The sequence below is a fragment of the Bradyrhizobium semiaridum genome, from assembly GCF_020329505.1.
Taxonomy (GTDB): Bacteria; Pseudomonadota; Alphaproteobacteria; order Rhizobiales; family Xanthobacteraceae; genus Bradyrhizobium; species Bradyrhizobium semiaridum.
Map to the genome: position 1 here is coordinate 1 of NZ_JAGKJJ010000026.1, position 56827 is coordinate 56827.

Here is a 56827-nt window from a genome sequence, read left to right on the forward strand (position 1 = left end):
GGTTCCCTCCCCCTCGCGGGGCAGGCAGTCGCATATGGGAATTTGAGTGATGTAGGCGTTGGCGGTGGGCTCCCTCCCCCGCAAGCGGGAGAGGGAGCCCACCGTCAAATGCCTACATCACTTCAATCCCCCATATGCGATTGCCTGCTTTCCAAGGGGGGTGGGAATCCGCGCGCTATCGCTTGGCGCTGGCGAGCTCGGCCGAGCTTCGCGCGGCTTCGGCGAGCTGGGCGGAGATCGCGGCCGTTTCGGCCGGATTGCCCCAGCTCGGCGCATCGCTGCCGTTGCCCCAGGCGCGCGGACGATAGAAGGTGTGGACACCGAACTTGTACATCTTCTTCATCTCGCTGACCCAGGACGGCCGCACCCAATAGGCGTGGTAGTGGGTCGAGCGGTCGACTTCGGGCAGCCACAATTTGCCGTCGAGCATCGCCTTCGAGATCTTCTTGGCGCGGTCCCACATGTCGGGCTCGCGGACCACGTCGCGCACGTTGTCGCAGGCGAAGGTGAACTGGCAGGCGTAGTGCCGGTGCTTGTTCTGGTAGACCACACCGCACACGGTGTCGGGATATTTGCCGGAGAAGGCGCGGTTCAGCACCACCTGCGCAACCGCGATCTGGCCACGCACCGCTTCGCCGCGCGCCTCGAAATACACTGCCTCGGCAAGGCACTTCTCCGACTTGGCGCGGGAACGATCGTCGAACAGGCCAAGCCGCTCCGCCGGCGTCTTGCTGTGCTGATCGTCGGCGTTGACCTCGCCCTTCGGCGCGATGCTCTCGCCCATCTCGCCGGCCTTCACCGGGCCGTCGGCATCGACCGGCAGCGAGGCCATCACCTTCATGTCGGGATCGGGCTGCGCGGCCGGCGTCACGATGGTGGGCTCCTCGCCGGGCTGCCAGCGCTCGATGCTCTCGGGCGCGCCGAGCGACGAGCCGAAGAACAGGCTTGAGGTCTGGACCGAGAACGGATCGCGGGCCGTGTCGGCGTGAGCCGCGCGTGCGGGCGCGGCCGGCGCGGGCTTCAAATCGTTGAGCGGGTCGGCCTCCAGCGACAGCGACACATCCTGCTGCTGCGCGGACGGCTGCGAGTATTGCAGGAGCGGCGGCGCACGCAGCGCCTCCTGCAATTCGGGATCGAGCGGCGCGTTATCCGCCGGTGCGGTCGCGGTCTTCATCCCCTTCACCGACGAATTCGACGTCGCCGGATCCTCGTTCGGCTGGCCCGGATTCACGGGCAGCTCCGGCGCGACCGTGTCAGGCGTACGGACGACGAGACGGTCGCCCTTCAGCGTGCGGTCGACCCGCGGGAAATCGGAGGCCTGGTAGCGCGGCGGCGGCGCCGCGATCGGATTGCGCGTCACGGTGCCGGTAATGTCTGTGCTCTGATTGCCGAGGCTGGCGAGAATGACGTTCGGAGCCAGCGGCGCGGAGGTGCCGATCGGACGGCCGAAACTGTAGGTGGCGACCTGGATCGAACCGACCGCGGAGGCGAACACGCGCTTCTGCCAGCGCTCCGCGACGCCCGGCTGGCGGGCGAGCAGCGAGGCGATATCCTGATATCCGGTCTCGGTCGGCATCAGGGCGAAGATGCTGAGACCGAGACCGAAGAGCGCAAATCGTGCGCCCTTCGGCTGGTTACGCAACACAAACATCGTACGCTCACGCAACGCTTACTGTGCAATCGAACGCGGTACATCCGCGCAATTCGACCTTTATCGTTGCTAACGTGTTTAGGTTGCCGCGGAGTTAATCGACGTTGCCCGCGCGCTACACTCAAGTGATCACGCAGCTTCTGAAGATCGCATCGTGCGCCTTGGTAAATGCGCGGCGGATGAAGCTCGTAAACGGCGCGTCAACGAAGATGGTGAACAGAGCGTTACGCGTACGTCTCTCTCCATCCGTCATTGCGAGCGAAGCGAAGCAATCCATCGCTCCGCACATGCGGGCCAATGGATTGCTTCGCTTCGCTCGCAATGACGATGGTGCAAGAAAAGAAAATGCCCGGGACAAGCCCGGGCATGACGCCGCTTGTGACGGTTATTGTGCCACCGCTGCTGCGCTCACGCCTGGCTGGCGACCGCCTTGCCGAGCGCGGCCTGCGCCGCGGCGAGGCGCGCGATCGGCACGCGGTAGGGCGAGCACGAGACGTAGTCGAGGCCGACCTCGTGGCAGAACGCCACCGACGCCGGATCGCCGCCATGCTCGCCGCAGATGCCGACCTTCAGGCTCGGCCGGGTCTTGCGGCCGCGGGTGACGCCGATCTTCACCAGTTCGCCGACGCCGTCGCGATCGACCGAGATGAACGGATCGATCTCCAGAATGCCCTTGGCGACATAGGTACCGAGGAAGCTCGCGGCGTCGTCGCGGCTGATGCCGTAGGTGGTCTGCGTCAGGTCGTTGGTGCCGAACGAGAAGAACTCCGCGGTCTCCGCCACCTCGCCGGCCATCAGGCAGGCGCGCGGCAGCTCGATCATGGTGCCGACCTGGTAATTCAGCTTGACGCCGGTCTCCTTCATCACCGCGTTGGCGGTGGCATCGATGCGTGCCTTGACCAGATCGAACTCGGCCTTGGTCGCGATCAGCGGCACCATCACCTCGAGACCGACCGGCTTGCCGGTGCGCTTGCCGGCCTCGACCGCGGCCTCGAAGATCGCGCGCGCCTGCATCTCGGCGATCTCAGGATAGGCGATCGCAAGACGGCAGCCGCGGAAGCCGAGCATCGGGTTGAACTCGGCGAGCTCGCGGGCACGATCGGCGAGCTTGCGCGGATCGGTGTTCATCGCGCGCGCCACTTCCTCGACCTCGGCGTGGGTGTGCGGCAGGAACTCGTGCAGCGGCGGATCAAGCAGGCGGATCGTGACGGGCAGGCCCTTCATGATCTCGAACAGCTCGACAAAGTCGGCGCGCTGCATCGGCAAGAGCTTCGACAGCGCGGCGCGGCGCGACTGCTCGTCCTCGGAGAGGATCATCTCGCGCACGGTGCGGATGCGGGTCTCCTCGAAGAACATATGCTCGGTGCGGCAGAGGCCGATGCCCTCGGCACCGAACTTCACCGCGGTGCGCGCGTCATCGGGCGTGTCGCCATTGACGCGAACGCCGAGCTTGCGGACCTCGTCGGCCCAGCTCATCAGCGTGCCGAACTCGCCGGACAGCTCCGGCTCGATCATCGGCATGCGGCCAGCCAGCACCTGGCCGACCGAGCCGTCGATGGTGATGACGTCGCCGGTCTTGAAGGTGCGCTGCCCCACGGTCATGGTGCCGCGGCCGTAATCGACGCGGATGGTGCCGCAGCCGGAAACGCAGGGCTTGCCCATGCCGCGCGCGACCACCGCCGCATGCGAGGTCATGCCGCCGCGCGTCGTGAGGATGCCCTCGGCGGCGTGCATGCCGTGGATGTCTTCAGGGCTGGTCTCGATGCGGACCAGGATCACCTTGCGCCCGTCGGCCTGCAGCTTGGCCGCTTCGTCCGACGAGAACACGATTTCGCCGGCGGCGGCGCCGGGCGAAGCCGGCAGGCCGGTCGCGATCACGTCGCGCTTGGCGGCCGGGTCGATGGTCGGGTGCAGCAGCTGATCGAGCGAAGCCGGATCGATCCGCGTCACCGCGTCCTTGCGGGAGATCAGGCCTTCATTGGCGAGCTCGACCGCGATGCGCAGCGCCGCCTTCGCGGTGCGCTTGCCGCTGCGGGTCTGCAGCATCCACAGCTTGCCCTGCTCGACCGTGAACTCCATGTCCTGCATGTCGCGGTAGTGCTTCTCGAGCAGCGTGTAGATCCGCGTCAGCTCCTTGAATGCCGCGGGCATCGCGGCTTCCATTGAGGCCTTGTCGGAGCCCGACTCCTGGCGCGCTTCCTCGGTGATGTCCTGCGGGGTGCGGATGCCGGCAACCACGTCCTCGCCCTGCGCGTTGATCAGGAACTCGCCGTAGAGCTTGCTCTCGCCGGTCGACGGATTGCGCGTGAACGCAACGCCGGTCGCCGACGTCTCGCCCATGTTGCCGAACACCATCGCCTGCACGTTGACGGCGGTGCCCCAGGACTCCGGAATATCGTGCAGCTTGCGATAGGTCACCGCGCGCGCGTTCATCCAGGATGAGAACACGGCACCGATCGCGCCCCACAGCTGATCATGCGGATCCTGCGGGAACTCTTGGCCGGTCTCCTTCGCCACCGCTTCCTTGTACTTGCCGACCAGTTCGACCCAGTCGTCGCCGGTGAGGTCGGTGTCAAGCGAATAGCCCTGGCTGTCCTTGAAGGTGTCGAGGATATCCTCGAAGTGATGATGCTCGAAGCCGAGCACGACGTCCGAATACATCGTGATGAAGCGGCGATAGCTGTCATACGCAAAACGGCGGTCGCCCGAGAGCTCGGCGAGCGCTTCGACCGTCTGGTCGTTGAGGCCGAGATTGAGCACGGTGTCCATCATGCCCGGCATCGAGGCGCGGGCGCCGGAGCGCACCGACACCAGCAGCGGGTTCTTGGCGTCGCCGAAGGTCTTGCCGGTGATCTTGCCGACATAGTCGAGCGCCTTCTCGACCTGCGCCTTCAATTCCTTCGGATAGGTCTTGTCGTGCTCGTAGAAGTAAGTGCAGACCGAGGTCGGGATGGTGAAGCCGGGAGGTACCGGCAGGCCGAGATTGGCCATTTCCGCGAGATTGGCGCCCTTGCCGCCGAGCAGATCGCGCAGGCCCGCCTGGCCCTCCGCCTTGCCGTCACCGAACGTGTAGACCCATTTGCCAGCCTTGATTGCAATCTGTGCAGGCTTCGCCGTGGCCTTGCCGGCGGCCTTCGCGGCCGCCTTCGGCGCCACCTTTGGGGCGGTCTTCTTCAGCGCCTTGCGAGCCTGCGGCGCGGCCTTCCGGGCCGGGACAGAGGGCTTTGATTTCGCTGCAGTTTTCACGACAGTTTTCACGACAGTTTTCTTGGACTTCGCGACGGCTTTGGCCATGTCAGACAACAATCCGGAAAGAGGGGTCGAGGATGCGCGCCTTACACCATTTTGGGGGGTCCCGCGCAAGCCGCGAAACCCCGCTTTCCGCTACATATGGATCCAACGCAGCAGCCCCATTCCCACCAACCCGACGAAGATCAGGTAGATGGCGACGATGTAGTTCAGCAGCCGCGGCATGATGAGGATCAATATGCCCGCGATCAAAGCTACAATGGCAGGCAGATGCGCAGCGGTGATGACCATTGAAATTCTCCGGTGGTTTTCGGAAGATCGAATCGAGAGCGGCAGTCTATCCGCCGGGAACGCAAGTTCCCACATCAAGACGCGCGTGATGCCGACGGGTTCCGGCATCTCACGAAATTTGCTCGAAAATGCCGCGTATATGACAGTGGTTTTTCCGGAACATCACAGTAGCCGATGAATTGGCTTGCCATGCGCGCTGGCGAAGGCCGGCGCCTTGGAGCGTGAATGCGCAGCGTGAAGATGGAGTGAGCCATGCGAAACAGATTACTTGCCGTTGCAGCCGTTGCTGCTGCGATCACGGTGCCGGCTGTTGCCGCACAGGCGCAGACCGTCGGCATCGTTCGCGGCGGTCCTTCAGTCGCCGTCGAGGATGACGGCGGAATCGCAATCGAGCAGCGTCCGGCGTTCCGTGAATATATCGTGCGCGAGCGCGTGCCGGACTACAGAATCCCCGACCGCATCGCAGTCGGCACCGTGTTGCCGGAAGTCGGCGTGACCTATTACGACGTACCGCAGCGGTTCGGCGCGACACCCTATCGCTACACCGTCGTGAATGGCGAGACCGTTCTGGTCGAGCCGCGGTCGCGCCGCATCGTTCAGGTGGTCGATTAATCCAATCGTGAAGCGACCCGCCTGAATGAGCAGTCCGGGCGCCGCGCAAGCGGATGTGCGCGAGGGTCGACCGGACCAGAAAGCCTCGCCTGGCCTCCCCTCCAGGCGGGGCTTTTCTGTTGCGCGCCGGCGCGCCCTGTTACTGCGAGCGCTATGACTTGAGGATCGAGAGCAGTGTCGAGGTCGACTTGTAGTTCTTCACCGCAGCGTCCTGGAAATCCGGCGTCCAGTTGGTCGCCTGCCGCTCCTCCGAGCTCATCGACGAATACTGCTTGAGAATGCCGAGGCTGAACTGGCGCGGATCGCCGGCGGACTGGCTCTGCTTCAGCGCGTCGAGCACGGCAAGGCGTGTCCGTGTGTTGAGCTCCTGCTTGGCGGCGAAGATCTCCTCGACCGAGAACTTCTTGTCCTGGTTCAGCGAGATCGCCGAGAGCGAGCGGTTGTCGAGCGAGGACAGGTTGGCGAGCTGACCATTCTTGCGTCCGGGATCGAAGACCAGTTCCTTGCCGTTCTTCGCCGCTTCGCTCTTCTGCCGGTCGAGGAAGGCGCGCACATCGGTTGCGATGCTGCTGAAGTCGCGCGGCGTATTCGTCTTGGGCGGCGGCGCCGTCCCCGCCAGCGCTGCTGCGATCGGATCGCCGGGAATGTCCGCCGGCACCGTGTTCGGATCCTGCTGGGTCGCCTGATAGCCCTTCAGCACCGCGGCGCGCTGCCTGGCCCAGGTCGCCGTCGCCTTCTCCTCGTCGCTGGCGCCGTCGAACCAGTCGAGCGCCGCCTTGTAGCTGACGCTGTAGTCGCCGGTCAGGCGCGTCGTCGCAAGCGACGGCTGCAGCGCGGCATCAAAACGCTGCTTCAATTCGGCGCCGGCGACCGCCTGCTCATCCGGCGAGAACTTGCCGCCATTGTTGGTCGAGATCGCGAACAGCGAGCGGCGGTCCAGCGTCGACAGATCGATCGTGGTCTCGCCGTCGACGATCGGGCCCTTCACGCCCGCGACCGTGTAGAGCCGGTCGAGCGTGATGCGCGCATCGTTCGTCACCGTCGCGAAGTCGGGCAGCTGCGATTTTGCAAGTTGCGCGCGGGCGGCATCCGACAGCGTGAGATTGGTGGCCGCGTTCGAGGCGGAAAATGCCGAAGCATCGCCGGCGCTGCCGTCGCCCGACAGCGTCGCGGCGAGCGAGGGCGTCGCTGCGGCGCGCGCATAGGCCGAACCATACTGGGCGTAAGGATTGGTACCGATCGAGGTCATCGGGTCCCTGCATTGGCGCGAGGGCGATTTCTTAAGAAATCGTTGATCGGTGAGGACCTTCGCAGGGCATGGTTAACAAATTGCAAATTGTGTCGAAATATTTCCCGACAGCCGGCCCCTCAGCCCTCGATCCTGGAGAAATCCGCCACCGCGCGCGTCGCGGCCCTGATCTCGTTGAGCAGTTTCAGGCGGTTCTCGCGCACCTTCGGATCGTCGTCGTTGACCTTGACCTTGTCGAAGAACGCATCGACTGCCGGGCGGAGCTTTGCCATCGCGCTCATCGCGGCGGCGAAGTCTTCCTTGGCGACCGCGATGGAGGCCTCTCGCTTCACCTGGTCGATTGCCGCAGCCAGCATCTTCTCTTCGTCGAGCTTGTAGAGCGCAGCGTCAGGCGCGCCATCGAAGCTGCGCTTGTCCTTCTTCTCTTCGATCGCGAGGATGTTGCTGGCGCGCTTCGTCCCGGCGAGCAGGTTCTTGCCGTCATCGCTGTCGAGGAATTTGCCGAGTGCTTCGACGCGGCGGACGACCAGCAGCAGATCGTCCTGGCCGCCGAGCGAGAATACGGCATCGACGAGATCGTGCCGCGCGCCCTGCTCGCGAAGCTGCACCTTCAAACGGTCGGCGAAGAAGGCGAGCAGATCGTTCGGCAGCGCTTCGACATCCGCTTTGACTGACAGTCCGGACAATGCAGATTTTGCGGCTTTCAGGATCGGCAGACGCAGCGCATTCTCAACGATCAGCCTGATCATGCCGAGCGACGCGCGACGCAGCGCATACGGATCCTTCGACCCTGTCGGCTTCTCATCGATCGCCCAGAAACCCGCGAGCGTATCCAGCTTATCCGCCAGCGCCACAGCCACACTCACCGGATCGGTCGGCACGCGATCGGTCGGCCCCTGCGGCTTCCAATGCTCCTCGCTCGCGGCGGCGACGGAGGCGTCCTCGCCCTGCGCCAGCGCGTAATACTTGCCCATCAATCCCTGCAACTCGGGGAATTCGCCGACGACTTCGGTCAGCAAATCCGCCTTTGCCAGGCGTGCGGCACGCTTGGTCTTCTCGACATCGGCGCCGACCAGCGGCGCGATCTCGGCAGCGAGCCGCTCGATCCGCTTGATCCGCTCGGCCTGGGTGCCGAGCTTCTCGTGGAACACGATCTGCTCGAACTTCGGCAGCCGGTCTTCCAGCTTGATCTTCAGATCGGTCTCGTAGAAAAATTTCGCGTCGGAGAGACGCGGACGGATCACGCGCTCGTTGCCGGCGACGATGGTCTTGCCGTCGTCGGGCGCCTCGATGTTGGCGGTCAACACGAACTTGTTGGTCAGCTTGCCCGTCTTGGGATCCTTGACCACGAAGCACTTCTGGTTGTTGCGGATGGTGGCGCGGATCACTTCATCGGGGATCGCCAGGAATTCCCGCTCGAACGATCCCATCATCACGACAGGCCATTCGACGAGGCCCGAAACCTCGTCGAGCAGCACCTGGTCCTCGACCAGTTCGAGGCCCTGCGCGAACGCCAGTTCCTTGGCGTCGGCGAGGATGATGTCCTTGCGCGCCTGCGGATCGAGGATGACCTTTGCCGCCTTGAGCTTGGCCTCGTAGTCCTCCAAACGGCGCACGGAGATCGGCCCCGGCGCCATGAAGCGGTGACCGTAGGTGGTCTGCCCGGCTTCGATGCCGTCGATGGAGAATTTGACGACATCCGGCTCCTCGGTCTCGAGCCCGAAGGTTGCGGTGATCGCGTGCAACGGCCGCACCCAGGAGAGCGAGCCCGATTTGGCCGAGCGAGCGCCCCAGCGCATCGATTTCGGCCACGGGAAGGTGCGGATGATCACCGGCAACATTTCCGCGATGACGTCGATCGCATCGCGTCCGGCCTTCTCGATCAACGCGACGTAGAAATCGCCCTTCGGATCCTTCTGGATGATCGCTTCATCCAGCGACTTCAGACCGGTTGCCTTCAGGAAGCCCTGCACCGCCGCATCCGGAGCGCCAATCTTCGGGCCGCGACGTTCGGTCTTCAGGTCGGGCTGGCGCGCAGGGATGCCGTGCACGGTGAGCGCAAGGCGGCGCGGCGTTGCGAATGCCTTGGCGCCTTCATAGACGAGGCCCTCGGCGACCAGCCTGTCGGTCACCATGCGGCGCAGATCGTCGGCCGCCTTGGCCTGCATGCGGGCGGGGATTTCTTCGGAGAACAGTTCGAGGAGAAGATCGGGCATCAGGCCGCCCTGCCCGTTTCAGTGTGGATCCAGGCCTCGCCGCAGGCCTTTGCGAGATCGCGCACCCGCGCGATGTAGCTCTGCCGCTCCGTCACCGAGATGACGCCGCGGGCATCCAGCAGGTTGAAGACGTGGCTCGCCTTGATGCACTGGTCGTAGGCCGGCAAGGCCATCAGATGTTCCTTTTGATTGCCGCCATCGCGCCAGCCGGCGGCGAGATATTTCCGGCAGGCCTCTTCGGCCATCCTGAACTGCTCGAACAGCATCGCGGTGTCGGCATATTCGAAATTGTGCCGCGAATATTCCTGCTCGGCCTGCAGGAACACGTCGCCATAGGTCACCTTCTCCGCGCCCTCGCGGCCGTTGAAGTTGAGGTCGTAGACCCGGTCGACGCCCTGCACATACATCGCGAGCCGCTCGAGCCCGTAGGTGAGCTCGCCCGCGACCGGGGCGCATTCGACGCCGGCAACCTGCTGGAAGTAGGTGAACTGGCTGACCTCCATGCCGTCGCACCAGCATTCCCAGCCGAGCCCCCAGGCCCCCAGCGTCGGGCTTTCCCAATCGTCCTCGACGAAGCGGATGTCATGGATGGCGGAATCGATCCCGATCGCGGCGAGCGACTTCAGGTACAGCTCCTGAAGGTTCGGTGGCGATGGCTTCATGATCACCTGGAACTGGTAGTAGTGCTGCAGGCGGTTGGGGTTCTCGCCGTAGCGACCGTCCTTCGGCCGCCGCGATGGCTGCACATAGGCCGCGTTCCACGGCTTCGGCCCCAGCGCGCGCAGGGTGGTGGCGGGATGGAAAGTGCCGGCGCCCATCTCCATGTCGTAGGGCTGCAGGATGACGCAGCCCTGCTCGGCCCAGAACCGCTGCAAAGCAAGGATGAAGCCCTGGAACGAACGTTCCGGGCGCATGTGGTCAGGCAGAGCGTCCATCGTCAGCACGGGTCTCGCGAGGGGTTGGGAAGCGCGCGGGACCGTATCGGCGGCGGCCAATGGAATCAAGGCGATGCCGGAATTCCGGCACCGCCATTTTGCGGCTTTTGCAGCTGGTTAGCCCGGACGGTACGCGCCGGTCACGGGGTCGCGGCGCAGGGTCTTGATTTCGCTCGCGCGGGTAGCGTCGGCCATGCGGGCGAGCCGCGCCTCTTCCAGCTCCTGGTTGATCCGGACCGCCGTCTTGTACGCCCAGCGGACCACGGCCAGGCTTCCCAAAACGCCTGCGAATGCAATCAGCGCCGGCATTGGTCGATCCTTGTCGTTCACGTCTGTCAGGCCCCCAATGACCGTATTGTCGCCGAACCCCGCCTGCGCCGCAATCGCGCTTTTGGGGACTAAATGGCGCGCTCACAACCGCGTTAGAACCCGAATTTGGCCCAAATCGCCCGGGTTTCCAGCGCGGAAATCAACTCCTCGGGCAATCCGGCGATGCCGTCCAGCTGTGACAGCGACCCCGCCCCCGGCGTCCGGCGGCCGAGCAGGCCGGACAGCAGGCCGCTGGCCGGCGCGATCACCGGCGTCAGCACCTTGTCGCCATAGCGGGCGCGCAGGGTCGCGCGGATGTCACCGACCCCGTCGGCGAGGCCGAGCCCGATCGCGGTCTCGCCCACCCAATATTCGCCGGTGAACAGCACGTCGTCAGGCCCCTTCAGCCGCGCGCCCCGGCTCTGCTTCACCAGCGCAATGAAGACGGCGTGGATCTCGCGCTGGATCGCCTTGAGCCGCGCGACGTCTTCGGGGTTCTCCGGCAGGAACGGATCGAGCATCGCCTTGTGGCTGCCCGACGTATAGAGCCGCCGCTCGACGCCGATCTTCTTGATCAACCCCTCGAGCCCGAAGGTGCCGCCGACCACGCCGATCGAGCCGAGGATCGAGGACGGGTCGCAATAAATCTCATCGCCTGCGCAGGCGATCATGTAGCCGCCGGACGCCGCGACGTCCTCGACGAACACCAGCACCGGCAGCTTCTTCTCGGCGGCGAGTTGGCGGATGCGCAGATAAATCTGACGTGACTGCACAGGTGAGCCGCCGGGCGAATTGATCACCAGCGCCACCGCCTTGGCATTCCGCGTGCCAAAGGCGCGCTCCAGCATCTTGGCGACGCCGGCGAGATTCATGCCCGGGCGCAGCGGCGTCACCGCGCCGATCACGCCCGACAGCCGCACCACCGGCACGATCGCCGCGCCGCGCCTGCAGCGTGCAGGAAGTATCCCCTGCAGACGCTCCAGCAGTCCGCCCGAACGCTGCTGCCGATCACTTATTTGTTCACTCATGCACTTACCTCGAATTAACCACTTTTTATCACGCCACTGTCATTGGAGTTCGCGGAACGCGTTTTGCATTCTTCCCGTTGGATGGCTGCAACGACGCGGCGGAGAGGGATATGAAGATCTATCTGCTGATTTTGCTGATCGGTACACTGCTCACGGCCATCCGCTTCACGTCAACGCCGGAACGCCAGTCGGAAACGGCCCCGCAGTAAGCCCGCCCAATCACGGCGCGGGCAGCGAGACTGCCCGCTATGGCCGCGCCAGCGGCAATCCTTCCTTTCCAGCCAGAATCTCCTGCACCCATTTATTGGGCACACCTGGCTTTTCATTGAGCAGCAGCGCGGCATGAAGCCGCGTCGGCGCCCGTCCACCCTTGGTGGCGCGCACCAGAATCCTGATCGCCGGCGACGCCACGTCACCGTGAACCGGCAGGATCTCGAGACTGCCAAAGCCGCGGCCCAGCGCAGCCAGCACCTCGGCAATCCCGTCCGCGCGCCAGATCATCGCCAGCCGACCGTTCGATTTCAGAAGCCGCCGCGCCACGTGGACCCAGCTATGCAGCGTGGTTGCGGTCGCGACATGCGCGCGCTCCCGCACCTGGTCTGGCGAGGCGCGATGCCTGGCGGGATCGTTGAATGGCGGGTTCATCAGCACGACATCGGCGCTGTCAGGGCCAAGGCCAGCGACGGTGAAAGCAGAGGCGTCGGCCTCGACATCGAGCACGATCACGTCGGCCGGGATCGCATTGACTGCGGCATTGTCCCGGGCAAGCTCGGCCAGCGCGGGGTCGATCTCGATCAGCGCAAGCGCGATGCCGCCGACCCGCCGCGCCACTGCCAGGCCTGCCGCGCCGACCCCGGAACCGAGGTCGACGACCCGGTCGCCCGGCTGCGCCGGGGTCGCAGCGGCGAGCAGGATCGCATCATGCCCCGCGCGATGGCCGCTGCGCGGCTGGCGCAGACGCAATTGGCCGCCGAGGAAGCCATCCTCGGTGACATCAGGAGCGAAAGACAGCTTTTTTGACGCGTTCTCGTCACGCGAACGCCGGCCCACGTCGCTTGAAGACGCTCTACTCATCGGCCCGCAATTCGTGGCCGAGGCCCGCGTCGGTCAGCAGCTGGCGGGCCTGCTGGTTGTCGTCGTCATGCACCAGGATCCGCCGCGGCAGCACCCCGAGCGAGCCCTCGATGATGCTCATGTTCTGGTCGAGCACCAGATGGTGGATGTTAGCGCTGTCGAGCAGCGCGCCGATGGCGGAGACCAGCACGATGTCGTTGGTCCGAACCAATTCCCGCAAAATACGCTCTCCTCTGGGCCCGGCTGGCCGGCCGCTGCGACATCTGTCAACAACTTCGTGGTCTTGCCGCTTCACCGCGCAGTTTCTATTGTTATAGCTGAGGATAGTGCGAATTCGGCAAAATTGGAGACCAGCGTGGCGGTTATTGTACCCTTTGAAAGCCCGTCCAATGCTTCGATCGACGGGCTGGTGGGACTTGTCGCCGCCGACATGGAGCGGGTCAACGCGACCATCATCTCGCGGACCGGCTCGGAGGTCACCATGATCCCCGAGGTCGCCAACCATCTGATCTCCTCCGGGGGCAAGCGGCTGCGCCCGATGCTGACCCTGGCGATGGCCCAATTGTCTGACTATTCGGGCGACGGCCATATCAAGCTCGCCGCCGCGGTCGAGTTCATGCACACCGCGACCCTGTTGCATGACGACGTGGTCGACGAGAGCGAGCTGCGCCGCGGCAAGCTCTCGGCGCGGATGCTGTGGGGCAACGAGGCCAGCGTCTTGGTCGGCGACTTCCTGCTCGGCCAGGCGTTCCGGATGATGGTCGAGGTCGGCTCGCTGCGCGCGCTCGACATCCTCTCGGCCGCGGCCGCCACCATCGCAGAGGGCGAGGTGATGCAGCTTGCCGCCGCCAAGAACACCGCGACCACCGAGGACGAGTATCTCGCCGTCATCCGCGGCAAGACCGCCGAGCTGTTCGCGGCGGCCTGCGAGGTCGGCCCGGTGATCGCCAGCCGCCCGAAGGCTGAGCAGACCGCCTGCCGCTCGGTCGGCATGAATCTCGGCATCGCCTTCCAGTTGGTCGACGACGTGCTCGACTATGGCGGCAAGTCCGCCAAGCTCGGCAAGAATGTCGGCGACGATTTCCGCGAGGGCAAGATCACCCTGCCGGTGGTGCTCGCTTTCCGCCGCGGCAACGATACCGAGCGCAAGTTCTGGATCCGCGCGCTGGAACGCGGCGAGATCGGCGCCAGCGACCTCGATCACGCCATCGGGCTGATGACCAAGCACCGCGCGCTGGAGGACACGATCAGCCGCGCCCAGCACTACGGCGCCATGGCCGTCGACGCGCTGGCGCTGTTCCCGCCCTCGCCGATGAAGACGGCGCTGGAGCAGGTGGTGGCGTTCTGTCTCGCGCGGTCGCATTGATCTAGTTGTCGCACAGCACACGCTACTTAGTCCTGTCACCCCGCCAAACGCTTCGCATTTGTCGCTGCAGGAGCGCCGACGGGGGTGAGCGTTGGGTGGGACATTCAAACAGCTTTGCTCGGTGTCATCGCGCGGCTCGACCAGGCGATCCAGTATTCCAGAGACAGTCTTTATTGAGCCGATGGGCCGCAGCGTACTGGATCGCCCGGTCCCGTCTACGCCAAGGCTTCACGAGGCTTGGGGTATGGGCGCGCCGAAGCTTTAGCGGAGGCGGCAAGCCGGGCGATGGCAGTGGTGGTTGGGATATGGCTTCGCATTCTCGCGACATGTCTTGTCCGAGTTTTGCATTTCGTTTCGCCGCTCTTCGAGCAGAGGGCGCAGGGAAAGCCGGGTGCCGATCGCACCCATGGGCCCCGAGCAATGGGTAGAAAGCTCGGGGGTAGGACCACAGGTGTAACCGGAAACAACCCGGCTTTCCCTGCGCGATGGGTTACGGCTTATACGTGCTTACCCCGGCGAGACTGGGCTTGTTTGTCACCGCTTCCGCAAAGACGCTTGCGCGTCTTGCGGGAGGACACCTGCCACCAGGGCGTCCGGCCTGCACGATTTCGCCGTCCGCCTCGCGTGCTGTCGTCACTGACACGCGCGGCGTCCACCGCATCTCACCGCAACACCGTGACGATGCGCAGCGCCCCTCGATCGGGTGAGACGGAGACATTGAACATCTGAGTTGGGGTGCGGGTCAAGAGAAAATTCGGAAAATAAGAACGTCCTCGTCATCCCGGCGCGCGCCACTTGGCGCGAGCCCGGAATGACGGATGATGCTCTACTTCTCCACCGGCACCCAGATCTCGAGCCCGCCATTGCCGGTCGACGGATCGAAATTCTCGTCGTAGCGCTCGAAGTTCGGCGCGTCGGCGACCTTCATGCCGGACTGCGGCAGCCAGCGATTCCAGATCGTGTTGACGGTGCGGCGGATGGTCGAGATGTGGTCCTTGTGGGTGAACACGAGGTATTTCTGCGCCGGGATGCGCACGCGCGCGAATTCGCGCGGCAGGTCGGAGAAGTCGGCGACCTCGACGCCGGCGATGTAGTCGAAGTTGCCGGCGTCGTCGCCGTTGCAGCAGACGCCGAAGGCGACATTGCCGACCCGGCGCGGAATCTCGGCATGCTTGAGGTGAAACTCGTGCCACTGGCTCGGAATGCCGGCACCGCCGCCGCTGCCAAGATCGTAGCGCTCGCCGATGCCGGCGACGAGGAACGCCTTGGCGGTCGCGGTGCGCGGCGGATCGATGTGATCGAGGGCGGTCGAGATCATGGTGATCGGCTCCTGGAGCTTGAGCGTGGCGAGGCAAGTGGTCGCGCGCACCGTTTCGGGCGTGACGCCGAAATGGTCGCGGAACGCGCGGGTGAATGCTTCGTGGGAGCCGTAATCCGCATCCAGCGCGACGTTGAGGATATCGGGCGCACCGGCGGCGAGCTCGCGGGCGGCCTCGCTGAGGCGCCGCGCCCGCACATAGCGCATCACTGAGAACCCGGTTGCCTCTGCGAACGCGCGCACCAGATGAAAGCGCGAGACCCCGGCGACGCCGGCGATCTCGTCGAGCGTCAGCGGCGTGCGAAGATGGCTTTCGATGTACCAGAGCGCCTTCTGGGCTGGGTTCATGGATCACGCTTCCCTTGCAAAGCGGGCGCAGCATGCAGCGCGGCCGCGCGCGGCGCTTGATCGCTCTTGCGGGTCGGCCGTTGAAACTTCGGTTCCGCCGCGCGGAAATCCGGCGCATCGCCGTCGCTGGCAACATGGTCGCAATCGTGCATACTCGCGCTCGCATCGGTCCGACGGCTCCCAAGCTGCCCGATAAACAACACTGAGCCGCGGCCAGAATGTCAGGGAGGACAATGATGCATCACCGACGCCTGAGCCATGCCCTATCCGCAGCACTTGCGGCCCTTGTGACGATCGCCGTCGCAGGCGCCGCCAACGCACAGAAGAAATACGATCAGGGCGCAACCGACACCGAGATCAAGGTCGGCAATATCATGCCCTATTCGGGCCCGGCATCCGCCTATGCCACCATCGGCAAAACCGAGGCGGCCTATTTCAACAAGCTCAACAGCGAAGGCGGCATCAACGGCCGCAAGATCAACTTCATCTCCTATGACGACGCCTACTCACCGCCGAAGATGGTCGAGCAGGCCCGCAAGCTGGTCGAGAGCGACGAGGTCTTGCTGATCTTCAACCCGCTGGGCACGCCGGGCAACACCGCGATCCAGAAATACATGAACGCCAAGAAGGTGCCGCAGCTGTTCGTCTCGACCGGCGCGGCGAAGTGGAACGACCCGAAGAATTTTCCGTGGACCATGGGCTGGCAGCCGAGCTACCAGGTCGAAGCGCGCATCTATGCCAAATACATTTTGCAGAACTATCCGGGCAAGACCATCGGCGTGCTCTACCAGAACGACGATTTCGGCAAGGACTATCTGATCGGCCTGCATGACGGGCTGGGCGACCAGGCCAAGAAGCTGATCGTCGTCGAGACCTCCTACGAGACCGCCTCGCCGACGGTGGATTCGCAGATCGTGCAGATCAAGGGTGCCAACCCCGACATCTTCATCAACATCGCAACGCCGAAATTCGCGGCGCAGGCGATCAAGAAGGTCGCCGAACTCGGCTGGCATCCGGTGCAGTTCCTGACCAACGTCTCGGGCTCGATCGGCGGCGTGATGAAGCCGGCGGGCTATGAGGCGAGCCAGGGCGTGCTCTCCACCGCCTACCTCAAGGATCCCAAGGACGCGGAGTGGAAGAACGATCCAGCCATGAACGAATGGCGCGCCTTCATGGCCAAGTGGTATCCCGAGGGCGACCTCGACGACGCCGCCACCGTGTTCGGCTACGGCGTCGCCAAGGGGCTGGAGCAGGTGCTGCGGCAATGCGGCGACAACCTTACCCGAGAGAACCTGATGAAGCAGGCCGCCAGCCTGAACTTCGAGATCGGCATCTATCTGCCGGGCACGAAGATCAAGACCGGCCCTGACGATTACGCGCCGATCGAGCAGTTGCAGATGATGCGGTTCAAGGGCGAGAGCTGGGAACGGTTCGGCCCGATCATGAGCGGCGAGAAAAGCTCGTAAAGGGCGCGCTGCACAAATTTTTGGAGTTGGTGATGCCCGGCGCAAGGCCGGGCATCCACGTCTTCGACACGATTCACGCGCTACAATTTTCCCGCGCTACACTTGCGCAGCCGGGCATACGAGCGGAACGCGACGCCGTCCTTCAGCGAGCCATGTCCGGTCACCATGATAGCCAGGGACATCCTGCGATCGTAAGGACAACAACAATGAAAATCACCGACGTCCGCGCCCACCACATCCGGATCCCCTATGACGCGGGGCCGGCGAGCTTCCGCCAGGGCGCGTCGGCGATCTCGGCGCTCGACATGGTGCTGGTCGAGGTGTCGACCGATGCCGGCCTGACCGGCTGGGGCGATGCCTTCGCCTATGTCAGCCCGAAGACCAACAGCATGGCGGTCACCGAGATGATCGCGCCGCAGGCGCGCGGGCTCGAAGTGCCGGATGCCGCCGGCATTCCCGCCGTGATGGAGCAGATCCAGCGCAACCTGCATCTGTTCGGCCGCTACGGCATCACGATGTTTGCGATCTCCGCGCTCGACATCGCGCTGTGGGATCTCGCCGGCAAGGTCAAGGGCATGCCGCTGCATCAGCTGATCGGCGGCGCCAAGCGCAGCAAGATCCCGGCCTATGCCAGCCTGCTGCGGATCGGCACGCCGCAGCACATCGCCAGCGAATGCAAGAAGGCGATCAAGCTTGGCTATTCGGCGATCAAGCTGCACGAGACCACGGTCCCCGCCGTCACCGCCGCGCGCGAGGCGATCGGCCCCGGCGTGCCGCTGATGGTCGACATGAACTGTCCGCTGGACGGCCCGGCCGCGATTCAGCCATGCGCAGCCGTCGGTGATCAAGGTCGGCGGCGTCACCGAATTCCTCAAGGTCGCGGTGCTCGCCGACGAGTTCGGCGTCCAGGTGATCCCGCACTCGCCGTATTTCGGACCCGGCTTCCTCGCCACGTTGCATCTGATGGCGGTGCGCGATGCCGGCATGATCGAGGTGTTCTTCATGACGCGCCCCGCCTGCCTGTGGGGCAACCGCATCGACGTCGACGCCAGCGGCCACGTCGCCGTGCCGCAGGGCGAAGGGCTCGGCTATGAGCCGGATCGCGATGTGATGGAGAAGTATCGCGTGGCGTGAGCGACCGACGCCACAACACAAGGGCGCCTCCTCTCCCGCTTGCGGGAGAGGACCTAAGGACGCGGATAGACGCTCCCTACTTCGTTCCCTCCTTCGCGGCCGGCGCGGCGTCCTTCGCTGCCGGCGCGTCGGCTTTCTTCTTCAGATCATCAGCCAGCTTGCCTTGCGCCGCCTGCAAATCCGCGGCGAGCTTTTGCAAAGCCGCGACCGCGTTCTGCAAGTTTGCGATTTGGCGATTGGCCGCGTCGAGCTTCTGCTGATGATCCGTCGTCAGCTTGCCGATCGTCTTCTGCAGGAAATCGACATTGCTCTGCAGGCAGCTGGTGCGCCGCTCCATCGTCTTCTCGACCGTGCAGATCTCGATGCCCGGAACGTCCTGCGCGCGCGCGTGTTCGGCAACTGCGAATGCAGGCAGCACGAGCGCGGCAGCAGCAATACGAGCAATCATCGTCATCCCCCCGTCAGGTGTACCGTTCACAGCTTTGTGCGCGCGATGCTCAAAGCGAGGCAGAGATACCACACTGATACCGCATTCGAGCGGTCTGCTTCGCCTATTACGAGGAACTTCTCGTGGGGACGGGGGCCTTCGGAACTGGTTTGGTTCGATCCCTTTTGGCTCGACCTTGGGCAGTGGAGACAGATCACATGGCGACGCGCGACAAACGGCTGGCGCAATTCGATGGCAATGGCGAACCTTCACCGGAACAGCGAGTCGAAGTGCTTTGTGAGGATCACAGCGGAACGTATCAGTTGCCGTTCGCCTGCCGCTTCGTCAACGGCCAGTGGCGCAATGACACGACCGGCGGCGCGCTCGAGGCCAATGTCATCGCCTGGCGCATGCCGCGCGACAAGCAGGTGATGACCTGAGCACCAGCATGCGCGCCGCTGTTCCAAAACGCGACGCGACCTCTCACGATCTTAAGATTCGGAACGCGGACGGAACGAACCGCGTCCGAATCACTGATCGGGCGCCGTACGCCGTTGTTCACGGCTAGATGTGGCGACCGATCCGATCCGGTGCACCACATACAGAAGCATGACGATCGGCCGCACCCAGCGGCCGACGATAAAGGTTAATTCCTCCGCCGACGACATGACATTCTCCCTGGTGATCATTTCCACGGCGTGGGCGGAGGCACCTTGTCTGTCCACGGCTCGACGTCGACGGTCTGGAAGTCGGCAGGGCTGACGATTTCGAGGTATTCCATGTCCTCGGAATAATCGAACAGGTAATGGGTGATGCCGGGCCGCTGATGCACGACGTCGCCGGCCTGCACCAAGGTCTCCTTGTCCTCGTACATGAAGCGGGCCCAGCCCTTGGTCATGATGACGATCTGGAATTCGCACAGATGCTTGTGCCAGCCGGTCCCCTCCTCGGGCGGCAGTTCGGGGTTGGCCTTGACCAGATGACAGATCACCTGGCCGTTGGTGGCATCGGCAATGCCGAGATCGCGGTACAGGAAGAAGTCGCGCAGACCTCCGCCCTTGAAGTCGGTGTCACCGGGTTTGACGTGGGAGAATTTGCTGACGACGGCGTGTTGATTCATCTGAAGCCTCCACGGTTCTCGTGTTCGCGAGATCGCGGCGCGGCTCGGCGTCCAAATTTTCGGCAGCGTCGCATCGTCGCGGTCACAGCTTGGGAACCGCCATGCGAAATCCTTGCCAGCGGCGCGCCGCTACCGTGGCAGTGCCGCGCCATCAATCGCGACGTCGCGGAAGCATCTGGCGCAGGCCGCGAATTTGCGTTGGGTGATGATGGCCGCGTGCTCCGTCGGAGGCGGTGACGCCGATCGCCGGCGGCATCTCCATTGAGCAAACGCTGCCCGGAGCTTGAGCCGGCGACGCAGGCAGGCCGGCGGCAGGCTGCCTAATATTCGACCTCGAGCTCCTCGACATCGGCCGGCTCGGCCTTCGCCGCCGCGATCCATTCGACCATCTCGGGCATCATCATGATGGTCGTGGCATAGGCTGCGAGCAGCGGCTCGAGCTTCACGTCGTAGGTCAGGAAGCGGGTGACGACGGGGGCGTACATCGCATCCGCCATGGTGCGGCGCGCGCCGAACAGGAACGGCCCGCCCGAGCTGGCCAGGCAGTCGCGCCAGATTGCGCAGACGCGGTCGATATCAGCCTGCGCCCGCGACCAGATCTTAAAGCCGGGAAAATGTCCCCTGAGATTGACAGGCAGCGAGGCGCGCAGCGTCGTGAAGCCGGAATGGATCTCCCCACAAATCGAGCGGCAATGCGCGCGCTGGATCCGGTCCGCCGGCAGCAGCCCGGCCTGCGGCATGATCTCGTTGAGATACTCGGCAATCGCCAGCGTATCCCACACGGTCGCCCCCTCGTGGCGCAGGCACGGCACCAGGATCGAGGACGACAGCAGCAACAGCTCGGCCCGCGCCGACGGATCGTCGGGTGCGGTGACGACCTCCTCGAACTCCAGCCCGGCGAATTTCGCCAGCAACCAGCCGCGCAGCGACCAGGATGAATAGTTCTTGCTGCTGATGGTGAGTGTCGTCGTCGCCATGCCCATGCCTCACGCGTGAACGCCTGCCCGCCTCCTGCGGCCCGCTGACGTGCCCAGGAGCCGGGAGATCGGCCAATTTCGCAGCAAGCCACATGCCAATTTGCCGGGCAGCCCGCCCTCACTCTGGCGTCGATATTGCATAGCAAGGGCCTGCCGGGGGTGGATGCGTATGATGTCGATGCTGTACCAAGCCTACCAGAACCACGCGGATATCACGGCGCCATGGCGGACCGGGGCCGCGGCGGCGCTGAAATACCTCAATCTGCTGCCGCAAAGCACCTCGGGGCGGGCGTTCGGCCGGCTCGCGGCGGCACTCGAGCTGATTTCGCGCTCCACCCTGACTTACGCCCGGCCGGATTACGGCATCGATAGCGTGACCGTCGGCAACCGGGACCTGGAGGTGACCGAGGAGATCGCCTACGCGACGCCGTTCGGCTCGCTGCTGCACTTCAAGAAGATCGACGCGCCGGAGCAGCCGCGGCTGTTGCTGGTGGCGCCGATGTCCGGCCATTTCGCGACGCTGCTGCGCGGCACGGTGAAGACGCTGCTGCAGGACCACGACGTCTACATCACCGACTGGCACAATCCGCGCGACATCCCGCGCGAGGAAGGCCGCTTCGGCCTCGAGGACTACACCGACCACCTGATCGAATTCCTCGGCCAGCTCGGCCCGCGCGCCCACATGGTCGCGATCTGCCAGCCCTCGGTGTCGGCGCTGGCGGCGGCAGCGATCATGTCGGAGGACAACCACCCGGCGCGGCCGGCCTCGCTGACGCTGATGGCCGGGCCGATCGACACCCGGATCCAGCCGACCAAGGTCAACCAGTTCGCCACCAGCAAGCCGATCAAATGGTTCGAGGACAATCTGATCAACTACGTGCCGGTGCAATGCAAGGGCGCGCTGCGCAAGGTCTATCCCGGCTTCGTGCAGCTCACCGCCTTCGTGTCGATGAACCTCGAGCGTCACATCAAGCAGCACATCGAGCTCGCGCGCCATCTGGCCAGCGGCGAGACCGAGAAGGCCGAAGTGATCAAGACCTTCTACGACGAGTATTTCGCCGTGATGGACCTGCCCGCGGAGTTCTACATCGAGACCGTCCGCGACGTGTTCCAGGAACACCTGTTGCCGCAAGGCAGACTGATGCACCGCGGCCGCCCGGTGAACCCGGCCGCGATCCGGCGCATGGGCCTGATGACGGTGGAAGGCGAGAAGGACGACATCTGCTCGATCGGCCAGACGCTGGCGGCGCAGGACCTCTGCACCGGCGTGCGCACCTATCGCAAGGTGCACCACATGCAGGCCGGCGTCGGCCATTACGGCGTGTTCTCCGGCAAGCGCTGGAACAATGAGATCTACCCGCTGCTGCGCGATTTCGTGCATGTGAATTCGTAAAGGGACGGCGGCACTCTTTCTTCGTCATTGCGAAGCCCTGGTAGCCCGGATGAAGCGAAGCGCAGTCCGGGGCCGATGCTCGCCGCGAGAGAGGGGGACCCCGGATTGCGCTGCGCTCCATCCGGGCTACGAAAGACGGCTGGCCACGCCTGTTCCCGCGCAGTAGTGTCTCCGCCACGACGACCCCCGCCCGAAGAATCGTCCAGGGAGAAACCTCCATGCGCGCCGCCTGCCGCACTCTTGCGCTCGCCTTCCTCGCCGCCCTCGCCTTCGCGTCGGCCGCCTCCGCTGCCGAGGTCCATGTCATGATCTCGGGCGGGCTGACCGCGGCCTACAAGGCGCTGGTGCCGGAGTTCGAGCGCAAGACCGGGCACAAGGTGGTTACCGCCTATGGGCCGTCGATGGGCACCACGACCAATGCGATCCCGGTGCGGCTGGAGCGCGGCGAGCCGGCCGACGTGCTGATCATGGTCGGCTATGCGCTGGGCGACCTGATCAAGCAGGGCAAGGTGGTGGCCGACAGCCGCGTCGACCTCGTCAAGTCGCCGATCGGGATCGCGGTCCAATCAGGCACGCCGAAGCCGGACATCTCTTCGGCCGACACCGTCAAGCAGGCGCTGCTGGCGGCGAAGACCATCGCCTATTCCGACAGCGCCAGCGGCGTCTACGTCTCGACCGAGATGTTCGCCAAGCTCGGCATCGCCGACCAGATGAAAGGCAAGGCGCGGATGATCCCGGCGACACCGGTCGGCGAGATCGTGGCGCACGGCGAGGCCGAAATCGGCTTCCAGCAGATCTCCGAGCTGAAGCCGGTCGCCGGCATCGACATCGTCGGCCCGCTGCCGGAGCCGCTGCAGAAGATCACGGTGTTCTCCGCCGGCATCGCCAAGGTCTCGAAGGAGCCGGACGCCGGCAAGGCGCTGATCAGCTTCCTCGCCTCGCCCGACGCCCGCCACGCGCTGGTCAAGAGCGGGCTCGATCCGATTCCATCGGGCGCGACGCATTGATTGCGTCAACTACGCGAGCTCTTGCCCCGTCATCTTGAGGTGCGAGCCTCTTCGGCAAGGCTCGCACCTCAGGATGACGGAGAGAGAGCTGGGACGGGTTCACCAGCTACCGCCAATGATGCGCGCCGTAGGCGAGCAGCAGCACGATCACCATCCCCAGCAGCAGCGTCGTCGACTTCCAGAACAGCACCGGGTTGCGCTCGATCAGCGGGGTCGATGACGTCGCGAGATATTTTGCGTTGGGATTGCGCAGGTCGAACAGGAACTCGGAAAAGCTGTCGTAGCGCTTCAGCGGATTGGGGTGTACGGCGCGCTCCAGCGTGCGGTCGACCCAGATCGGGATGTCGCGGCCGCCATGCGCGGCCGGGCTGTAGACCAGCCGGCTGAAATCCGCCGGGGTGCGGGCGCGCGCGATCTGCGCGCCGTAGGGCAGCCGCCCGGTCAGCATCTGGTAGGTGACGACGCCGAGCGAGAACAGGTCGGAGCGCGGCGTGCCCGGTCCGTCCAGGAAATATTCCGGCGCGGTGTATTGCTGGGTGCCGAGAATCTCCTCGCCGCCCGACGGCGCGGCGTCGGCGACGCCCGCGATCCGGGTCGAGCCGAAATCGATGATCTTCACCGTGCCGGTGCGATCGATCATGATGTTGTCGGGCCTGACATCCTGATGCAGCATCTCCTTGCGGTGGAAGGCCCGCAGTCCCCTCGCGATCTGCTCGGTGATGTCGCGCACCGTCTCCAGCGCCGGAACGGGATGGTCGATCATCCACTGCGTCAGGGTCTGGCCGTCGACATATTCGGTCGCGACATAGAGGAAATTGCGCCGGCGCTGCGGCAGCCAGGGTTTCAGCACATGCGGGCTGTCGATCCGTTTCGCAACCCACTCCTCCATCATGAAGCGCTTCAGATAGGCCGGATCGTCGCGCAGATCGATCGATGGGATCTTGATGGTGACGGTGGTGCCGGAGTCCTCGTCGACCGCGAGATAGATGTGGCTGCGGTGCGAGGCGTGCAGCTCGCGGACGATGCGATAGCCGTCGAAGCGCATGCGCGCCTCGAGCAGCGGCGGCACCGGCAACTCGGTGGGCTGGCCGAACACCTCGCCGGCATCGCCGTCGGGCAGTTCGTCGATGCGGATGATCTGCGCGGTGAGATTGTCCGGGCTGCCGCGCTCGAACGCCTGTCCGACGATCGACCGCGCCGCTTGGTCGAGATCGTCGCCGCCGTCCTGGATGAGCTTGGCGAGCTGGCGCGGCGGGACATGCTCGTAGATCCCGTCGGTGACGAGAAGAAACGTGTCGCCCCGCTCCAGCCGGACATTCTGGTAGTCGATCTCGAGCTGCGGGTTCACGCCGAGCGCGCGGCCGAGGTAGCTCTGCTGCGAGGAGATCACGACGCGATGATCGTTGGTCAATTGCTCGAGGCTGCTGCCGGCGAGGCGGTAGATCCTCGAGTCGCCGACATGAAACAGATGTGCCGTGGTCGACCTGATGACCATGGCGCTCAGCGTGCAGACATAGCCCCTGTCCTTGTCATACGGGTTCTGGCTGCGCCGCGTCTGCGCGTGCAGCCAGGAATTGGTCGCCTCCAGCACGCGCTGCGCCGAGGTCTTCACCGACCAGGATTCCGAGGTGCAGTAATAGTCGGTGAGAAAGCCCTTGACCGCGGATTCGGCCGCGACGCGGCCGACGCTGCTGGATGAGATGCCGTCGGCCAGCACCACCGCGATGCCCTTCAGGCCGAGCAGCGGCTCCTCGGGGATCAGCACGCCGTGGAAATCCTGATTGGCGTCCTTGCGGCCCCTATCAGAGAATTGCCCGACCGATATTTTCAGCGCGCGCGGCATCGCTCGTGTTCATGGCCGATGGATCTCTCCTGAAGGAGAGACCCATCCGCCCGCGCAGATCAAGCCGCGAGCCGCTGGCGCTTCGGTGCCGTCTTCACGTGGGTGGTGTAGAGCGTCAGCCCGGTGAAGGCGAGACCGCCGACGAGGTTGCCGACCACGGTCGGGATCTCGTTCCAGATCAAATAATCCATAATGGTGAAGTGACCGCCGAGCAGGAGGCCGGACGGGAACAGGAACATGTTCACGATCGAATGCTCGAAGGTCATGTAGAAGAACAGCATGATCGGCATCCACATCGCGATCACCTTGCCGCTCACGGTGGTCGAGATCATTGCGCCGACCACGCCGGCCGAGACCATCCAGTTGCACAGCATGCCGCGGATGAACAGCGTCAGCATGCCGGCCGCGCCATGCGCCGCATAGCCGACGGTGCGGCTCTCGCCGATGGTGCCAATCACCTGCCCGACCTTGTCCGGCGGCGAGGAGAAGCCGAAGGTGAACACGATCGACATCATCACCGCGACCGTGAAGGCGCCGGCGAAATTGCCGATGAAGACGAGGCCCCAGTTGCGCAGCACACCGCCCAGCGTGACGCCGGGGCGCTTGTCGATCAAGGCGAGCGGCGCCAGCACGAACACGCCGGTCAAAAGATCGAAGCCGAACAGATAAAGCATGCAGAAGCCGACCGGAAACAGCGCCGCGCCGACGATCGAGACGCCGGTGTTGACGTTGATGGTCACCGCGAAGGCAGCCGCCAGCGCCAGGATCGCGCCCGCCATATAGGCGCGGATCACGGTGTCGCGGGTCGACATGAAGATCTTGGATTCGCCGGCGTCGACCATCTTGGTGACGAATTCTGACGGTGCGAGATAGGCCATTTCGTAAAGTCCCCTTTGCGCAATCGGGCCGCCCCGGCTGCATGCCGGAGTCGACGCAGGTTGGTTGAAATGCTCGTCGGTTCCGGGAACGCATGCCGCGATCACGCCGCCGAGCGGCGGCTACAACACCGGAGCAACAGCCGGTGCGCGATCAGGGCGGGAATCCACAGGCTTCGCGGAGAAATGGTCTCGACGATGGCTCGCTGCGCCCTGGCAGGGCGCGTGATCCCCTCACCTCCGCCAGCACTGGCTTCGGCAATCCGGAGGACGGCAAGTCGTCATTGACTGATGCTGGTAAAAGCAATCGACATGCCAACGCGGCGGACCCGAAAGCCCTTGAAACAATTAGGCTTTGCTATCCGGTCCGGGCGGCGCCGCGAACCGATGGCGTGGATTTATGCAGATTGCACAGATGTCACCCAGCGCGGCCCGCCAAATAACAGGTGTCGTCCTGGCAAAGGCCAGGACCCATTACCCCAGTCGCTTGATGCTGCGCGACGGTGGCGCCGCATCACGCTTTCAATCAAATTCGGTGGTTATGGTCCTGGCTTTCGCCAGGACGACGGGCGGGGAGGAGCTGCGCCCCTACTTCGTCCCGGTGCGGATCGGGGCGTCCTTCAGGCCGTTGTTGTCATAGGCCTTGCGCAGCGTGCCGTTCGTGGTGGCGTCCGTCATGAATTTGCTGGCGAAGGCTGCCGCGAGCGGATGGTTGAGCGGGACCGCGACCGCGGTGACGGTCTGCTTGAAGGTCTCGTCGAGCACACGCGTGCCCGGAATCTTCTTCGCCATTGCGTTGAGCTGGTCGCGCGACAAGGCGAAGGCGTCGATCTCGCCACTCTTCAGCAGATTGAAGATCTCGTCATAGGTCTGATAGCCCGTCACCTTGGCACGTTTGAGGTGCGCGATCGCGCCGCGCATGGTCGTGGTGTTGTTGACGGCGGCGACCTTGACGCCGTCCTGATCGAGCGTCGCAAAGTTCGTGATCGTCGAGCCCGGCTTGACGATGAAGGTCGCGTCCGCAACCTCGTAGATCGGCCCGAATGTCATCCTGATCTCGCGTTCGGGGTCCTTGGGCAGGAAGGTGATGTCCCAGGTGTTCTTGGCCGCGGCGTCGGTGATCTGGCCGGAATTCTGGTGCACGACGTATTCGACGGGCACGCCGAGCTGCGCCGCCATCTCGCGGCCGAGATCGACGGGAACGCCGGCATACCCGTTCTCGGTCCTGGTCGACCAGAACGCGCCGCCCGCCGGGCTGATCGCGATCGCAACCCGGAGCTTTCCGGTCGGCGCGATCTCATCCCTGAGGGCATCGGCATGGGCAGGCATGGCCATCATCATCACTCCGAGAACGAGGCCAGCCAGACGCGACAGTCGAACGGACATCGGACTTCCTCCACGCCGGGTCTTCGGCCCGGCCGTTGCTTGATCCGGTGTCTTGTAGACCAGCCCGGCAGGAGGAACCAGCGGCCAAGCCCCGCATTTGCGAACGGCTGTCCGGCGCAGCGGCGCTTCACATTGCGGTCAGCCCGCCGCGCCGGACAGCACCTCGCGCGCCAGCGCGTAGCTGTTGACGACGACGCCCTCGCCCATCTCGGCAAGCCGAGCGTCCATCCGCGTCATGCCCGAGGCGAATGCCGGCAGCACGTGCTCCATCCACCGTCCGGCGAGCGCGTGCAGGCTCGTCTCGCTGACATTGCCGAGCGCGTAGTCGCGCGGGAAGCCATATTCGAGCGGCACGCACGTGCCGTCCGGCTCGATCACCAGCGGCGAGACCGCATCGCTGATGCGCAGCGGCACTTGCCGGTCCGTGCACGCCATGATCTGGCGCAATCCGCCGCAGGTTGCGACGTCGACCTGGATCGTGAGCTGGCAACCGACGGCACGCTGCAGCCGCAAGCACTCGACCAGCGCGGCAGAGGCCTCGATCTCGTCGGGAACGTCATCGGCGAGGCCGGCTGCACGGCCGGACGCTTCGAGCGGATGAATCTGCAGCAGCTGCGCGCCGCTGGCGAGCGCAAACTCCACCGCCCATTCGATCTGATGCACGTTCCACATCGTCAGCGTGAATACCAGGCCGAGCGTGATGCCGCTGTCACGTACCATCGCAAGCCGATCGCCAAGCCGGCGGAACGCCCCCGCCTGCGCCCGCATCCGGTCGTGATCTTCGGGCATGCCGTCGATGCTGACCGCCAGCTGGTCGAGCAGGCCGGTCACCGCGTTGAGGCGCGAGGGGGTGATCGCAAGCCCGTTCGACACGAGCTGCGTGCGCATGCCTGCCGCCTTGGCCGCCGCCAGCAACCGCGGCAGCGGCTGATACATGAAAGGTTCGCCGCCAGATACCGAGACGACGTCATAGCCGAGCGTCGCCGCCTCACCGAGGACGCGCGTGACGAGCTCCGGCGGAAGCTCGTCACCCGCTTCGGGCGAGGAGTCCGAATAGCAATGCAAACAACGCAGATTACATCGCCTGGTCGGATGTATCTGGACGATCCTTGCGGACCGGATGAAGCCCACGCTAGCGCTCGCGCGCGGAGCCTGCCTGGAAGCCGACGTCGAACCCGTCGACGGGCCCGATTCCCTTCGGGAACACCCACACGCCGGGGATCTTGTCGTGCTTGAGCAGTGTTCCCAGGAATTTCAGCAGGGCATCCGGTTTGACATGCCATGTCCCCCATCCGCCATCGGGATCCGGGATGCCCTTGGGGAAGAATTCGACCAGATTGACGCCGTCGTGCTCGATATCGATGAGTTTGGCCAGGTCCTGCTTCGTCCATCGCTGGGCGAGCAAATCAGATCCACGCAGTTTGTTTCGAGCTGACATCTGATGCCTCCAAGGCTGCTCGGCATGTGAAATAAATTTGCAATGATATCTAAGGAATGGCCGAGTAGCGACATCTTACTATACAACCCAAAATGGTCAACGTTCCATCGCCCTGGCCTCGGAGCCGGGCGCGCGGCATTATGCCCTGCGAAATAATCGCGAAGTGTGATCAGTTCGCTTGCGCAGCCGGCGTCTTGATCTCGCGCGGCAGGATGATCGCGGCCGCGATGGCGAGCAGGCACAGCGCGGCGAACGCGCGCAACATCATGCTGAAGCCGCCCTGGTCATACAGCCACGCAACGAGCCCGACGGAAGCGCCCGCAGCGGTGAAGCCGACGAAGTAGCGCACCGCATAGGCGCGCGAGCGCCATTCCTCGGTGGTGTATTTGCCGACCATCGCATCGTTGACCGTGACCTGGCCGAACGCACCCATCACGATGCCGATCGAGACCAGGATCAGCGGCAAGTTCGACAGGCTGGCAGCGAGATAGAGGAACGGCGCCAGCATGAACGACAGCGGCAGCGCCACTGCCTTTAGCGAATGCCTATCGAGCAGCTTGCCGATCGTGTACTGCGTCATCGCGCCGAACACATAGACAGCGGCCGCGATCACGCCGAGCAGCGCCGGGCTCTTGGTCAGATCGGCGAGACGCTCGGCGAACAGTTTCGGCAGCGCCACCGTCACCGCGTTGAACGTGGTCGAGATCGCGATCACCACGATCAGGAGCGACAGCACCACCCGCCACATGTCTTGCTTGGCGACCCGCGCCTGCGCGGCGGCCTGCTTGCTGCCTTTGCGGTCCTCATGCACCACGGTCATCGCAAAAGCGATGCCGATCAGCACGGTGACCAAGCCGGGCACGATGAACGCCCAACGCCAGCCGAGATACTGGCCGATCACGCCGGTGACCAGTGCCGACGAGGCGACGCCGAGATTGCCCCAGACGCCGTTGATGCCCATCTCGGCGCCGAGCTTCTCGGCATAGGACACGATCATCGCGGTGCCGACCGGATGGTAGATCGAGGCAAAGATGCCGATCGCCAGCAGCGCCGCGCCGAGTTGCAGCGGGCTCGAGACGAAACCGACCGAGATCATCGAGAGCCCAATGCCGATGAAGAAGATCAGCATCATGTGGCGGCGGCTCCAGCGATCGCCGAGCCAGCCGGTGATCAGCGAGCCGGCGCCGAAGGCGACGAAGCCCGGCGTCGCATAGGGCAGGAGTTCCGAATAGGCCATCCCGAGCGCCGGGCCCATGATGATGACGGCGGCGGCGAAGATCAGCATCGAGTAATGATCGATGAAATGGGCACCGTTGACGAAGGTAATCACCCGGCTGGGGCTGTTCATGTGGGCACGTCTCTCACGCGAATCTTCAATTTCCTGAAAATCGGTTATAGGTGCTTGTCCTGACGGGATGTCGCCAATGACTATCGCTGACGCGCCAATCCGCGCCCTTTACGAGCCGCGCCGCGTGACCCGCGACGGCGTGCATATCGTCGCGCGCTCCTATCAAAAGGGCCACCGCCTCGACCTGCACATGCACCGCGAGGCGCAGCTGGTCTATGCCGCCAGGGGCACCATGCAGGTGACGACGCCGAAGGGACGCTGGCTGGTGCCGCCGGACCGGGCCGTGTGGGTCCCGGCCCTGTTCGGCCATGCGATCGACGTGCTCGCCGACATCGAGATGCGCACGCTGTATTTCGAACAGGCCTGGCTCGCCCGCGAGCAGCGCAGCGCCAGCCTCGACAATGAGTTCGTGGTGCGGGTGTCGCCGCTGCTGCATCAGGCGATCCTCGCGCTGTTCGATGCATCGAGCAGCGATGAACGCATCGACCTGTTGATCCGCCTCGTGATGCTGGAGCTGCACCGCGCCGAGGACTCCGCGACCTTCATTCCACTGCCGCAGGAGCCGCGCTGCCGCCGCGCCGCCGACATCGTGCTGGCGGACCCGACCCGCGACCACGAAATTGAAACGCTGGCGCACATGGTGGGCACCTCGGCGCGCACGCTGTCGCGGCTGTTCTCGGCGGAGACACAGCTGTCCTTCAAGAGCTGGTGCCAGCGCGCCCGCATCGCCGCCGCGATCGAGCGGCTGTCGACCGCGGCGAACGTTTCGGTCAAGCAGGTCGCCTCCGAGCTCGGCTATGCCAGCGTACCGGCATTTTCTCATGCGTTCCGGCAGGTGACCGGCAAGACGCCGACCGAGTTCGCGGAAAGACCGTGAACGTTGCGCGACTCGTCATACGCGGGCTTGACCCGCGTATCCATCAATCTTCAAGAAAAGTTCTTGATTTGAGATGGATGGCCGGGTCAAGCCCGGCCATGACGACCTATGATGAGCTGCGACATATTTCCGTACGATCCATGCGCTTGAATCGGCTGCTTCCGGCCTTAAATCCGATATAAGGTCCGGCTTCACTGGATAAGATCCCGCCCATGGCCAACGCCTTCTTCTCCGACCTGCTCTCGACCATCTCCGAACGTGGCCGCACACTGCTTGGCCGGTCGAGCCCCAATAACGACAAGCAGGATGCTTCCGAGCTGGTGGAGTTATGCGAAGCGCTGTTGTCGGGCCGCGGCGAAGCGTCCGGCACCGCCATGGCGCGCGAGGTGCTCGACCGCTACCACCATCTCGATGCGGCCGGCCGCCTCGCCTTCTTCCAGAGCCTGGCCGGCAATTTCGGGCCCGACCGTGCGCGGCTTGCCGAGGCGATCGAAAGCTGGCGCAAGCAGCCGGACGGCGGCGACGCCAGCGAGCTGCATTTCGCATCCGAGCCGCGCCGGCAAGAGCTGATCCGCCGGCTCAATCGCGCGCCGGGCGGCACTGGCGAGCTGGTGTCGATGCGATCCGATCTGCTTTCACTGATGAAGGGCAACAAGGACCTCGCCGCGCTCGACCGCGACGTGGTGCACCTGCTCTCGTCCTGGTTCAACAGGGGATTCCTCGTGCTGCGCAGGATAGACTGGTCGTCGCCGGCCAATATTCTGGAGAAGATCATCCGTTACGAGGCCGTGCACGAGATCCGCGACTGGAACGATCTGCGCCGCCGTATCGATCCGGTCGACCGCCGCTGCTACGCCTTCTTCCATCCTGCACTCGCCGACGAGCCGCTGATCTTCGTCGAGGTCGCGCTGACCGAGGCGATTCCGGGCGCAATCGCGCCGCTGCTCGCCGAGGAGCGCGAGCCTGTGCCGGTCGAGCGCGCCCGCACCGCCGTGTTCTATTCGATCTCCAACACCCAGCGCGGGCTCGGCGGCATCTCCTTCGGCAGCTTCCTGATCAAGCAGGTGGTCGAGGAGCTGCGCCGCGAACTGCCGAAGCTCGACAACTTCGTGACGCTGTCGCCCGTGCCGGGTTTCATGCAGTGGGTGAAGCAGGCCGACGACGTGCCGCTCAGCGAGGATGACCGCCAGCTGCTGGAAGGTCTCGGCAAACCTGACTGGCCTGACAACGCCGAGCTCGCCGCGCAATTGCGCACGGTGCTGGAGCCGCTCGCGGCGTACTACTTCCTGAAGGCGCGCACGCCGAAGGGCCGCCTGATCGATTCGGTGGCGCGCTTCCATCTCGGCAACGGCGCGCGGCTGGAGCGGATCAACTGGCTCGGCGATCTCTCGCCGAAGGGCCTGCGCGAATCCGCCGGCGTCATGGTCAACTACCTCTATCGCCTCGACGACATCGAAAAGAACCACGAAGCCTACGCCAACAATGGCGAGGTGATCGCCTCCAGCGCGGTGAAGAAGCTCCTGAAGGGCGAAGGCCGGCGGCTGCTGGACATGCGGCTGGGTTAAGCCACGGCCCTCTCCCCGTCGTTGCATTAAGGCATGCACACATCTCATTCAGCCGATTTGCCTAAGGCTGCACGGGAGGTGGGAGGGCTCTCTCCCCCCTTGCGGGGGAGAGTTGGAGAGAGGGGTAAGCCACAAACACCGCCCGCGCGGCTTACCCCTCTCCCCAACCCTCCCCCGCAAGGGCAGGGCAATCGCATATGAAGGGCGCTGGATGAGCCGCTGGCTCGCTTCGCCTCTCCCGCTTGCGGGGGAGGCCGGATCGCATCGCAGATGCGATCCGGGTGGGGGCTAGTTCCACAGTATGATCCGTGGAGAGACCCCCACCCCAACCCTCCCCCGCAAGCGGGAGAGGGAGCCGTCCGCCGATGCTGGCGCGCCATCAGAGTTTTCATATGCGATTGCCCTCTCCCGCAAGCGGGAGAGGAACCCAGCCATGGTGCCTTCCTGACTTGTAGGCCGTCGCACCAGATATGCTTCGCGGAGCCTGTCATCGGGCGGCGCTGCGCGCCGACCCGTTGGCTCGCGATGACGATTGGGTGTCTCCCGGCACGTCACGCCGAGACCGACCGCGGCCGCAGCGCCGCCGGAATGTTCGCGGCGAGCCAGGCGGCGATCGCACGCTCGTTGCGGTGGTAGAGCAGGCCGGCCGCGATCACGCCGATACCGATCAGCGACAGCGAGAACGGAAACAGCAGCGAGTCCTTGAAGACGACGTCGGCGAGATGTCCGAGATAGAGGCAGACGCCGAACGCACCGAACACCGCGTAGGCACGCCGCATCAGGATCACCGCAAGTGCGATCAGGACGATATTGAGCAGGCAATACACCGCCCGGCCCAGCTCGGTCGCGCCGTCGGATGCGGTCACGCCGCCCCAGAACGCCATCAGGCCGAACAGATGCAGCCAGAACGCGAAGTCGTCATTGCGGCTGCGATAGTCCACGATCCAGGCGACCGCGAGCACGGCCAGACCGAACCAGATCGACACCGTGCGCCGCAGCGCGAAGTCGGCGTGATCCGTGCCGCTGAACCACGGCGCGAGATCCATCGACATGAACCACAGCGCGACCGCGATGATCGCGACGATGAAGGCAAAGCGGTAGTAGCGAAGCGCGACGATGCCGGCGGCGATGGTCGCGATCTCCATGAAGATCCAGCTGCCCTTCACCCAGACGTAGAAATCCTGCACGGTGCCGGGCTTGCCGAACCTGCCCCACCAGCCGAGCTCGTCCTGAATGCCATAGACCGCGAGCGGCGCCATCGAGACCGCGATCGCGATCAACAGGCCGCCGGGGACGCGCAGACCCTTGCCGTGCCACAGATGGTGACCGGCCAGGCCGAAGGCTGCCGCATAGGCGATTGCGCAGGCGGTGAGCGCGCGGCCGCCCATCTGGGTGAAGGCCAGGGTCGAGAACAGACCCATGGCGCCGATCACGATCAACGCCCCGGCATACCAGAGCACATGCGCAGCATCGAACCTGGCCGGCGGGCTTGCGGCGCCGGGGACGTCCTCGCCAGGTCCCAAAAAGGCCAGCAACCGCTCCAGATCGGTCGCGCTGATGACGCCGGCATTGGCGGCGTCCCGGAGATTTTTGGCTGAATAGGGCATGCGGCCCTCCTCACGATCGGTTCGTGCCTCTCCCGGCAAATCCCGGTCAGGCGTCTCTCCTGCATGAGTATAGCCAAACTTGAACAACGTTCAATAATTTATTGAGCGACGCTCACGATTTTGTGCGAACGCCGCGGTTACCGCCCCGCCCGCCGCTGACCGGGCCGGGTGGCGCGACGGGCTGGAGCCGCCGGCTCCTTTGCATGGGGTTGTTTTCGGCATTTTGGCAGGTCCACCTCACCCCGCCGACGAGAGGCGAACCGAAGCCACGGCCGAACCGATTTCAATCCAGCACTCTAGCCGGCCAGTGCCTTCATCTCCGCATAGAGGTCGGACTTGCCCTCGAATCCGATGCCCGGGAGGTCGGGCATGGTGATGTGGCCGTTCTCGACCCGCACGCCGTCGGGAAAGCCGCCATAGGGCTGGAACAGGTCGGGATAGCTCTCATTGCCGCCGAGCCCGAGGCCGGCGGCGATGTTGAGCGACATCTGGTGGCCACCATGCGGGATGCAGCGCCGCGGCGACCAGCCGTGGGTCTTCAGCACTTCGAGCGTGCGCTGATACTCGCAGAGGCCGTAGGACAGCGCGCAGTCGAACTGCAGCCAGTCGCGATCGGGGCGCATGCCGCCATAGCGGATCAGGTTGCGCGCGTCCTGATGGCTGAACAGGTTTTCGCCGGTCGCCATCGGGCCGGGATAGAACTCGGCGAGCGCGGCCTGCAGCGCATAGTCGAGCGGATCGCCGGCCTCTTCGTACCAGAACAGCGGGTATTCCCGCAGCATCTTCGCATAGGCGATCGCGGTCTCCAGATCGAAGCGGCCGTTGGCGTCGACGGCGAGCTGCGCATCGCGGCCGATCTCCTTCAGCACCGCCTCGATCCGCTCGCGATCCTCGGCAAGCAGCGCGCCGCCGATCTTCATCTTGACGACGTTGTAGCCGCGATCGAGATAGCCGCGCATCTCCTTGCGGAGTGCTGAGAGATCCTTGCCCGGATAGTAATAGCCGCCGGCGGCGTAGACGAACACGCGCGGATCGGCGTTCACGCCGTGACGCTCGGCCAGCAGGCGGAACAGCGGCTTGCCGGCGATCTTCGCCACCGCGTCCCATACCGCCATGTCGATGGTGCCGACCGCGACCGACCGCTCGCCATGTCCGCCCGGCTTCTCGTTCGACATCAGGGTCGACCAGACCTTGTCCGGATCGAGATTGTCGCCGGTAGCGTCGAGCAGCGATTTCGGATCGGCCTCGAGCAGCCGCGGCGCGAAGCGCTCGCGGATCAGCCCGCCCTGCCCGTAGCGGCCGTTGGAATTGAAGCCGTAGCCGACCACCCTCTTGCCGTCGCGCACCACGTCGGTGACCACGGCGACCAGGCTCGAGGTCATCTTGCTGAAGTCGATATAGGCGTTGCGGATCGGCGACGAGATCGGTTTGGTGACCTCGCGGACGTCGACGATGCGGACGGACATGGGATTATCGCTCTTTCAGTTGCGCTACGCGTCTTTCCCCACCGTCATTGCGAGCAGCGAAGCGACGAAGCAATCCATTTCTCAGCAAGCGGGGGAATGGATTGCTTCGCTTCGCTCGCAATGACGAAAGAGAAAGGCTCTCAGGATTTCGCCTTATCCCGGAAATAGGGCTCGACCGGGCCGTGCACCTTGATTGTCAGCGGATTGCCGTGGCGGTCCTTGGCATTGCCTGCGGTGACGCGCACCCAGCCTTCGCTGACGCAGTATTCCTCGACATTGGTCTTCTCGATACCCTTGAAGCGGATGCCGACGTCGCGCGCGAGAATGTCCGCGTTGTAGTACGGGCTGTTCGGATCCACCGAGAGGCGGTCCGGCAATTGGTCGTTGGTGTCGTCGCTCATAGCAGCGCCTCGATATCCTTCCTCAATCCTTCCGGCCGGGCGGTCGGCGCGTGCCGCGCCACGACCTTGCCGGACCGATCGACCAGGAACTTGGTGAAATTCCATTTGATCGACGGGCCGAGCAGGCTCGACTTCTCACGTTTCAGATGCTGATACAATGGATGCGCGTTGGCGCCGTTGACGTCGATCTTGGCGAACATCGGGAACGTCACGGCATAATTGGTCTCGCAGAACGCAGCGATCTGTTTTGCATCGCCCGGTTCCTGCGCGCCGAACTGGTTGCAGGGAAAGCCGAGCACGGCAAAGCCGCGCGGCGACAGGCCGGCGTGGAGCTCCTGCAGGCCCTTGTATTGCGGGGTGAAGCCGCAGGCGCTCGCGGTATTGACGATCAGGAGCACCTGTCCCTCGAACCGCTGCAACGGCACATCCTCGCCGGCTAGCGATGTAGCCGAGAAGTCGTAGACCGTCGGCATCATACCCTCCGCATGATCTTGTCGGAAAACCGGTACCCACTTTTCCGGATCATGCGCTAGCTCACCGGGTCGATCGCCGCGGATGGCGTGCCGCCGGCTTCCACCGCTTCGCCCGCGGCCAGGCAGAGATCCTCGCGGTAGCGCGCGGCCACCAGTTGCACGCCGACCGGAATTCGTCCCACCAGACCGGTCGACACGACAAGCCCGGGCAGCCCCATGAACGGGATCGCGATCTGCGGCAGCTGCGCGTGCCAGACCCGCGCGAACGATGCCTCGTCCTTGCGGTCGAGCTGATCGGGGAACGGCAGCTCGGCGGACACCGGCATCAGCAGCACCGGATATTTATCGAGGAAGGTGAACCATTCGCGGGTCAGCGTGGCGCGGCGGGTCAGCGCCTGCGACAGGTCGAACGGATGCACCTTGGCGCGGTTGCCGCGCAGGCAGGCGAGCGCGCCGGGATCACCCTCGCGCTCGGCGGCCGCGAGCTGGGCCTCGTAGCCATCGCCGAGCCAGAGCCGGGTCTGGATTTCGGCCGCCTCGCGCAGCGGCGGCGTGTCCGATATCTCCTCCACGATCCAGCCCGCCGCTTTCAGGCGCTTGCCGGCATCGGCAACGGCGGCGACCACTTCGGGCACCGGATTGAGGCCATCAGGATTGAGGCACATCGCGATCCGCTTGTCCCGCGGCACGCCGACCAGCGGCACCGGCGCGTACCAGGGATCGCGAGGATCGGGCGCGGCCATCGCCGCCAGCGAGATGCGCAGATCATTGATCGTCCGCGCCAGCGGGCCGGAGACCGCGCTGATCTGCGGGCCGATCGGCCGCTCCGGCAGCGCCGCGTTGAAGGCCGGCAGGCGGCCCATGCTCGGCCGCAGACCGTGCACGCCGCAGGCATAGGCCGGATAGCGGATCGAGCCGGCGATGTCGGTGCCATGGGCGATGTGGCCGATGCCGGCCGCGACCGCGGCACCCGCGCCGCCCGACGAGCCGCCGGGCGTGATGGCGGGATCGCGCGGGTTCTTGGTGTCGCCGTGGATGAGGTTGGTGGTGAACCAGCGATAGGAGAAGGCCGGGCAGTTGGTGCGGCCGAGCAGCACCGCGCCGGCCTTGCGCAGATTGGCGACCACCGGGTTGTCCGCCTTCGCGATCACGTCGCGCTGCAGCTTCAGCCCGTTGGTGGTGGCATAGCCCTCCTGGTCGACATTGACCTTGATGGTGACGGGAACACCGGCGAGCGGCCCGACCTCGTCGCCGCGCGCAATCGCCGCATCGACGGACGCGGCCTGCGCCAGCACGTCGTCCGGCCGGTGATCGACCACCGCATTGATCTTCGGGTTGACCGCATCGAGCCGGTCAAGCCCCGCCTGCGCCGCCTCCTTCGCCGAAACCTTCTTTGATTTGATGAGGCCGGCGAGCTCAGTCGCCGACAGACGCCAAAGATCCTGCATGTGCTGCTGCTCCGTGTGACCGAGGCGTTTTAGCCCCCTGCGGAGCGCAAGGCCAGCGGCCTGCTGCCGGGCAGTTCAGCGGACGTGGGCGATATAATAGGCGAGATCCGCGATCTGCTCCTTGGCGATCGGCTGCATCACGTCGGCCATGGTGCCATCATAGCCGTGGCGGCTGTTGTCCTTGTATTCGGCGAGCGTCTTGGCGAGGTAGTCTTCGCGCTGGTTGGCGATGCGCGGGACGTTTTCCTTCCCGGAATAATCGGTGTTGTGACAGGAGTTGCAGCGGTTCTGCTGCGCCAGCGCCTGCCCCTTCGCCATCCGCGCCGGATCGCCGGCATCCGCCGGCGGCGCGGGCTTCGGCAGCGTGGCGATGAAGTCCGAAAAAGCGCGCAGATCGTCGTCGGTCAAGGGCTTCGCCATCTCGTTCATCGGCTCGAAGACGCGCAGCTTCTCGCGGAACATGAAGAGCTGGATCAGCGCATAGGGCGCCTGCTGGCCGCCGAGCGAAGGCGTGTTCTCGGTCTCCGACGTGCCGCGTTCGCCATGGCAGGCCAAGCACGCGGCGGCGCGCTCCTGGATGGATTCGGCGTTGGATGGGACAGCGATGGAGGCGAATACCAGGACCGCGGTGATGGTTTTGTACATTGGCACTCCCAACATATTCCGTCATCGCGAGGAGCCCGCGACAAAATTGCAGAGCAATTTTGCGCTGAAGCGACGAAGCAATCCACTTCTCCGCAAGTGGAGGAATGGATTGCTTCGCTCGCAATGAGGGTGTCCAAGTTACTTCTGTTACTGGCCGGCGACCTTCGGCTTGCCGTAGCTGACGCGGTAGACCGCGCCGTTCCAGTCGTCGGAGACCAGCATCGAGCCGTCCTTGAGCAGCATCACGTCGACCGGGCGGCCGACATATTTGTTGTCCTCGAGGAAGCCCGTCATGAACGGCTCCATCGATTTCACGGTGCCGTCCTTGTTCAGCTTGACGACGACGACGTCGCCGCCCTGCTTCTGCGACTTGTTCCAGGAGCCGTGGCGCGCGATGAAGATCGCGTTCCTGTAGCTCTTCGGGAACATGCTGCCGGTGTAGAAGCGCATGCCGAGCGCCGCGGTATGCGGACCCATCAGACCGACCGGCGCGGTGTAGTCCTTGCAGTTCTTGCCCCAGCCGAGCTCCTGATCGATGATGTTGCCCTGGTAGCAGTACGGCGCACCGAAATCCTCGCCGGCCTTGGTGACGCGGTTGAGCTCGTCCTCCGGCACCGTCTCCGACAGCCAGTCGCGGCCGTTGTCGGTGAAGTACATCTGCTTGGTCTCGGGATTCCAGTCGAAGCCGACCGTATTGCGCACGCCGAGCGCGTAGACCTCGGCGCCGGAGCCGTCGAGATTCATGCGGCGGATCTGGCCATGGTCGGCGTCGTGCAGCACGTTGTTGCCGGGCTGGCCGACCGGAACGTAGAGCTTGCCGTCGGGGCCGATGGCGATGAACTTCCAGCCATGGGCCTCGTCCTTCGGCAGCTTGTCGTAGATGACGGTCGGCTTCGGCGGGTTGTCGAGATTGTCCTCGATCTTGTCGATCTTGGAGACCTTCGACAGTTCGGCGATGTAGAGCGTGCCGTCCTTGAAGGCGACGCCGTTCGGACGATAGAGGCCGGAGGCGATCACCTTGACCGAGCGTTTGCCGTCCTTGTTGACGATGGCATAGACCTTGTCGACGAGACGGCTGCCGACGAACACCGTGCCCTTGTCGCCGAGCGCCAGCGAACGCGCATTGGCCATGCCGGCGGCATAGACCTCGACGTTGAAGCCCGCCGGCACCTTGAGCTTGGCGAGCGGCAGCTTGTCGGCGGACGCCGGCAGCGGCGGCGGCGCAACCGGCGCGAGCTTGGCCGCGGCCTCATTGTCCGGACGCCCGATCAGCGGCGAGCCCGGCGGCAGCGGCTGCGCGGCGGGCGCAGCGCCGGAGGCCGGCGGCGCGGCTGGCTGCTGCGCGGCAGCCCCGAACGTGAGAGCCCCAAAGACAGCGCCAGCCAGCAACAGGCTGCGCGGCGCCAACGAATGATCTGTCATGCTGTTTCTCCCCTGGTGGAAGCTGCTCTTCCTTTGCGCCGATCGCTCAACCGGCGCGGGCAGCCTTCCCGTCCGTACTCTTGCGAGTTTGTCCGGACAAATGCAATCGGAAACGTGAGATGGCGCCGCACGCAACGTTTGCACGGCGCGGCTTTTCTGTGCGGGTCAATGCCTGGTGATCGAGTGGTCCGGACGATCGAGAATGGCTTCGGTGAACGGGAACTCGAGCACGATTTCGCCCTCGTCATCGGTCACCTCGATGACGGCGCTGAGCAGTGCACCGTCGGCGCCCTCGGTCTTCAGCAGCTCGCGAATCATGGCCCGCGCCATCTCCCAGGCGCGATCGGGATCGCGCAGGATCTCGCCATCGGGATCGGAGATCAGTTCGTCGCCGATCCTTGTGTTGAAGAAATAGCGTGGCATCGGCTGAAACTCGGCTCAGTTGGGTGCGCCGCGCTGACGCAGGCGCAAATCGTCTCCAGGACCTTGGGAGGAGGCACACCGGCCCCAGCCCGCCCCCAACATCACTATTCGCCGGACCGCGAACAACAGGAAAAAGGTCTGATGCCACGGGCTTTTGAGGCAAAGCCGCGCACAACTGCGTGAGTACTCCCGCAGCGACGTATCGCAACGCAACATGTACTGGTGCAACGCAACGTTGCCAAAAATTTAAGTGGCGAACTTTTCCATCCGCAGTAGTTTAATCCGCAGGGCGGAAGTCGTCCGGTTGCAATGGGAGAAACCAAAATGGCCTGGAAAGCACCGAAGATCGTCGAAGTGTCGGTCGGCATGGAAATCAACATGTATATGTGCGCCACCCGCAAGTAAGCGGTCGCGCCCCACATACACGTTTAGCGTTTTAGCGCAGGTGGACGGTCCGGGCGTGAGGCCTCCCGACTAAGGGAGCGCTGATTCATGCCGGACCTCCACCTCGTCGTTTTTTGGATTCGATCAAGAATTCTCCGGGGGACGGATCATGCTTCGCGTCGTCGTCCTCGGCGCCGCAGCGGGCGGCGGTGTTCCGCAGTGGAACTGCGGTTGCAGGGTGTGCAGGACAGCCCGAAGCGACCATCCGGAATTGCAGAGCACGCAAGCTTCGATCGCGGTCAGCGCCGACGGCGCGCACTGGTTCCTGGTCAACGCCTCTCCCGACCTGCGCCAGCAGCTGATCGCCGCGCCGCAATTACATCCGAAGTCCGGCGCGCTGCGCCACACGCCGATCGCCGGCGTCATCCTCACCAATGGGGAGATCGATGCCGTGGCGGGGCTGCTGTCGATGCGCGAGGGCTCGCCGTTCACGATTTACGCGCATGAGCGCGTGCTGGCGATCCTGCGCACCAACAGCATCTTCAACGTGCTGAGCGAAAAGAATGTCGGGCGACAGCCGATCGCGGTCGGCCAAGCCTTCGAGCCCACCCTGTCCGACGGCACGCCGTCAGGCCTCGAAGTGCTGCCGTTCGAGGTTCCCGGCAAGGGTGCCTGGTATCTCGAGGGTCAGGCGCATCCGGCAGGCGCCGACGGCGTCGGCGATACGCTGGGCCTGCGTATTGCGGATAAGGCCAGCGGCAAATATTTCTACTTCCTGGCCGCCTGCGCGCGGGTCACCGACGACCTGAAGGCGCGGATCAAGGGCGCGCCGCTGGTGTTCTTCGACGGCACGGTGTGGCGCGACGACGAGCTCGTCGTGGCCGGGCTCGGCCACAAGACCGGCCAGAGCATGGGACACATCTCGATGTCGGGCGATCACGGCGCGATCCAGAGCCTCGCCGGCCTCGACATCGGACGAAAAGTGTTTTTGCATATCAACAACTCCAACCCGGCGCTGCTTGGGACCTCGGCCGAGCGCAAGGCTCTGGAACAGGCGGGCTGGCAAATTCCCGCCGACGGAACGGAGATCGTGCTGTGAATGTGGTGCCTACCAATACGATGACCGCGCTCTCGATCGGCAAGGGCATCACGCTCGACAGCGCCGAGGCGATGGAATCCGTGCTGCGCCAGATCGGCGCGACGCGCTATCACAGCCTGCATCCGTTCCACCGCCTGCTGCACGGCGGCAAGCTGAACAAGGGGCAGGTACAGGCCTGGGCACTGAACCGCTATTATTATCAGAGCACGATCCCGCTGAAGGACGCGACGGTGATCTCGCGCTTCCGCGACCGCAATACGCGCATCGAGTGGCGCCATCGCATCGAGGATCATGACGGCGATCTCGGCACCGAGGGCGGCATCGAGCGCTGGCTCAAGCTGACCGAGGGCCTCGGCCTCGACACCGCCTATGTGGAATCCACCGAAGGCATCCTGCCGGCGACGCGTTTCGCGGTGGAGGCCTATGTGCATTTCTGCCGCGACCGCACGCCGCTGGAGGCGATCGCCTCCTCGCTGACCGAATTGTTCGCGCCGAACCTGCACGAGGAACGCATCTCGGGGATGCTGAAGCACTACGATTTCGTTAATCCCGACATCATGAGCTATTTCAGCCGCCGCCTGACCCAGGCGCCGCGCGATGCCGGCTTTGCGCTCGACTACGTCAAGCAGCACGCCAAGACGCAAGCGGAGCGCGAGGCGGTCTGCAATGCGCTGATCTTCAAGACCAATGTGCTGTGGGTGCAGCTCGACGCGCTGTACCACGCCTATGTCGACGGCCACATTCCGCCCGGCGCCTTCGTGCCGAAAACGAGCTAGGAACGACACATGGCCAGCCGCAACATCAGCGTCAGCGAGACCAGTCGGCCGAAGCTGCCGCGCCACGCCAAGCTGAAATTCGACGAGACGCGGCAGGTCTGGGTGATCCTGGCGCCGGAGCGCGTGCTGGCGCCGGACGAAATCGCGGTCGAGGTGCTGCAGCTTTGCGACGGCGTGCGCAGCGTCGCGCAGATGGTCGACACGCTGGCGGAAAAATACGCCGCACCGCGCGAGGCGATCGCGACCGACGTGGTCGCGATGCTGCAGGACCTCGCCGACAAGGGCTTTCTCACCGAAGTGCGCGAGAGCACGGCATGAGTGACACGCTCGCCGACAACAAGACATCCACAGGCCCGAGCGACGGGCTCGCCGTGCTGGAGAGCCGCCGCTCGGCGGCGGAGACCTACGGCATCCCGCTCGCGGTGCTGCTCGAGGTCACCCATCGCTGCCCGCTGCAATGCCCCTATTGCTCCAACCCGGTCGAGCTCGACCGCGGCTCGACCGAGCTGACCACGGAGGAATGGAAGAGGGTGCTGAGCGAGCTGGCCGAGCTCGGCGTGCTGCAGGTCCATTTCTCCGGCGGCGAGCCAACCGCGCGCAAGGACATCGTCGAGCTGGTGCAGCACGCGAGCGACGTCGGGCTGTATTCCAACCTGATCACCTCGGCCGTGCTGCTGACCAAGGACAAGCTGTCCGCGCTCGCCGATGCCGGCCTCAGCCATGTGCAGATCAGCTTCCAGGGCAACGAGCCTGTCGTCGCCGACCGCGTCGCCGGCCTGAAGGACGCGCATCGCAAGAAGCTCGAGGTCGCCAGATGGACGCGCGAGCTCGAGCTGCCGCTGACGGTAAACGCGGTGATGCACCGGCAGAACCTGCACCAGCTTTCCGACATCATCCAGATGGCGGTCGACCTCGACGCCGACCGGCTCGAGGTCGCCAATGTGCAGTATTACGGCTGGGCGCTGAAGAATCGCGCCGCGCTGATGCCGACCATTGAGCAGATCGAGGAGACCAGCCGCATCGTCGAGGAGGCGCAGCTACGCCTGAAGGGCACACTCGCGATCGACTATGTGGTGCCGGACTATTACGCGCTGCGGCCGAAGAAATGCATGGGCGGCTGGGGCCGCCAGTTCTTCAACATCTCGCCGGCCGGCAAGGTGCTGCCCTGCCACGCCGCCGAGAGCATCACCGGGCTGGAGTTCGAGTCGGTGCGCTCGAACCATTCGATCGCCTGGATCTGGCAGAACTCGGAGGCCTTCAACCGCTATCGCGGCACCGGCTGGATGCCGGAGCCGTGCAAGTCCTGCGAATTCCGCGAGGTCGATTACGGCGGCTGCCGCTGCCAGGCCTATGCGCTGACCGGCGATGCCGGCAACACCGATCCGGCCTGCGCGCTGTCGCCGCGGCATGAACAGATCTTCAAGCAGGCCGAGCAGGAATCGGCAGGCAGCCAGAGCCGCTTCCTCTATCGCAACTTTGCCGGCGGCACGCTGGAGACGGACGAACGCAATGGCGCCTGACGCCGATGCCGGAAAGGCCGCCAAACGCGCCGATCCGTTCGCACCTCTGACATCGGAATGGCTCGATGTCGGCGACGGCCACGATCTCCATGTCGAGAGCGTCGGCCGCGAGGGCGGCGTTCCCGCGGTCTATCTGCATGGCGGGCCGGGCAGCGGCTGCCAGCCCGACCATCGCCGGCTGTTCGATCCCGAGCGATTTCACGCCGTGCTGTTCGACCAGCGCGGCTGTGGCCGCAGCCGGCCGAAAGGCAGCCGGCAGAGCAACACGACCGCGCACCTGATCGCCGATATGGAGAAGATCCGGGCGCGCTTCGGCTTTGAGCGCTGGATGGTGGTCGGCGGCTCCTGGGGCGCGACGCTCGCCCTGGCCTATGCGCAGGCGCATCCCGACCGCGTCAGCGGCCTCGTGCTGCGCGCGACCTTCCTTGGCACGCGCGAGGAGTTGGAAGACGTCTTTCTTCGCACCCTGCCGCGGTTCTATCCCGCGCTTTACGAGGATTTCCTCGACGTCCTGCCGGAGCATGAGCGCGCCGCGCCGCTCGATGCCTATTACCGTCGCATCCTCGATTCGAATATCGACGTGCATGGCCGCGCGGCGCGCGCTTGGCACGACACCGAGCGCGCGCTGTCGGAGCACACGCCGAAGCAGACGCGGCTCGACCCCCTGAAGGCATCGGGCGTCCTGCCCTCGACGCCGTTCATGGAAGCACATTATTTCGCCAATGACTGCTTCATGCGGCCGAACCAGCTGATGGACGAGGCCGGCAAGCTCGCCGGCATTCCCGGCATCATGGTGCAGGGCCGCTACGACCTGCTCTGCCCGCCCGCGACCTCGCACGCCCTCGCCGCGCGCTGGTCGGGCAGCGAGGTGCGCATTGTCGACGGCGCCGGCCACATCCTCTACGACCCCGGCATCCGCAACGCCGTGATGAAGGCGATCGCCGACCTCGCGAAGGGCTAGGAATCGGACTCCACGCGCCGGCGGAGTCCAGGCCAGCGCCTTGGCCGCCCCTCGATCGTCATCTCATCCTGTCTCCGCAACTGCACGACCAGGATCTCAACGTCCGCATTGTCCGGGCGGACAGCCGTGGGGCCGCGCTGGCGCAGCCGGCCGCGGCGGCGGCGCGGCCATCCGCGGCGGCGGTGCTGCCATGCGAGGCGGCGGCGCGGCGCGCTGCATCTGCTGCACCATCGGCCGCGGCGGCGGAGCTGCGTGCGGGACCGGCGCCGGACGCGGCGGCATGGCAACCGGACGCGGCGGCAACGCTGCCGCACGCGGCGGCGGCGCGGCGACGCGCGGTGGCGGAGCAGCAACACGCGGCGGCGGCGGTGGACGCGCGATCACCGGTGGGATCGCAGCGGCACGCGCGGGTGGCGGTGCAGGTCGCGCCGCCGGTGCCGGCCTTCCAGGAGCTGCGCGTATCGCCGGCGGCGGTGCGGCGGGAGTTGGCGCCGTCGCGGCGTGAGGGAGCGGCGTCCTGCCGGGCGTCCGCGCGGCGGCCGCTGGCGGAGGTGCCGGCGGCGCGCCCGGCCGGGTAACGGGAGCCGGTTGAGCATTCGCGGGCGCCACGGCTGCGGCGGGCCTGCCCGGTCCGGCCTGTCCGGGCAGGGCCGGCCTGGCGCCCGGCTGCGGAGCGTTAGGCGGCGCGGTCGCAGCCTGCGGCAGCGGCGGTGCATTCCTGCCACCCGGCAGCGCGTGGCCATCCGGCGCACCGGGAGCATTCGGTGCGACCGCCGCGCCTGGTGCCGCACCCGGCAACGCGGGCCGGCCGCCCGGGCCCGGGCCGGGCTGACCGCCCGGCGCCGGAGCGAGGTTCGCGCGCTGCAAGGCGGCCGGCGGCAATGACGGCGCCCGCGAGATTGGAGCTCCGGGGACCGCCGGCCTCACCCCGGCGGCGCTGAGCTGCGCCGGCGTGGGGTTCGGATTGTTGATGACATTGTTGATGATCGTGGTGTTGTGGATGTTGTTGAACACGATGTTGTTCGGCGGCGGCGCAACATAGCGAGGCGCGGCGATATAGGCCGGCATTGCGACGAACAGCGGCGTCGGCAGCACGTACAGGCCGATCGGGGGCGGCGGTGGCGGCAGCACCACGAAGTCCGGCGGCGGTGGCGGCAGGAAGAACACCGGCGGCGGCGGAGGCGGCTCGAAAGCGAACACCGGGTCGCTGTAGTAGAGCACCGGACGATCGACATAGACGATCTCATCGGGCGGCGGCGGCGGCACGTCGTAATCGAGCGCGGCGAATTGCGGCGGCGGCTCCAGCGCGGCCGAGAGATAGGCAAGGCGCCGCCGCGCATCGGCCGCATGCGGCCCGCGCGGATAGCGGTTGAGATAGGACCAGTAGGCATCCGGCGTGTCGGCATTGTAGGTGCGCCGCCAGGTGATAGCCTCGCGCCGCGCCGCCACGATCGCGCGCACGCGCTTGGCGAGCGGATCGTTCGGATAGGCCTGCAGGTATTCCTCGTAGCCCTGCAGCGTGTCGCGCTCCAGTGCCGCCGCGTAGGCATCCTGCGCCGAGAAATCGCGGATCGGCTTGCTGCGTAGACCCGCATCGACCTGCTCCGGCGGCGCGTCCGGCTTGCGCTCGAAGAACATGAAGGGCGCGTCGACCTTTTGCGCATCCCACGGGACCTGCGCGCCCTTGGTCATCTCGTTGACGCGCAGCCGAACGCGGTCGAACACATCGGGCAGGCTGAGGCCACCGGCGCGGATCATCTCGGCCAGCGCCTGCGCATAGGGGCCATAGGGCGGCGCGCCGTCGGGCGCGACGGTGCCCGGCGCAGAGCTGAACGCGATCAGCATCTTCGGGTCGGGATCGACCAGCGCGAGGCCGCCGGCGAGCGGCTGGCCCTCCTTCACAAACGGATTGCTGCGCGCCGCATCGAGCACGACCACGCCCGCCTTGAGCGGCAGCGCCGAGAGCTGATGGATGTAGTCGGACATTCGGATGGCCTCGACCGGCACGTCGGTGTCGCGCGCAATCTTTGCATCGACCGGCACGAAATAGTTCTCGCCGGTGAGCTGCACGCCGTAGCCGGCGAGATAGACGAAGGCGACCGTGTTGGGACCTGCCTCCTGCACCTTCTGGACGAAATCGCGGAACGATTTACGCAGCGTCTCACCGTCGAGATCGCGTGCGCCGATCACGTCGAAGCCGGCCGCCTGCAAGGTCTGCGCGATCAGCCCGGCATCGTTGGCAGCGGTCTGCAGCGCACCGGCTTCATACGCGCCGTTGCCGACCACGAGCGCAAGCCGCTTCTCCAGGTCCTGCGCATGCGCGGGCAGCGACGCGAGCGACACAAGGCCGATGAATAGTGCCCAGAGAATTCGCGCCATGACGGCTGTCCTTTTCTTCCCAGACATTGGCGAGTTGAATGGAAATGCTTGTTCCGTGAACCCGCGCTGAACAACAGCGCAGCAATTGTGGCAATCCTTGGTCTGACCGGTCGCGTGCCCCCGGGAACCCGCTTCCCTGCTGCACTCCCTTCGGCGATATTGCGTCGATAAAAAAACAGGCAAAAAGGAGCACTCGATGCCGATCGCCGGACAAGGCATGCTGATGACATCGATGGATGTCGATCCCTTACACGAGGCTGAATTCAACCGTTGGTACGACCGCGAGCACATCGAGGAGCGAGTCGCGATCGACGGCTTCCTCGAAGCGCGGCGCTACGTCGCCCATGACGGCAAGCCGAAATATCTCGGCCTGTACTCGACCGAAACCTTCGACGTGCTCGACAGCCCCGCCTATCGCACGGCGCTCGCCAACCAGACCGAATGGTCGAAGGCCAATATCGCGCGCTTTGAGAACATGATCCGCGCGGTCGCGCGCATCACGATCAGCCGCGGCACCGGACGGGGCGCCGCGCTCGGCCTCATCCGGCTGCGTCCACCTGCCGACGGCGCTGACAAGCTCCGCGCTGCGTTGCGGGAGCAGCTCGATCCGGCGACGCAGGACGGCATCATCTCGATGCACCTGCTCGAGAACGATCCTGCCCTGTCGAAGCCGCTCACGGCGGATGCGGCACAGGCCGATCCCGGCGCCGGCGACTGGTTCGTGCTGATCGACGCCACCGATGTCGGCGTCGTGCCCGACGCCATGGCGCGCATCACCAATAATGCCGCGCTGAAACCGCTCGTGATCACCAGCGGCGTCTATCGGCTGCTGTGGGACCTCGCGAAGAGCGATATTCCGCGCAGATGAGTGCGATGCGGCGACGCATTCATGCTGCACCGCCGCATGGGGCTTTGCGAGATTAACGCCAAACGCAAATCAGCCACGCGAAAGCTGTAGGTCGGACAATTTTGCCTTTGCGTTCTCTGGAACGGCTCTAATAAGATAAGCCTATGATCCAATTCAAAAACCAAAACAACGTCGCGTGAGCGCTCGTCAACGATAAGGCCGCGCGGTGAGGCATTTCGCGCGGGTCAAAGGTAGGAATGAAACCGACTGACATCTCGGCGCCGGATTACTTTCATAAAGTAGTCGATTGCCAATGGGCCTGTCCCGCACACACTCCCGTTCCCGAGTACATCCGGTTGATTGCTGAGGGGCGTTACAGCGACGCCTACATGATCAATTGGAAGTCGAACGTGTTTCCGGGAATCCTGGGACGCACCTGCGATCGTCCGTGCGAGCCGGCCTGCCGCCGCGGGCGCGTCGAGGACAATCCGGTCGCGATCTGCCGCCTCAAACGCGTCGCCGCCGACTTCAAGGACGACATTAGCCAGCGCCTGCCGCGGCCTGCGGCGAAGAACGGCAAGCGCATCGCGCTGGTCGGCGGCGGCCCCGCCTCGCTCGCGGTGGCGCGCGATCTGGCGCCGCTCGGCTATCACTGCACCGTGTTCGACGGCGATCCCAAGGCCGGCGGCATGATGCGCAGCCAGATCCCGAAATTCCGCCTGCCCGACAGCGTGATCGACGAGGAGACCGGCTACATCCTCGGCCTCGGCGTCGAGTTCAAGGGCGGCCAGCGCATCGACAGTCTCAAGCAGCTGCTGGCCGAGAACTACGACGCGATCTTCGTCGGCTCGGGCGCGCCGCGCGGCCGCGAGCTCGACATTCCCGGCCGCACTTTCAAGCATGTCGCCGGCAAGCTGATCGGCGTCACCTTCCAGAAGGTGAAGGCGGAATACGACGCCAAGGGCCGCCGCAACCTGGTGCCCTCGGGCGAGCCCGACGAGACCGTGCCCTGCGACGACGTGCTGGTTGCGGTCGGCCAGGAGAACGCATTCCCCTGGATCGAGGCCGATTGCGGCATCGAGTTCGACAAGTGGCACATGCCGAAGGTCGATCCCAAGACGTTCGTCTCGACCAATCCGAAGGTGTTCTTCGGCGGCGACGCGGCGTTCGGGCCGAAGAACATCATCTGGGCAGTAGCGCACGGTCACGACGCCGCGCTTTCCATCCACAAGATGATTTCCGGCGAGGACATCAACGAGCGCCCGCTGCCGGAGGTGCACGTCTCCTCGCAGAAGATGGGCATCCACGAGTGGAGCTACGACAACGACATCTCCGCCGACAAGCGCTTCAAGGTGCCGCATCGCGACAAGGTGATCGCGCTGAAGGACATCCGCGCCGAGGTCGAGCTCGGCTACGACGTCAAACTCGCGCTCGGCGAGGCGCAGCGCTGCCTGAACTGCGACGTGCAGACGGTGTTCTCCGCCCCGCTCTGCATCGAATGCGACGCCTGCGTCGACATCTGCCCGATGGACTGCATCACCTTCACCGAGAACGGCGAAGAGGATGATTTGCGGCAGCGCCTGAAGGCGCCCTCGCCGCATCACGACCAGGCGCTCTACGTCTCCGGCGACCTCAAGACCGGCCGCGTCATGGTCAAGGACGAGGACGTCTGCCTGCATTGCGGGCTGTGTGCCGAGCGCTGCCCGACCGGCGCTTGGGACATGCAGAAGTATCTCATCGATATGGTTCACGCAGGATCAACATGTCAGTCCAAAGCCCGATCAGCAGCGTAAACGACTTCGTCGTCCGCTTCGCCAACGTCAACGGCTCGGGCTCGGCCTCCGCCAACGAGCTGTTCGCCCGTTCCATCCTGCGCCACGGCGTGCCGGTGTCGCCGCGCAACATCTTTCCGTCCAACATCCAGGGGCTGCCGACCTGGTACGAGGTGCGCGTCACCGAGGACGGCCATCTCGGCGCCCGCGGCGGCGTCGACATGATGGTGGCGATGAATCCGCAGACCTGGGACAAGGACGTCGCCTCGATCGAGCCCGGCGGCTACCTGTTCTACGATTCGACCAAACCGATGCCGTCGTCGAAATTCCGCGATGACATCACCGTGATCGGCGTGCCGCTGACCGCGATCACCAACTCGACCTACAGCGATCCCAGGCAGCGCCAGCTGTTCAAGAACATCATCTATCTCGGCGCGCTCTGCGCGCTGCTCGACATGGATCCGAAGCTGGTCGAGCAGCTGATCGGCGAGCAGTACAAGGGCAAGGAGAAGCTGCTCTCCTCCAACGTCCATGCGCTGCATCTCGGCCGCGACTGGGCGCTGCAGAATCTGAAGTGCCCGCTGGGATTGCGGGTGAGGAAGGCCGACAAGGTCGGCGACCGCATCTTCATCGAGGGCAACAGCGCGGCCGCGCTCGGCGCGGTCTATGGCGGCGCCACGGTGTGCGCCTGGTATCCGATCACGCCGTCATCGTCGGTGGCCGAGGCCTTCACCAGCCATTGCAAGAAGTACCGGCACGATGCCGAGACCGGAAAGGCGAAATACGCCATCGTGCAGGGCGAGGACGAGCTCGCCTCGATCGGCATCGTGATCGGCGCCTCCTGGAACGGTGCCCGCGCCTTCACGGCGACCTCGGGCCCGGGCATCTCGCTGATGACCGAATTCATCGGCCTGTCTTATTTTGCCGAGATCCCGGCCGTGATCATGAACATCCAGCGCGCCGGCCCCTCGACCGGCATGCCGACCCGCACCCAGCAATGCGACGTGATCGCCTGCGCCTATGCTTCACATGGCGATACCAAGCATGTGCTGCTGTTTCCGGAGGATCCGGCCGAAGCCTTCGAGTTCGCCGCGCACGCTTTCGATCTCGCCGAGCGGCTGCAGACCACGATCTTCCTGATGCTCGATCTCGACATCGGCATGAATCACCGGCTGTGCCGCCCGCTGAAGTGGGACGATGCCCGGCAGTATGACCGCGGCAAGGTGATGACCGCGGAGATGCTGGAGGAGGGCCGCGACTTCGGCCGCTACCTCGACGTCGACGGCGACGGCATCCCCTTCCGCACCTATCCCGGCACCCATCCGACCAAGGGATCCTATTTCACCCGCGGCACCTCGCGCGACCGCTACGCGCGCTATTCGGAGGAAGGCGCGGTCTACGCCGACAACATGCAGCGCCTGGTGCGCAAGTTCGAGACCGCGCAGGACATGGTGCCGCGGCCGCTGCAGGCCAATGCGGCGAAGCCGACCAAATACGGCGTGATCTATTTCGGCTCGACATCGCCGGCGATGGACGAGGCGATTGGCATCCTGGAAGCACGCGGCCACCAGCTCGACCGGCTGCGAATCCGCGCCTTCCCGTTCCACTCCAGCGTGGCGAGCTTCATCGCCGACCATGATTTCGTTTACGTGGTCGAGCAGAACCGCGACGCGCAACTGCGCCAATTGATCGTCAACGAAAACGGCATCGATCCCGTCCGCCTGGTGCCGATCCTGCACTATGACGGCACCCCGATCACCGCGCGCTTCATCGCCAACTCCATCGGCGACCACCAGGACCATCTCAAGGTCACTCCTCTCCGCAAGGCCGTGTCATGACCTACATCGCAAAGCCGAAGTTTCACCATCCCGGCCTGAGGAAGAACGAGCTGGGCTATACCCATCGCGACTACGAGGGGAAGATCTCGACGCTGTGCGCCGGCTGCGGCCACGATTCGATCACCGCCTCGATCATCGAGGCCTGCTACGAGCTCTCGATCGAGCCGCACCGGGTCGCGAAGATCTCCGGGATCGGCTGCTCGTCGAAGACGCCGGACTATTTCCTCGGCAATTCGCACGGCTTCAACTCGGTGCACGGCCGCATGCCGTCGGTGCTGACCGGCGCCAACCTCGCCAACCGCGACCTGATCTATCTCGGCGTCTCCGGCGACGGCGACTCAGCCTCGATCGGCTTCGGCCAGTTCGCGCATTCGATCCGGCGCGGCGTCAACATGACCTATATCGTCGAGAACAACGGCGTCTACGGCCTGACCAAGGGCCAGTTCTCGGCGACCGCCGACCGCGGCTCGAAGTCCAAGAAGGGCGTCACCAACACCGACAACGCGATCGACCTGGTCGCGATCGCGCTGCAACTCGGCGCCACCTTCGTGGCGCGCTCGTTCTCCGGCGACAAGACCCAGCTGGTGCCGCTGATTGCGGCTGCGATCCGCCACAAGGGCGCCTCGTTCATCGACGTGATCAGCCCGTGCATCGCCTTCAACAACCACGCCGGCTCGACCAAGAGCTTCGACTATGTCCGCGAGCACAATGACGCGGTGAACCGGCTCGACGTGCTGGTCGGACGCGAGCCGATCAGCGTCGACTACGCGCCGGGCACGGTGCAGGTTGTCGAACAGCATGACGGCACCCGCCTTGCGCTGCGTAAGCTGGATGCCGACTACGATCCGCATGATCGGCTGGGAGCACAGACCTTCCTGCAGAAGCACGCTGCCAAGGGCCAGATCGTCACCGGGCTGCTCTATGTCGATCCCGAGGCCGAGGACCTGCACACCCATCTCGACACCGTCGAGACGCCGCTCAACGCGCTGGACGAAAAGGCGCTGTGCCCCGGCTCAGCCGTGCTGGACAAGATCAACGCCAGCCTGCGGTGATCGCAGCGCGGCCGCGTGGTAACGTGACGGATGGTCGCGCTCCGGCCGGCCAGACAACAAACGCTACTTGTCGCTCAGGACGTCGCCGAACAGCGCCCATGACTTGCCGTCGAACCGCGCCATCTGGATCTGGCGGATCGGCGTCACATTGCCGGGCTCGGTCTGCACCTTGATGCCCGGCAGCAGCATCGGCAGTTCGAGCGCCTTCAAATTGGTCGCCTGCTTGATGATGTTGTCCCGGCTGTAATCGCCGTTGCAGTTCTTCAGCACCGCCGTCATGACCTGTGCGACCGTATAGCCCTGCACGTTGAAGAGATCGCCCGCGCTGGCGTTGGGCTGATACTTCTTCATCCAGGCGGAAAATTCCTTCTGGCCGGGATCATCGGCCCAGCGCGGATCGGTCGGGTCCTTCAGGTAGAGCCCGGTCACGACGCCGACGACATTCTCGAGGCCGGCGGGCTCGAGCACCGCGGAAACGGAGTTGGAGACGGTCGGCAGGATGGTCAGCGGCTTCCAGCCCATGCTCGCCGCCTTGCGCAGCGCCTGCGCCGCGAATTTCGGCGTCGCTTCGGCGAAGAACACGTCCGCGCCGGACTCGCGCATCGTCACCATCTGGGAGTCGATGGTCGGATCTGCGGTCTGATACGTGGTTTCCGCCACGATCTGGCCGACATGCTCGCCGAGCCCATCCTTGAAGCCTTTCAGATAATCCTTGCCGGCGTCCTCGTTCGGCGTGATCACCGCGATCTTCGCATTGGGCTTGGTCATCAGGATGTATTTTGCGTAGAGCCTGCCTTCCAGCTCGTAGGTCGGATTGAAGCCGACCGTCCACGGGAAGTGCTTGGGATCGTTCCAGCGCGTCGCGCCGGACGAGACGAACAGCTGCGGCACCTTCTTGATGTTGAGATACTTCTGCACGGCGATGTTGGGCGCGGTACCGACCGAGCTGAACATCGCGAGCACCTCATCCTGCTCGACCAGCTTGCGGGTCTGCTCGACCGTCTTCGACGGCGAATAGGCATCGTCGAGCGTGTCGAACTCGACCTTGCGGCCGTTGATGCCGCCCTGATCGTTCAACATCTGGAAATACGCGGATTCGGCGCGCGCGATGGTGCCGTAGGCGGACGCCGGCCCGCTATACGGCGCGGTGTTTCCGATCTTGATCGAAGTTTCGGCGGCGATAGACGGAGAGATCGCGAGGGCCGCGAACGCGGCAACGGCGAGCGAGCCCGCCAGGGACGTGCGAGTTGACAAGAGCGTATCCTTTTCTTGGTCTTGTTGACGGCGCGCACCATATCAATCGCGCCTGCGCAGGCAATCGCCAAGAACTTGCACGCGCCGGCAATCGCGTTCGGGATCCGAACATGGCGCGACCGATGTCAGCGGAACGTTGTCGGGATGTTCGCGATGTGGACCTTCGCCGGGCACGAAGGTTCGTTGCGCAAGAACTTCATTCCGCAAGGCGGTCAGCCTTGCATGGACTGCAACGCAGTCGCGCGCTCAGGCGGCCGCTGCCGCGGCAACGCGCGGACTGACGACGTATTCCTTCAGTACCTTGTCCGAGCCGTCGACTTCGGTCAGCACGACGTCATAGGACCACAGATCGGCAAGATGCTGCAGCACCCGCCGCGTATCGGTCTCGTTGAGCTGGGCGTCCTTCACCGTGGTGTGACGCAGCATCAACCGGCGGTCGCCGTCCAGATCGACATCGATCACCTCGATATTGGCGTCGACGAAACCGACATCGTATTGCCGCGCCAGTTCGCGCCTGACCCGGCGGTAGCCGCGCTCGTCATGGATCGCATCGACCCGGATCCCCGCGCTGTCCGCGGGATCGTCGTGCAGATGGAACAGCCGGAAGCGCCGGATCAGCGCCGGGCTGAGGAACTGGCTGATGAAGCTTTCGTCGCGGTAATTGGCCCAGATCTCGCGCAGCACGCCTTCGACGTCACCCTTGCCGGCGATGTCGGGGAACCACTCGCGGTCCTCGTCCTCCGGAGCGCTCACGATGCGCTCGATGTCCTGCATCATCGCAAAGCCGAGTGCGTACGGGTTGAAGCCGGAGAAGCGGCGATCGTCGAATTCGGGCTGGAACACCACGTTGGTGTGCGATTGCAGGAATTCTAGGAAATTGCCATCGGTGATGCGGCCCTGCTGGTGCAGGCGATTCATGATCCGGTAATGCACGTAGGTCGCCGTGCCCTCGTTCATCACCTTGGTCTGGCCCTGCGGGTAAAAGTACTGCGCGATGTGGCGCACGATGCGGATCAGCTCGCGCTGCCAGGGCGCCAGCCGCGGCGCGGTCTTCTCCAGGAAATAAAGGATGTTCTCCTGTGGCAGGCCGAGCAGCGCGCGACGGCGCTCGGCGGTGAGGCTGGCCTTGGTCTTGGTCTTGACGTTCGGCACCGTCCGCCACAGATCGTTGAAGACGCTCTCCTCATGCTGCCGGCGCTGCCCGGCGCGCTTCTCCTCGTCACGCAGATCGAGCATCTTCTTGCCGGGATAACGGTCGACGCCATGCGACATCAGCGCGTGCGCGGCATCGAGCGTGCGCTCCACCGCCTCGCTGCCGTGGCGATCCTCGCAGGCGGCGATGTAGCCCTTGGCGAATTCCAGATAGTCGAGGATGCCGTCGGCGTCGGTCCACTGCTTGAACAGATAGTTGTTCTTGAAGAAGTGATTGTGCCCGAACGCCGCGTGCGCGATCACCAGCGTCTGCATCGTCGCGGTGTTCTCCTCCATCAGGTAGGAAATGCACGGCGAGGAGTTGATCACAATCTCATAGGCGAGGCCCATCAGGCCCTTCCGATAGGAGGCCTCCTGGAAGGCGAACTGCTTGCCGAACGACCAGTGCTTGTAGAACAGCGGCATGCCGACCGAGGAATAGGCGTCCAGCATCTGCTCGGCGGTGATCACCTCGATCTGGTTCGGATAGACGTCGAGCCCGAGTTCCTTGTGCGCGATCTCCTCGCAGGCGTCGTGAATCCGCTGCAGGATCTGGAAATCCCAGTCGGCGCCCTCGAACAGGCGTTCGCCGGAAGAACTCATTACGGAACCCTCTCCTGCTGGCTGCGGCGCTTGAACAGATCCTGGAACACCGGGAAGATCTCGCCGCGCTCGCTGACCTTGCGCATCGACAGCGGCGCGCCCTCGTTGCGCAGGCGCTCGTACAGCGTCCACAGCGAGGAGTCCGGCATGTCGAAGGTGTAGTTGGCGGCCTCGCCCACCTCGAGATAGGCGAAGAACTGGCAGACCGGCAGGATATTGGTGGTCAGCAGCTGGCCCGTCAGGCCGCTGTCCGACGTCATGTTGTCGCCGTCCGAGGCCTGGGCGGCGTAGATGTTCCAGTCGGCCGGGCGGAAACGGGTGCGGACGATCTCGTTCATCGCGACCAGCGCGCTCGATACCAGGGTGCCCCCGGAGGCCGGACCGTGGAAGAACGTATCCTCATCGACCTCCTCGGCACGGTCGGTGTGGCGGATGAACACGATCTCGACGTGCTTGTAGCGCCGTTTCAGGAATACGTAGAGCAGCATGTAGAACCGCTTGGCGAGGTCCTTCATGTGCTCGGACATCGATCCCGAAACGTCCATCAAACAGAACATCACGGCCTGCGCGACCGGCTTCGGCACGGTTTCGAAGCGGCGGTAGCGGATGTCGATCGGATCGATATACGGGATGCGCTTGACCTTGGCCACCAGCGCTTCGAGCTGCGCCATGAGCTCGCGCCGGCGCGCCGCGTCGTCGCATTCGGCAATCTCGGCCTCGAGCGCTTCGATCTCGTCCTTGCGCGGCCGGCGCAGCGCCACGCG

The 56827-nt window shown here is 64.9% G+C and carries 51 protein-coding genes and 1 pseudogene (1 of these 52 cut by a window edge); 19 read left to right on the top strand and 33 right to left on the bottom strand.

Annotated features, from left to right (window positions below):
* Window positions 1–175 precede the first annotated feature (175 nt).
* The 3 genes from J6500_RS24945 to J6500_RS24955 form a co-directional block, all read right to left on the bottom strand.
* The gene (locus tag J6500_RS24945) at window positions 176–1651 is read right to left on the bottom strand and encodes a cell wall hydrolase (RefSeq protein ID WP_225715350.1); all 1476 of its coding nucleotides are present in this window, start codon (window positions 1649–1651) and stop codon (window positions 176–178) included.
* 408 nt (window positions 1652–2059) lie between these two features.
* Window positions 2060–4945, bottom strand: a complete 2886-nt coding sequence (ppdK, locus tag J6500_RS24950; RefSeq protein WP_225715351.1) for a pyruvate, phosphate dikinase — start codon at window positions 4943–4945, stop codon at window positions 2060–2062.
* A 90-nt stretch (window positions 4946–5035) separates the two neighbouring features.
* Window positions 5036–5191, bottom strand: a complete 156-nt coding sequence (locus J6500_RS24955; protein ID WP_225715352.1) for a DUF3096 domain-containing protein — start codon at window positions 5189–5191, stop codon at window positions 5036–5038.
* Window positions 5192–5443: 252 nt separating this feature from the next.
* Between J6500_RS24955 and J6500_RS24960 the strand changes: the two genes are divergently transcribed.
* Entirely contained in the window at window positions 5444–5803 is a 360-nt protein-coding gene (locus tag J6500_RS24960; RefSeq protein ID WP_225715353.1) for a DUF1236 domain-containing protein, read from the top strand.
* A gap of 151 nt (window positions 5804–5954) precedes the next feature.
* Here J6500_RS24960 and J6500_RS24965 read toward each other — a convergent pair whose 3' ends face one another.
* The 7 genes from J6500_RS24965 to J6500_RS24995 form a co-directional block, all read right to left on the bottom strand.
* Window positions 5955–7052 (bottom strand): hypothetical protein, encoded by a 1098-nt coding sequence (locus J6500_RS24965; protein ID WP_225715354.1) that lies wholly within the window; start codon window positions 7050–7052, stop codon window positions 5955–5957.
* 119 nt (window positions 7053–7171) lie between these two features.
* Window positions 7172–9268 (bottom strand): glycine--tRNA ligase subunit beta, encoded by a 2097-nt coding sequence (glyS, locus tag J6500_RS24970; protein WP_225715355.1) that lies wholly within the window; start codon window positions 9266–9268, stop codon window positions 7172–7174.
* Entirely contained in the window at window positions 9268–10203 is a 936-nt protein-coding gene (locus J6500_RS24975) for a glycine--tRNA ligase subunit alpha (protein ID WP_225715356.1), read from the bottom strand. Before J6500_RS24975 ends, glyS begins: the two co-directional genes overlap by 1 nt.
* Before the next feature lie 117 nt (window positions 10204–10320).
* Entirely contained in the window at window positions 10321–10512 is a 192-nt protein-coding gene (locus J6500_RS24980) for a hypothetical protein (RefSeq protein ID WP_225715357.1), read from the bottom strand.
* 113 nt (window positions 10513–10625) lie between these two features.
* On the bottom strand, window positions 10626–11540 hold the full coding sequence (locus J6500_RS24985) for a S49 family peptidase (protein WP_225715358.1): 915 nt from the start codon (window positions 11538–11540) through the stop codon (window positions 10626–10628).
* Window positions 11541–11786: 246 nt separating this feature from the next.
* Window positions 11787–12614, bottom strand: a complete 828-nt coding sequence (locus tag J6500_RS24990) for a tRNA1(Val) (adenine(37)-N6)-methyltransferase (RefSeq protein ID WP_376707856.1) — start codon at window positions 12612–12614, stop codon at window positions 11787–11789.
* Window positions 12607–12834, bottom strand: coding sequence for a putative signal transducing protein (locus tag J6500_RS24995; RefSeq protein WP_225715359.1), 228 nt, complete (start codon window positions 12832–12834; stop codon window positions 12607–12609). The genes J6500_RS24990 and J6500_RS24995 overlap by 8 nt, the downstream gene beginning before the upstream one ends.
* Before the next feature lie 135 nt (window positions 12835–12969).
* Between J6500_RS24995 and J6500_RS25000 the strand changes: the two genes are divergently transcribed.
* Window positions 12970–13980, top strand: a complete 1011-nt coding sequence (locus J6500_RS25000; RefSeq protein WP_225715360.1) for a polyprenyl synthetase family protein — start codon at window positions 12970–12972, stop codon at window positions 13978–13980.
* An 826-nt stretch (window positions 13981–14806) separates the two neighbouring features.
* On the opposite strand, the gene J6500_RS25005 is transcribed toward J6500_RS25000, so the two are convergent.
* Window positions 14807–15646, bottom strand: a complete 840-nt coding sequence (locus tag J6500_RS25005; protein WP_225715361.1) for an AraC family transcriptional regulator — start codon at window positions 15644–15646, stop codon at window positions 14807–14809.
* A gap of 233 nt (window positions 15647–15879) precedes the next feature.
* Between J6500_RS25005 and J6500_RS25010 the strand changes: the two genes are divergently transcribed.
* Both J6500_RS25010 and J6500_RS32250 read left to right on the top strand, forming a co-directional pair.
* Window positions 15880–17112 carry an ABC transporter substrate-binding protein gene (locus J6500_RS25010; protein WP_225715362.1) on the top strand — a complete coding sequence of 411 codons (1233 nt, stop codon included), beginning with the start codon at window positions 15880–15882 and terminating at the stop codon, window positions 17110–17112.
* Between the two features lie 206 nt (window positions 17113–17318).
* A pseudogene (locus tag J6500_RS32250) lies at window positions 17319–18246 on the top strand (mandelate racemase/muconate lactonizing enzyme family protein).
* Window positions 18247–18322: 76 nt separating this feature from the next.
* Here the strand turns inward: J6500_RS32250 and J6500_RS25025 are convergent.
* Window positions 18323–18694, bottom strand: coding sequence for a hypothetical protein (locus tag J6500_RS25025; RefSeq protein WP_225715427.1), 372 nt, complete (start codon window positions 18692–18694; stop codon window positions 18323–18325).
* A 197-nt stretch (window positions 18695–18891) separates the two neighbouring features.
* On the opposite strand from J6500_RS25025, the gene J6500_RS25030 reads away from it, so the two are divergent.
* Window positions 18892–19113 (top strand): hypothetical protein, encoded by a 222-nt coding sequence (locus J6500_RS25030; protein ID WP_225715364.1) that lies wholly within the window; start codon window positions 18892–18894, stop codon window positions 19111–19113.
* A 90-nt stretch (window positions 19114–19203) separates the two neighbouring features.
* Here the strand turns inward: J6500_RS25030 and J6500_RS25035 are convergent, their stop codons facing one another.
* The 3 genes from J6500_RS25035 to J6500_RS25045 all read right to left on the bottom strand — a co-directional run bounded on the left by J6500_RS25035 (window position 19204) and on the right by J6500_RS25045 (window position 20770).
* On the bottom strand, window positions 19204–19341 hold the full coding sequence (locus tag J6500_RS25035; RefSeq protein WP_225715365.1) for a hypothetical protein: 138 nt from the start codon (window positions 19339–19341) through the stop codon (window positions 19204–19206).
* Window positions 19342–19358: 17 nt separating this feature from the next.
* The gene (locus J6500_RS25040; protein ID WP_225715366.1) at window positions 19359–19793 is read right to left on the bottom strand and encodes a cupin domain-containing protein; all 435 of its coding nucleotides are present in this window, start codon (window positions 19791–19793) and stop codon (window positions 19359–19361) included.
* Between the two features lie 320 nt (window positions 19794–20113).
* Entirely contained in the window at window positions 20114–20770 is a 657-nt protein-coding gene (locus J6500_RS25045; protein WP_225715367.1) for a glutathione S-transferase family protein, read from the bottom strand.
* Between the two features lie 169 nt (window positions 20771–20939).
* Between J6500_RS25045 and J6500_RS25050 the strand changes: the two genes are divergently transcribed.
* Together J6500_RS25050 and J6500_RS25055 are read left to right on the top strand one after the other, a co-directional pair.
* Window positions 20940–22163 carry a polyhydroxyalkanoate depolymerase gene (locus tag J6500_RS25050; RefSeq protein WP_225715368.1) on the top strand — a complete coding sequence of 408 codons (1224 nt, stop codon included), beginning with the start codon at window positions 20940–20942 and terminating at the stop codon, window positions 22161–22163.
* Window positions 22164–22381: 218 nt separating this feature from the next.
* Window positions 22382–23170: a substrate-binding domain-containing protein gene (locus J6500_RS25055; RefSeq protein WP_225715369.1), complete on the top strand. Its 789-nt coding sequence runs from the start codon at window positions 22382–22384 to the stop codon at window positions 23168–23170.
* A gap of 106 nt (window positions 23171–23276) precedes the next feature.
* Here J6500_RS25055 and J6500_RS25060 read toward each other — a convergent pair whose 3' ends face one another.
* From J6500_RS25060 to J6500_RS25085, 6 genes are all read right to left on the bottom strand, one after another.
* On the bottom strand, window positions 23277–25013 hold the full coding sequence (locus J6500_RS25060) for a bifunctional protein-serine/threonine kinase/phosphatase (RefSeq protein ID WP_225715370.1): 1737 nt from the start codon (window positions 25011–25013) through the stop codon (window positions 23277–23279).
* 59 nt (window positions 25014–25072) lie between these two features.
* The gene (locus tag J6500_RS25065) at window positions 25073–25891 is read right to left on the bottom strand and encodes a formate/nitrite transporter family protein (protein WP_225715371.1); all 819 of its coding nucleotides are present in this window, start codon (window positions 25889–25891) and stop codon (window positions 25073–25075) included.
* Between the two features lie 585 nt (window positions 25892–26476).
* A complete protein-coding gene (locus tag J6500_RS25070) occupies window positions 26477–27223 on the bottom strand; it encodes a transporter substrate-binding domain-containing protein (RefSeq protein WP_225715428.1) in 747 nt (248 codons plus the stop codon).
* A 189-nt stretch (window positions 27224–27412) separates the two neighbouring features.
* A complete protein-coding gene (locus J6500_RS25075; RefSeq protein ID WP_225715372.1) occupies window positions 27413–28405 on the bottom strand; it encodes a radical SAM/SPASM domain-containing protein in 993 nt (330 codons plus the stop codon).
* A 1-nt stretch (window position 28406) separates the two neighbouring features.
* On the bottom strand, window positions 28407–28712 hold the full coding sequence (locus tag J6500_RS25080; protein ID WP_225715373.1) for a hypothetical protein: 306 nt from the start codon (window positions 28710–28712) through the stop codon (window positions 28407–28409).
* 169 nt (window positions 28713–28881) lie between these two features.
* On the bottom strand, window positions 28882–30060 hold the full coding sequence (locus tag J6500_RS25085; RefSeq protein ID WP_225715374.1) for an MFS transporter: 1179 nt from the start codon (window positions 30058–30060) through the stop codon (window positions 28882–28884).
* A 76-nt stretch (window positions 30061–30136) separates the two neighbouring features.
* Here J6500_RS25085 and J6500_RS25090 point away from each other — a divergent pair, with 76 nt between their 5' ends.
* Window positions 30137–30937: an AraC family transcriptional regulator gene (locus J6500_RS25090; RefSeq protein ID WP_225715375.1), complete on the top strand. Its 801-nt coding sequence runs from the start codon at window positions 30137–30139 to the stop codon at window positions 30935–30937.
* A 212-nt stretch (window positions 30938–31149) separates the two neighbouring features.
* Entirely contained in the window at window positions 31150–32502 is a 1353-nt protein-coding gene (locus J6500_RS25095) for a malonyl-CoA decarboxylase (RefSeq protein ID WP_225715376.1), read from the top strand.
* A gap of 551 nt (window positions 32503–33053) precedes the next feature.
* Here J6500_RS25095 and J6500_RS25100 read toward each other — a convergent pair.
* The 8 genes from J6500_RS25100 to J6500_RS25135 all read right to left on the bottom strand — a co-directional run bounded on the left by J6500_RS25100 (window position 33054) and on the right by J6500_RS25135 (window position 40387).
* Complete coding sequence (locus J6500_RS25100; RefSeq protein ID WP_225715377.1) at window positions 33054–34109, bottom strand: hypothetical protein; 1056 nt, start codon at window positions 34107–34109, stop codon at window positions 33054–33056.
* A 296-nt stretch (window positions 34110–34405) separates the two neighbouring features.
* On the bottom strand, window positions 34406–35575 hold the full coding sequence (locus J6500_RS25105) for a mandelate racemase/muconate lactonizing enzyme family protein (RefSeq protein WP_225715378.1): 1170 nt from the start codon (window positions 35573–35575) through the stop codon (window positions 34406–34408).
* 140 nt (window positions 35576–35715) lie between these two features.
* A complete protein-coding gene (locus J6500_RS25110; protein WP_225715379.1) occupies window positions 35716–35976 on the bottom strand; it encodes a DUF3297 family protein in 261 nt (86 codons plus the stop codon).
* Window positions 35973–36449 carry a glutathione peroxidase gene (locus J6500_RS25115; RefSeq protein ID WP_225715380.1) on the bottom strand — a complete coding sequence of 159 codons (477 nt, stop codon included), beginning with the start codon at window positions 36447–36449 and terminating at the stop codon, window positions 35973–35975. The genes J6500_RS25110 and J6500_RS25115 overlap by 4 nt, the downstream gene beginning before the upstream one ends.
* Before the next feature lie 56 nt (window positions 36450–36505).
* Window positions 36506–37897, bottom strand: a complete 1392-nt coding sequence (locus J6500_RS25120; protein ID WP_225715381.1) for an amidase family protein — start codon at window positions 37895–37897, stop codon at window positions 36506–36508.
* 75 nt (window positions 37898–37972) lie between these two features.
* Window positions 37973–38542, bottom strand: a complete 570-nt coding sequence (locus J6500_RS25125) for a c-type cytochrome (RefSeq protein ID WP_225715382.1) — start codon at window positions 38540–38542, stop codon at window positions 37973–37975.
* A 147-nt stretch (window positions 38543–38689) separates the two neighbouring features.
* Window positions 38690–39964: a PQQ-dependent sugar dehydrogenase gene (locus J6500_RS25130; RefSeq protein WP_225715383.1), complete on the bottom strand. Its 1275-nt coding sequence runs from the start codon at window positions 39962–39964 to the stop codon at window positions 38690–38692.
* 165 nt (window positions 39965–40129) lie between these two features.
* Window positions 40130–40387 (bottom strand): DUF6894 family protein, encoded by a 258-nt coding sequence (locus J6500_RS25135; protein ID WP_223975252.1) that lies wholly within the window; start codon window positions 40385–40387, stop codon window positions 40130–40132.
* Window positions 40388–40711: 324 nt separating this feature from the next.
* Between J6500_RS25135 and pqqA the strand changes: the two genes are divergently transcribed.
* The 6 genes from pqqA (at window position 40712) to pip (ending at window position 45127) form a co-directional block, all read left to right on the top strand.
* Window positions 40712–40792 carry a pyrroloquinoline quinone precursor peptide PqqA gene (gene pqqA, locus J6500_RS25140; protein ID WP_035635412.1) on the top strand — a complete coding sequence of 27 codons (81 nt, stop codon included), beginning with the start codon at window positions 40712–40714 and terminating at the stop codon, window positions 40790–40792.
* Window positions 40793–40940: 148 nt separating this feature from the next.
* Window positions 40941–41870, top strand: a complete 930-nt coding sequence (gene pqqB / locus J6500_RS25145; RefSeq protein ID WP_225715384.1) for a pyrroloquinoline quinone biosynthesis protein PqqB — start codon at window positions 40941–40943, stop codon at window positions 41868–41870.
* 20 nt (window positions 41871–41890) lie between these two features.
* Window positions 41891–42646, top strand: a complete 756-nt coding sequence (gene pqqC, locus J6500_RS25150; protein WP_225715429.1) for a pyrroloquinoline-quinone synthase PqqC — start codon at window positions 41891–41893, stop codon at window positions 42644–42646.
* A gap of 9 nt (window positions 42647–42655) precedes the next feature.
* Window positions 42656–42964, top strand: coding sequence for a pyrroloquinoline quinone biosynthesis peptide chaperone PqqD (gene pqqD / locus J6500_RS25155; RefSeq protein ID WP_225715385.1), 309 nt, complete (start codon window positions 42656–42658; stop codon window positions 42962–42964).
* Window positions 42961–44166, top strand: coding sequence for a pyrroloquinoline quinone biosynthesis protein PqqE (gene pqqE, locus J6500_RS25160; RefSeq protein ID WP_225715386.1), 1206 nt, complete (start codon window positions 42961–42963; stop codon window positions 44164–44166). The genes pqqD and pqqE overlap by 4 nt, the downstream gene beginning before the upstream one ends.
* Entirely contained in the window at window positions 44156–45127 is a 972-nt protein-coding gene (gene pip, locus J6500_RS25165; protein ID WP_225715387.1) for a prolyl aminopeptidase, read from the top strand. The genes pqqE and pip overlap by 11 nt, the downstream gene beginning before the upstream one ends.
* Window positions 45128–45223: 96 nt before the next feature.
* On the opposite strand, the gene J6500_RS25170 is transcribed toward pip, so the two are convergent.
* Window positions 45224–47506: a caspase family protein gene (locus tag J6500_RS25170; RefSeq protein ID WP_225715388.1), complete on the bottom strand. Its 2283-nt coding sequence runs from the start codon at window positions 47504–47506 to the stop codon at window positions 45224–45226.
* A gap of 196 nt (window positions 47507–47702) precedes the next feature.
* Between J6500_RS25170 and J6500_RS25175 the strand changes: the two genes are divergently transcribed.
* The 4 genes from J6500_RS25175 to J6500_RS25190 all read left to right on the top strand — a co-directional run bounded on the left by J6500_RS25175 (window position 47703) and on the right by J6500_RS25190 (window position 53015).
* Complete coding sequence (locus J6500_RS25175; RefSeq protein WP_225715389.1) at window positions 47703–48374, top strand: DUF4286 family protein; 672 nt, start codon at window positions 47703–47705, stop codon at window positions 48372–48374.
* Window positions 48375–48610: 236 nt separating this feature from the next.
* Window positions 48611–50146 (top strand): 4Fe-4S dicluster domain-containing protein, encoded by a 1536-nt coding sequence (locus J6500_RS25180; protein ID WP_225715390.1) that lies wholly within the window; start codon window positions 48611–48613, stop codon window positions 50144–50146.
* A complete protein-coding gene (locus J6500_RS25185; RefSeq protein ID WP_225715391.1) occupies window positions 50116–51963 on the top strand; it encodes a 2-oxoacid:acceptor oxidoreductase subunit alpha in 1848 nt (615 codons plus the stop codon). The genes J6500_RS25180 and J6500_RS25185 overlap by 31 nt, the downstream gene beginning before the upstream one ends.
* Window positions 51960–53015 (top strand): 2-oxoacid:ferredoxin oxidoreductase subunit beta, encoded by a 1056-nt coding sequence (locus J6500_RS25190; RefSeq protein WP_225715392.1) that lies wholly within the window; start codon window positions 51960–51962, stop codon window positions 53013–53015. Before J6500_RS25185 ends, J6500_RS25190 begins: the two co-directional genes overlap by 4 nt.
* A gap of 63 nt (window positions 53016–53078) precedes the next feature.
* On the opposite strand, the gene J6500_RS25195 is transcribed toward J6500_RS25190, so the two are convergent.
* The 3 genes from J6500_RS25195 to J6500_RS25205 form a co-directional block, all read right to left on the bottom strand.
* Window positions 53079–54269: an ABC transporter substrate-binding protein gene (locus tag J6500_RS25195; RefSeq protein ID WP_225715393.1), complete on the bottom strand. Its 1191-nt coding sequence runs from the start codon at window positions 54267–54269 to the stop codon at window positions 53079–53081.
* Window positions 54270–54515: 246 nt separating this feature from the next.
* Window positions 54516–56063: a SpoVR family protein gene (locus J6500_RS25200; protein ID WP_225715394.1), complete on the bottom strand. Its 1548-nt coding sequence runs from the start codon at window positions 56061–56063 to the stop codon at window positions 54516–54518.
* Window positions 56063–56827, bottom strand: the 3' portion of a protein-coding gene (locus J6500_RS25205; protein ID WP_225715395.1) for a YeaH/YhbH family protein. The gene runs 507 nt beyond the window's last position; 765 of the gene's 1272 nt are visible here — the last part of the coding sequence; its start codon lies beyond the right edge, outside the window — the gene reads right to left on this strand; the stop codon is at window positions 56063–56065. The genes J6500_RS25200 and J6500_RS25205 overlap by 1 nt, the downstream gene beginning before the upstream one ends.

Coding starts and splice junctions, on each gene's coding strand:
- J6500_RS24965 (WP_225715354.1), bottom strand. CDS start 7,052: ATGACCTCGATCGGTACCAATCCTTACGCCCAGTATGGTTCGGCCTAT.
- J6500_RS25190 (WP_225715392.1), top strand. CDS start 51,960: ATGACCTACATCGCAAAGCCGAAGTTTCACCATCCCGGCCTGAGGAAG.
- J6500_RS25010 (WP_225715362.1), top strand. CDS start 15,880: ATGATGCATCACCGACGCCTGAGCCATGCCCTATCCGCAGCACTTGCG.
- J6500_RS25005 (WP_225715361.1), bottom strand. CDS start 15,646: ATGAACCCAGCCCAGAAGGCGCTCTGGTACATCGAAAGCCATCTTCGC.
- J6500_RS25080 (WP_225715373.1), bottom strand. CDS start 28,712: ATGTCAGCTCGAAACAAACTGCGTGGATCTGATTTGCTCGCCCAGCGA.
- pqqC (WP_225715429.1), top strand. CDS start 41,891: ATGACCGCGCTCTCGATCGGCAAGGGCATCACGCTCGACAGCGCCGAG.
- J6500_RS24980 (WP_225715357.1), bottom strand. CDS start 10,512: ATGCCGGCGCTGATTGCATTCGCAGGCGTTTTGGGAAGCCTGGCCGTG.
- J6500_RS25045 (WP_225715367.1), bottom strand. CDS start 20,770: ATGGCGACGACGACACTCACCATCAGCAGCAAGAACTATTCATCCTGG.
- J6500_RS24945 (WP_225715350.1), bottom strand. CDS start 1,651: ATGTTTGTGTTGCGTAACCAGCCGAAGGGCGCACGATTTGCGCTCTTC.
- J6500_RS25100 (WP_225715377.1), bottom strand. CDS start 34,109: ATGCCCTATTCAGCCAAAAATCTCCGGGACGCCGCCAATGCCGGCGTC.
- pqqA (WP_035635412.1), top strand. CDS start 40,712: ATGGCCTGGAAAGCACCGAAGATCGTCGAAGTGTCGGTCGGCATGGAA.
- J6500_RS25060 (WP_225715370.1), bottom strand. CDS start 25,013: ATGCCGCGCGCGCTGAAAATATCGGTCGGGCAATTCTCTGATAGGGGC.
- J6500_RS25200 (WP_225715394.1), bottom strand. CDS start 56,063: ATGAGTTCTTCCGGCGAACGCCTGTTCGAGGGCGCCGACTGGGATTTC.
- J6500_RS25050 (WP_225715368.1), top strand. CDS start 20,940: ATGATGTCGATGCTGTACCAAGCCTACCAGAACCACGCGGATATCACG.
- J6500_RS24990 (WP_376707856.1), bottom strand. CDS start 12,614: ATGAGTAGAGCGTCTTCAAGCGACGTGGGCCGGCGTTCGCGTGACGAG.
- J6500_RS25065 (WP_225715371.1), bottom strand. CDS start 25,891: ATGGCCTATCTCGCACCGTCAGAATTCGTCACCAAGATGGTCGACGCC.
- J6500_RS25030 (WP_225715364.1), top strand. CDS start 18,892: ATGGCGACGCGCGACAAACGGCTGGCGCAATTCGATGGCAATGGCGAA.
- J6500_RS25185 (WP_225715391.1), top strand. CDS start 50,116: ATGTCAGTCCAAAGCCCGATCAGCAGCGTAAACGACTTCGTCGTCCGC.
- pqqD (WP_225715385.1), top strand. CDS start 42,656: ATGGCCAGCCGCAACATCAGCGTCAGCGAGACCAGTCGGCCGAAGCTG.
- J6500_RS24960 (WP_225715353.1), top strand. CDS start 5,444: ATGCGAAACAGATTACTTGCCGTTGCAGCCGTTGCTGCTGCGATCACG.
- J6500_RS25035 (WP_225715365.1), bottom strand. CDS start 19,341: ATGTCGTCGGCGGAGGAATTAACCTTTATCGTCGGCCGCTGGGTGCGG.
- J6500_RS25090 (WP_225715375.1), top strand. CDS start 30,137: ATGACTATCGCTGACGCGCCAATCCGCGCCCTTTACGAGCCGCGCCGC.
- pqqE (WP_225715386.1), top strand. CDS start 42,961: ATGAGTGACACGCTCGCCGACAACAAGACATCCACAGGCCCGAGCGAC.
- ppdK (WP_225715351.1), bottom strand. CDS start 4,945: ATGGCCAAAGCCGTCGCGAAGTCCAAGAAAACTGTCGTGAAAACTGTC.
- J6500_RS25175 (WP_225715389.1), top strand. CDS start 47,703: ATGCCGATCGCCGGACAAGGCATGCTGATGACATCGATGGATGTCGAT.
- J6500_RS25105 (WP_225715378.1), bottom strand. CDS start 35,575: ATGTCCGTCCGCATCGTCGACGTCCGCGAGGTCACCAAACCGATCTCG.
- J6500_RS25085 (WP_225715374.1), bottom strand. CDS start 30,060: ATGAACAGCCCCAGCCGGGTGATTACCTTCGTCAACGGTGCCCATTTC.
- J6500_RS25125 (WP_225715382.1), bottom strand. CDS start 38,542: ATGTACAAAACCATCACCGCGGTCCTGGTATTCGCCTCCATCGCTGTC.
- J6500_RS25115 (WP_225715380.1), bottom strand. CDS start 36,449: ATGCCGACGGTCTACGACTTCTCGGCTACATCGCTAGCCGGCGAGGAT.
- pip (WP_225715387.1), top strand. CDS start 44,156: ATGGCGCCTGACGCCGATGCCGGAAAGGCCGCCAAACGCGCCGATCCG.
- J6500_RS25040 (WP_225715366.1), bottom strand. CDS start 19,793: ATGAATCAACACGCCGTCGTCAGCAAATTCTCCCACGTCAAACCCGGT.
- J6500_RS24975 (WP_225715356.1), bottom strand. CDS start 10,203: ATGGACGCTCTGCCTGACCACATGCGCCCGGAACGTTCGTTCCAGGGC.
- J6500_RS25130 (WP_225715383.1), bottom strand. CDS start 39,964: ATGACAGATCATTCGTTGGCGCCGCGCAGCCTGTTGCTGGCTGGCGCT.
- J6500_RS25055 (WP_225715369.1), top strand. CDS start 22,382: ATGCGCGCCGCCTGCCGCACTCTTGCGCTCGCCTTCCTCGCCGCCCTC.
- J6500_RS25180 (WP_225715390.1), top strand. CDS start 48,611: ATGAAACCGACTGACATCTCGGCGCCGGATTACTTTCATAAAGTAGTC.
- J6500_RS25095 (WP_225715376.1), top strand. CDS start 31,150: ATGGCCAACGCCTTCTTCTCCGACCTGCTCTCGACCATCTCCGAACGT.
- glyS (WP_225715355.1), bottom strand. CDS start 9,268: ATGCCCGATCTTCTCCTCGAACTGTTCTCCGAAGAAATCCCCGCCCGC.
- J6500_RS24985 (WP_225715358.1), bottom strand. CDS start 11,540: ATGAGTGAACAAATAAGTGATCGGCAGCAGCGTTCGGGCGGACTGCTG.
- J6500_RS25070 (WP_225715428.1), bottom strand. CDS start 27,223: ATGGCCATGCCTGCCCATGCCGATGCCCTCAGGGATGAGATCGCGCCG.
- J6500_RS25110 (WP_225715379.1), bottom strand. CDS start 35,976: ATGAGCGACGACACCAACGACCAATTGCCGGACCGCCTCTCGGTGGAT.
- pqqB (WP_225715384.1), top strand. CDS start 40,941: ATGCTTCGCGTCGTCGTCCTCGGCGCCGCAGCGGGCGGCGGTGTTCCG.
- J6500_RS25135 (WP_223975252.1), bottom strand. CDS start 40,387: ATGCCACGCTATTTCTTCAACACAAGGATCGGCGACGAACTGATCTCC.
- J6500_RS24955 (WP_225715352.1), bottom strand. CDS start 5,191: ATGGTCATCACCGCTGCGCATCTGCCTGCCATTGTAGCTTTGATCGCG.
- J6500_RS25170 (WP_225715388.1), bottom strand. CDS start 47,506: ATGGCGCGAATTCTCTGGGCACTATTCATCGGCCTTGTGTCGCTCGCG.
- J6500_RS25120 (WP_225715381.1), bottom strand. CDS start 37,897: ATGCAGGATCTTTGGCGTCTGTCGGCGACTGAGCTCGCCGGCCTCATC.
- J6500_RS25025 (WP_225715427.1), bottom strand. CDS start 18,694: ATGATTGCTCGTATTGCTGCTGCCGCGCTCGTGCTGCCTGCATTCGCA.